The following is a 56,569-nucleotide window of genomic DNA, read 5'->3' as shown; positions in this document are numbered from 1 at the left end:
GCATCAGCTTGTAGACCGTCTCGTCGTCCAGGCCCTTGACGTGGTCGAGTGCGACGTCCTTGGTGTGCGGGAAGGTCGAGTCGACGTGCGGGTAGTCGGTCTCGAAGGTGGCGTTGTCACGGCCGACGACGTCGAGGGACGCGACCCCGTGCTTGTCGCGGAAGAAGCAGCAGAACATCTGCCGGTAGTAGTACGTCGAGGGCGGCTCGGGGATCAGATCGCGCACCCCGCCCCAGGCCCGGTGCTCCTCCCACACGTCGTCGGCGCGTTCCAGGGCGTACGGAATCCAGCCCATCTGGCCCTCGCTGTACGCCAGCTTCAGCCGCGGGAACTTCACCAGGACGCCGGAGAAGAGGAAGTCCATCATCGAGGCCATGGCGTTGTTGAAGCTGAGCGCGGCCTGCACGGCGGGCGGCGCGTCCGGGGATGCGGCGGGCATCTGGGAGCTGGAGCCGATGTGCATGTTCACCACCGTGCCGGTCTCCTGGCAGACCGCGAAGAACGGGTCCCAGTAGCCGGAGTGGATCGACGGCAGCCCCAGATGGGTGGGGATCTCGGAGAAGGTCACGGCCTTCACACCGCGTGCCGCATTGCGCCTGATCTCCGCGACGGCCAGGCCGATGTCCCAGAGCGGGATGATGCACAGCGGGATGAGCCGGCCGCCGCTGTCGCCGCACCACTCCTCGACCATCCAGTCGTTGTAGGCGCGCACGCAGGCGAGTGCGACCTCCTTGTCGTGGGCCTCGGCGAAGGTCTGCCCGCAAAAGCGCGGGAAGGTGGGGAAGCACAGGCTCGCCTCCACATGGTTGAGGTCCATGTCCGCGAGGCGTTCCTTGGGGTCCCAGCAGCCCCGGCGCATCTCCGCCCGGGTGATGCCTTCGAGGGTCATGTCGTCGCGGTCGAAGCCGACGGCGGCGATATTGCGCTTGTACGGGAACTTGAGGTCCTCGTAGATCCACCAGTCGGTCGGGGGGCCGTCGGGATCCATGGTGATCCGGTATTTCCCGGCGACGTACGCGAGCTCGCCGATGCCCGCGGTCAGCGGCCGGGGGCCGCGGTCCCGGTACTTCGCCGGGAGCCAGGTCTCGAAGAGGTGGGCCGGCTCGATCACATGGTCGTCGACGCTGATGATCCGAGGCAGTTCCGTCATGGTGTCCCCTCCGCCGTGCCCGGTGCGGCCGCCGGGCAGCGCTGAATCTGATGACCCGTCAGAAATTAGGCTAGCCCCGCACCCCTGGACCGACAAGGCGGTGGGCCCTACGCTCTCGGCACGATCTGACTACCCGTCAGCAATGGAGGGTTACGGACCATGAACGAGACCGCACACGCCCTGGGCGCATCGCGCACCCTCTGGGAACTGGTCCGGCGCAGGGCGGCCCTCACCCCCGACCGGCCCGTGTTCCTCCAGCAGAGCCGTAGCCTCACCTTCGGCGAACTGCGGGACCGCTCGGAGCGGGTCGCGGCCGGTCTGTACGAACTGGGCGTGCGGCCGGGAAGCGTGGTCGCCTGGCAGCTGCCGACCCGGATCGAGACGGCACTGCTCTCCTTCGCACTCGCCCGCATCGGCGCCGTACAGTCGCCCGTCATCCCCTTCTACCGGGACCGCGAGGTCGGCTTCGCGCTACGGGAGTCCAAGGCCGCGCTCTTCGCCGTGCCGGGGACCTGGCGGGGCTTCGACCATGCGGGCATGGCGCACCGGCTCGCGCTGGAACTGCCCGAACCGCCGCTGGTCTTCGAGGCGTACGCGACGCTGCCCGACGCCGATCCGGCGGTCCTGCCACCGCCGCCGGAATCCGGGACGGACGTGCGCTGGATCTACTGGACGTCCGGGACCACCTCCGACCCCAAGGGCGTGCTGCACACCGACCGTTCCCTCATCGCGGGTGGCGCGTGCCTGGCACACGCACTGCACCTGTCGGCCGACGACGTCGGCTCGATGGCCTTCCCCTTCGCGCACATCGCCGGGCCCGACTACACGGTGATGCTGCTGCTGTACGGCTTCCCCGCGGTGATGTTCGAGCAGTTCGCGCTGCCCGACGCGCTGGAGGAATACCGCAGACACCGGGTGACCGTCGCGGGCGGATCCACCGCGTTCTACTCGATGTTCCTCACCGAGCAGCGCAAACAGCCCGGGCGGCCGCTGATCCCCAGCCTGCGGCTGCTGGCCGGGGGCGGGGCGCCCAAGCCGCCGGAGATCTACCACGCCGTCGTACGCGAGATGGGCTGCGGGCTCACCCACGGATACGGCATGACGGAGGTCCCCATGATCACCATGGGCGCGCCCGACGACACGGCCGACAACCTCGCCACGACGGAGGGCCGGCCGCCCGCGGGCATGGAGATACGCATCGTGGACGGCGAGGTCCGCCTGCGCGGCGAGGCGGTCTGCCAGGGCTACCTGGACCCGGTCCAGTCCGCCGCGGCCTTCGACGGCGAGGGCTTCTTCATCACCGGCGACCTCGGGCATGTCACGGACTCGGGGCATCTCGTGCTCACCGGGCGGCTGAAGGACGTCATCATCCGCAAGGGCGAGAACATCTCGGCGAAGGAGATCGAGGACCTGCTCCACGAGCACGCAGGGGTGGCGGACGTCGCGGTGATCGGGCTGCCGGACGCGGAGAGGGGGGAGCGGGTGTGCGCGGTGGTGGAACAGGTGCCAGGCGCCGAGGAGTTGACGCTCGACGCCGTCACTTCGTATTTGCGGGGGGCGGGGTTGTCGGTGCACAAGCTGCCGGAGCAGCTGGAGATCACGGATGGGTTGCCGCGGAACGAGACGTTGCGGAAGGTGCTCAAGTACAAGCTGAGGGAACGGTATTCTTGACCGCTGCCGCACGGACAGCCGTGACGGCCCGCCGAATACGGCGGACCGTCACACACCTCGATCTCAGTACCGGATCTCAGTACCAGAGCTGATTCTCGGTGTTGGCGAATTGCCACACCTGCGTGTAGCTACCGTTCGCGGTCAGGTAGTTGTTCACGTCGAGCGAGCCGCCATTGAACCGGTTCTGCCACTCGTAGACGGTCTTGTAAGACCCTTCGAGCCATTTGGTTCCGTGTGCGATCAGAATCCACTGCTGACTGGACCGATCAATGAATCCGCTGCAGTTCCACTGGTGCACACGGACCCCGTTCCCCTTCCATGGGCCCTGAATGTCCATGCACTTACCCGTGTACAGGTTCCTGATGCGGTAGTAGGAATAGGACCCCACGGCCCCTTCCTTGCTGAAACACCAGAGCTGTGGCGTTTCATTGCGGTTCTCCCAGATCACCACCCGGCCACCGTCCTGGGTACTCGGGCCTGCCACCTCCGCGACCGTCCGAACGCCGTTGGCTTTCGTCGCCTGGACGGCGCCGAGCCACTGCGGCCTGCTGCCCGCGTTCCAGGAGCTTCCGTATTTGTCGAGACAGCGGTTGTCAGCCGCGCTCGCCGAGGAGGCCGAGGTCAGGAGTACGACGGTACTCACGGTCACCAGCGTTGCCATGCTCAGGAGCATCGATCCGAAGCGCCTCAAGGCGTGTTTCACCGAACCCTACTTTCCTGTGCAATAGCCGGAACTGCAGGGGCGGAGATCTCTTCCGCAACAAATCAAGGAAAGGAATGCGAACCGCTCCAGCCCCCCGAGGCCCGGCATCCGAACTCTGCAAACCGCAGAGCGTGCAGAGTCTATACCGGCACGTTGGCCTGAACCAATAGACGTGCGACGGAATCAGTCTCTTCCACTTTTACATCGCACGATCAAAAGCATGGGATCCGGAGCGTGTTCAGAAGTGGAACAAGGTCATTCCTCAGAGCCTGCTCAGTGACGCCGCCGCGAACAGCACGTCCCGGATCGCCTCCCGGTCGCCGTCCTGGCCCGCCGCGGCCTCCTCCGGTGAGACATGCCCCGCCACCAGGCGGCAGAACTCCAGGCCGTCCAGTGCCACTTGGGCCACCGCCCGGTCCGCCGAGGCGACGGCCGCCGGGGAGTCCAGGGCGATGTACCAGTTCCCGCCGCCCGAGCCCTCGACCTCCAGGTGCAATGAACGGCCGGGAGCGCCGGCCGCCACCAGGTGCCTGGCCGGTCCGGCGAGACCCGCGCGTCTGCGGTCCGCGAGGGCCGCGGGCAGCAGCCGCGCCGCCAGGTCGATCATCCGGTGCAGATGGGAGCCGCTCGGCGGCTCGTACGGATAGTCCACCGCGTCCGCGATGTCGCCCGCGTGGATCCAGCACTCGAAGGCCCGGTCCAGGAGGGAGTCCCGCAGCGGCAGGGCGAAGTCCCCGTACGACACGGAAAGTTCGGCGACTCCGCGGCCCGCGAAGGACACCGTCCTGATCAGGGTGTGGCTCTGGTCGCGCCACGGCTCGCGGACGGCGCGCGTGCGCGGCAGGCCGGTGGTGCGCCAGTACGCCTCGGTGCGATCGGCCGGCACCTTCGGCGCGTTCGCCCCGAGGGGATCGTCCAGACCGAGCGCGCTCGCGACCAGGCCGTCGATGGCCATCAGATGCCCGATCACCCCGGCGACGGTCGTCCGGCGGCTCACCTGCCGTTCGTCCTCGAACCACTTGAGGTGCACCGGCGCGTGCCACTCCGACTCGCCGATGTCCCGCAGCAGCGCGTCGAGCCGCGCGGTCTCTGCGTCGTACGGAGTCGCCCAGACGGGTACGGGGATACGCGCGGGCCTGCGCCCCAGGCAGTTCTCCAGCACCCGGAAGCGCAGCAGCGGGTCGAGGTCCAGATCCCGGTCGGTGTGCAGCAGTGCGACGGCATCGCGCAGCCGCAGGGCCTCTTCCGCGCAGGGCGCGCAGTCGCCGAGGTGCTGCTCGACCGCCGCGGTCTCCTCGGCGGAGCAGGCGGACAGCGCCCACGCGCCGAGCAGCGACTTCAGCACGCTGTGGGACGGCCGTTCGACGGGCGCGGGCGGTACTTCGGGTACGGGCTTCGCCTCGGGCACGGTCTGTGCCTCCGGCTCGGGCACGCCGCGGAGCGGCAACAGGCGCGCGGGCGGGTCCAGATCGTCCGCCGCGGGCCGCGGTCCCGGTATGCGCGGACCGCCCCGTACCTCTTCGCGGCCGTCGTCGCCGGAGCGGCCGTTTCCGCGGCCGCTGTCGAATGGCCCGTTCACAAGGAGCGTCCGTATCGGGGCGGTGAGGAGCCTTGCGGGGAGGAGCCTTCCAGCGGGCGCGTGTTGGCGGTGGACAGCAACTGGAGGCCGAGCCGCAGCCGGCGCCTGGCCTCGTCCTCGGTGACCCCGAGGTCGGCTGCCGTCTGGCGGTAGTCCCGGCGCTGGAAGTACGCCAGCTCGAGTGCGTCCCGCAGGGGCGCGGGCATGGAGGTGACGATGTAGTCGGCGCGGGCGGCGACCGCTGCCCTGCGCACCTTCAGCTCGAGCTCCTCGGTGGTGCCCTCGCCGCCCTGGGCGAGTGCGGCGGCCTCGGTCTGGCGCAGCCGGTTCACGGCCTGGCTGTTGGTGAGCCTGGCCACCCAGGAACGCATCGAACCGTGCTTGGGGTCGTAGGAGTCGGGGTTCTCCCAGATGTAGCCGAAGACCTCACGTGTCACCTGGTCGGCGGCCTCGTCGTCGTCGAGCACCCGGTGGGCGAGCATGTGCACCAGTGAGGCGAACTTGTCGTACAGCTCTCCGAGCGCGGCGGCCTCTCCCCGCGCCAGCCGCTGCTGCATCCTGCGGTCCCAGCGCGGCGGTGTGTCCTTTGCCATTCGGCCCCCAAGCCTGTCCCCTGTGCCTGTCGCCTCTTCGAATGTAGTGCGCGTTGCAGCGAACGCACGCCCCTTCATTGCAAGTGCGCCCCCGGGGGGCAGGTTCAATGGTATGGGCGGTCCGCTCCCGCAAGCCTGCCTTGAGCTTCGTGTTTCAGGCGGGAGGAGCGGGGCAGTGGCGTCAGGAAGGGCAGCTTCCGGATGTGTCCGGCCGCACCACAGCGGGCGCGGCACTCCGGATCGGCGTGAGGAGAGGTCCGGACGTGATGCTCAAGGTGGACGAGACCCGGCAGGGCGCATGGACCGTGCTGCACGTCCGCGGAGAGCTCGATCTCGCCTCGTCGCCCATGATCCGCCAGCACGTCCACGACGCGGTCGCCCTCGGCCGCCGCGATGTGGTGCTCGACCTCTCCGAGGTGCTCTTCTGCGACTCCAGCGGCGTCGGAGTGCTCATCGCCGCCCGCCGTCTGCTGCGCTCCTGCAGGGGCAGGCTGCGCCTGATACTGCCCGCCCACGGCGCCGAGGAGGGCTCGCACGTCAACAGGGTGCTGGGCGCCCTCGGGGTGCGGCGCCTGTTCGAGGTGTACGCGGACACGCACTCGGCCACCGACGAGGAGGCCCAGCCGCTCTCCGCCTGATGCGGAAGCCGCCCCTTGGTCACCGTGTGGCGCCTCGCCGTCACCGGGCGTACCCGCAGATGTCGTCGTGATGTCGTCATCACGTAAATGGGGGAGTAGTTGCACGCGTCAGCGCTCGGAGTCGTACGCTCGCCCTCATGGACAGCGCAGAATACGAGCGCAAGATCGCTTCCCGCTTCGCCGCCTTCGACCAGGACGGCAATGGCTACATCGACCGTCAGGACTTCAGCGGGGCGACCGCCGCGCTGCTCGCCGAGTTCTCCACCACGGCTCGCTGTGACAAGGGCCAGGCCCTCTACAGCGGCGCGGAGGCGTTCTGGCAGGGCATGGCCGGGATTGCCGATGTGGACGGCGACCAGCGGGTCACCCGCCCGGAATTCATCACGGGCGCGGTGAAGAGACTGCGCGACAACCCCCAGCGGTTCGCCGAGATCGCCCGCCCATTCCTCCACGCCCTGATCGACATCGCCGACGAGGACGGCTCCGGTGTGACACCGTCCGCCGCCGAGCGCGTGCTGAAGGTGCTGGGCGTCGAACCGACGCTGGCTGCGCGGGTGGCGGTGGGCCTTGACGCGGACGGGGACGGCCGGATCGCGGAGGAGGAGATCCTGTCGGGCTTCGCGTCGTACTTCGTCACGCCGGAGCCGTAGCGGTACGGGGCTCCGCCTCGGACCCTGGTGTCCTCAATTGACGGGCGGACTCACTGCGCAAAGGCAGCCGTCCCACTCAAGGATGATCACGACGTCAATTGTGGTGTGCAGTAGCGTCGTTGGCGTCCGTTCGCAGGTGTAGTGCGGGCGCCCGCCATCCTGCCCCCTTGAGCAGGGAGACGATGGCGGTCGATGGCATAGCTGTGCCCTTCTGTTGGCGATGATGTGTTTGAGCTGCGTGTCAGCCGGTCAGCGGGCGGCTCAGGCGCCCCCACCGACCGTTGATTCAGGCACGGGTGACGCGTGCGTGCCAGGCGTCACCATCGCGGATGAGCCGCGCGTTGAGCTCGTGGGTGCGGAGAGCCCCCTCTTCCAACCACTCGTGGCTCAAGGCGCGGAGGACTTCGAGTGCCGGGGATTCGGCATGGTCGGCGATGAGGAACTCGTCGGTGACGACGGCTGCGTGAGCAGTGCCATCAGGCGCGAGGGACCCGACACCGACGCCGGTGCCTTGGTCGATGGTCGCTTCGAGCAGGCCGGTGGGTTCGGCGGCGATGAGCCAGTTCTTCAGGTGGAAGTAGTCGGAGTCCGGCGCTGGGGTTGGCTCAGTGTGTGTCGCCCCACGAAGGACAGCGAACAGCGATGAGGCGGTGCTGCGCTCCTGATTGCTCAGGACCGTGAGCGAGAACTCGGGCTGCTGCGGATCGACAACCCGGGAGACGGTATCCGCAGGATAGGCCGCGATCATGGGGGTGTATCCGCCGTGGTGGATCTCGACCTGATGTGGCTGATGCTTGTCATCAACGGTGATGCGAGCGATCGCGTAGGCGCCCGGCAGGTCGGCGATGCGTACGCCGCAGAGGAGGGTGCCGCCTGGCTTCAGTTGCTGGAGCCAGGCGTCGGGGATGGCCAGAGGGGTGGTGCCGACGAGGATGCGGTCGTACGGGGCACCTTGCGGATACCCGAGGAGGCCGTCGCCGACAACCACGGTGACCCGGTGACGGTACTCGGCATAAAGAGATTCGGCCCGCTTGGCGAGACTGGATTCGATCTCAATAGCGGTGGCCTGTCCATCGGGGCCTGCCAGTTGGGCGAGGAGCGCGGCGGAGAGGCCGGAGCCGATGCCGATGTCCATGACGCGCGCGCCAGGGCGGACATCGAGCATCCGCAGGTGGCGGTGGGTGACGACAGCGGGAGTGCAAGGGCGTACGGCACGGCCGTCAGCTCCATGGAACTGCTCGGTCGGCACGGCCGAGATGGCGCGGTCTAGGGCTTCACTGGAGGTGTCGGGCATCGAGCGATCCTCGGTTCAGATGCGAAGGGTGACGTGGAAGGGACGGTCGGAGGTAATGCGCTACCCGTCACGAGTGGACCTCGTCACGATCGCCGAGTTACGAGGCGGCATGCAGACGCTTGCCGAGCGCTATGACCGGATGCCCTCCGCCACACTCCTCGGCCATGCGGGGCAGCACGTCAGCCAAGTCACCTTCCTTGCCGGCGAAGCGCCAGCGGGGCGCGTGCAGCGGGAGATGCGCATTCTCCAGACCGATGCCGCCACCTTCATGGGCCAGCTGGTCTGGGACGCTTCCCAGCGTCACGACCATGCGACCGCACGGTCGTACTACGCGCAGAGTGTGGAGGTGGCGCGGCACCTGCGCGACCGGACTGCGGAGGGCCACGCCCTCTTACGTACGTGCTACGTCGCTCTCTACGGTGCCAACGACTACCGCGAAGGGCTCGAACTCGCGCTGGAGACCGCCCGTACGACGCGATACACGAGTCATGTGCTCACCGGTCTTGCCATGCTGCACGCCGCTGAGGCACACGCCTTCCTCCAAGAGGGCCGTGAATGCGAGCGAGCTCTGGCGGGCGCGGAAAGACATCTGGAGCAGGCCAACAGCTCGGACGCCGCCCATGATCTTCTCTCCCCCACCCACTTCGGACGGCTGGCGGGCTCTTGCTACCTCACCCTCGGCGACTATCGCAAAGCCCAGCGGCTTCTCGAGGAGACTGCGGCGGAGCTCCAGGACCGACGCAAGTCCCGCGCGATCGTCCTCGGCAATCTCGCGCTGTCCTGGATCCGCGAGGGAGACCTCGACGCCGGGCTGGCCACGTTCAATGACGCCGTAAACGAACTGCAGGGCACCCGGGGAGGTGGTGGAATGAACATCGTCTTCCGGGCTGCCCGCGAACTGCGTCCCTGGCGGAGCGAACCGGCGGTGCAGGACGCTCAGGACAGGCTCATGGCTCTGATGGAAGCCGCATGAAGGGACCGACATGCTCACACGGGTAGATCAGGAAAAGCAGAGGGTACGCGAGCGCGTCTGGAACCTGCTCGATTCAGCCGACGCGACCCACGATGTCTCGGCGCATGGGCGTATCCCGAACTTCAAGGGTGCCGAGCGAGCTGCGGACCGGCTTGCGAAGCTGGCGCAGTGGCGCGCCGCTCGCGTCATCAAGGCCGTGCCGGACAAGGCCCAGCTCCCCGTGCGCGCCCGTGCGCTCAGCGAAGGCAGGACCGTGTTCATGGCTGTGCCGAAGCTCGCCGATGCACGCCCGTTCTACCTGCTGGACCCGGCTGCGCTGACCGTTCCGCCCGCCGAGGCGGCATCGAGCAAGGTCGCCGCGTCCGTCGCCCCCAAGGTCGATGTCGAGGATCTGAGCCCTGTCGACCTTGTGGTGGTCGGCAGTGTCGCGGTGAATCGCGAGGGCGTACGCATCGGCAAGGGCGCCGGGTACTCGGATCTCGAATTCGCCCTCCTGATGGAGGCCGGGCTCATCGGCCCGGAGACGGTAGTCGTGACCACCGTCCACGGCTTGCAGGTGCTGGACGAGGAACTGCCGGCCACAGGCCACGACTTCGGGGTCGACCTGATCGTCACGCCCGACGAGGTCATCACCTGCCGCTATCCTCATCGCCCGACGGGACTGGTGTGGGAACACCTGGACGCGCAGAAGATCGCATCCATCCCGGTCCTGGCGGCTCGTGCCCCGGCCACCGGTCGCTGAACCGCCACGCCAGGGCGTGACCTCACTCCCCGCCCACCGCCACGTTCGGGTTCCCGTCCCGCCCCTGTGGCTTGAGTTCGATCTGGATGGTGTGCGTCGTGTCCCGCGCCGCCGAGCCGCCGGCGCCCGCCGTCAGCACCCCGATGCGCAGCTCCGCGCGTCCGCTGCCCTCGCGGCGGACCTGGACCGCGAACTCCAGATTCACCTTCTCCACGCTGAACTTGAGGTCGCGCCCCTCGCCCGCCCGCTGCGCCCGTTCCAGCTCGTCGCGGACCTGTCCGATCACCTCGGCCAGTCCCGCCACAGCGGCATCGTCACGCTCAGCCATCGCGCACCCCGTCTCCCGTAGTTATGGTTGGGAAGTATGAGGGAGCCGTGGCACACGTCCAACTCATCGTCACCCGAAGAAGGTTGGCGGGTCTGTCTGCTTCGTACGCAGGACCGCTCCGGCCGCCCGCTGGGTGCAGGGGTGCTGCTCCCCGGGGGACTGGTGCTCACCTGCGCCCATACGGTGCTGTCCCGGCCGGGACGCGACGGCACCCGCGCCCCCTTCGACACGGTCTACGTCGACGTGCCCGCCGCCGCGCTGTCCGGTGATGCGCCGGAGCCTCTGCGCGCCCGGCTGCTGCGGGAGTATCTGGTCCTGCCCACCGCGCACTTCAGCGGCGATCTCGCCCTGCTCAAACTGGACCACGAGCCACCCGTGCCCCACGCCGTGCTGCACCGCCAGATCCCGGCCCGCAACGAACCCGTGCACTTCACCGGCTATCCCGAGGACCTGCCGGGCGGCGAGCACCTCGACGCCCGGCTGATGGGGCGCGGCGGGCCCGCGCACCGGCCCGAGTGGGTGCAGCTGGACACCGAGGGCTCGCCCTATGTGGTCCGGCACGGCTACAGCGGCGGCGGCGTCGTGCACAGCCGCTCGCGCCGTCTCATCGGCATCGTGGCCCACCAGTTCGGCACCCCGCAGGCACCCGTGCGGCGGGAGCACGCGTACATGATCCCGACCGAGACGGTCCTCAAGCATCTGCCGCTGGAACGGCTCGGTCTGACGGTCACCGGCCCGCGCGCCGTCTCCCGCGATGTCGCCGTGGCACCCGACCGGACCGCGTCCGGCCGCGTCCCCGGTCTGCACCGCAGGCTCACCCGCTGGCTGGACGGTGAGCCGGACACCGACCCCGTCGAGCTGGCCTTCGCCGGTGAGGGCGAGCACGCGCTGCTGCACACCATCCGCTCGGTGCTCACCCTCGCCGACCGGGAGCAGAGCCCGCCCTCCGCGTCCGGGAGTGCGGCGGGCGAGCCGCAGGTGGGCAGCATCGACATCGCCGTCGACGCCACCAACCGCACGGCCGGAGAGCTCGCCGTCCACGCCGCCGAGCGGATCGGACTGGAGGGCGGCAGATCCCACGGCGCGCGCCTGGAGCAGATCGCCGAGGAGAGCCCGCCACTGATAGCCGCCTTTCTCGCCGTCGACCGGTCCGCCTCCGAGGACGCGGAGATCACGGCCCTGCTGCGCGCACTTCTCGCGCGGGGTGACAGCCGGCTGCTGCTGGTCTTCAGCGATCCCGGCTCCCCGCTGCTCGCGCGCGTACGGAGCGAACTCCTCGATCCCGAGTGGGCAGATCGCCGCGCGGACCGGCTCGCCGCGCGTGTGAACCGGCTGGCCGAGTGCGAGCAGCGATTACGGCAACTCCCCGCGCGTCCGGCCACCGCGGGCCGTCCCGCACCCCGCCGCCCCGACGGCCGGTCGCCGAAGCTGCGCCGCGAGCTCGAACAGCTCTGCCGCGGCGGCCCGTTGTACGGCTCGCCCGCCCTGCCGCACGCGCTGTTCCGGCTCGCCGTCGACGTCGAGACGGCGCTGCTGGACGCCGAAGCCGCCGAACAGGCACTGGCCGGGCCGCTGGGCCCGCACGAGTTCGTCGTAGAGCCGCCGGGCGACGGGCTCACCGATCTGCCGGTGATCGCCGTGCGCGACCCGGACGCGCTCGTCACCGCACCGGCCGGGCCCCATCTGGCGGGCGGCGACCGGCTGCACCAGCAGTACGAAGTCGTGGGCCCGATCGGCCAGGGCAGCCACGGGCAGGTGTATCTCGCCCGCGATCTGCTGCTGGACAACCGGCCGGTGGCGCTGAAGGGAATCCTCGACCCCGGCAATCCGGCCGCGGTCCTCCAGGCCCATCAGGAGCGGCTGCGGCTGGTCAGCCTCAACCATCCCTCCGTGATCCGGGTCGTCAACTACGCGCGCCATCCGTCGGCTTCGGCGGAGTTCATCGTGATGGAGTTCGCCGACGGGGCGCCGCTGGAGTGGGTCGCGGCAGGTATCGGCCGACAGCGTCCGCCGTTCTCCGGGCCCCGTGTGCGCGAGTTCATCGTCGTCTACGGGCTGCTGATCCTGGACGCGCTCAGCTATCTCCACGACCAGGAGGGCCTCGTCTACGGCGATCTCTCCCTCACCAACGTGCTGCACTGCGGCAAGGGCATCAAACTCATCGACGTCGCGGGCGTCCGCAGACCTGGCACACCGGGACCGGTCAGCCACCGCCCGCCCGAGACGGGCCCCTCGGGCGAGATGACGACCGCCGGCGATCTGTACACGGTCGGCGCGGTCCTGGACGAACTGCTCGCCAAGGACCCCGTGCCGCCGGCCGACCTCGGCACCCAGTCGCTGGAGCGCGCCCTGCGCCGCGCCATGGCACGCGACCCCAAGCGGCGCTACGCCACCGCCCAGGAGATGGCGCTCCAGTTGCGCGGGGTGCTGCGCGAACTGCGTTCCCTGCGGCTCGGCGAGGAGACTTTCGAACCCTCGCCGCTCTTCGACCGGGCCGCCACCGCCCTCGACGGGCAGCTGGGCAAGGCCCCGCCGCTGACCCGCTGGCGGGCGGGCGGCAGTTGCGGCGACCCGGGGCACGCGAGCCCGGCGAGGCCGGCCGGACAGGACCAGGACGCGCAGGTGCCGGGCCCTGCCGAGGTCGCGGTGGCCCTGCCCGTGCCCAAGGCGGACCAGCAGGACCCCAACTGGAAGGAGCTGCAGCGCACTTCGTACGCCGACCCGGCCGGTCTGCTCCAGCTCAGCGACGAGTGGCTGCCCTCGCCCGAACTGCACCTGCTGCGCTGCCGCCTGCATCTGGAGCTCGCCCGGGACCAGTTGCGCGGGCGAGACCAGCAGCTGGTCGCCGCGGCGATGGAGCTGGACCGGGCCGGGCGGCTGCTCGGCGACCGCAGGCGCTACGACTGGCGGCTCGACTGGCACCGGGGCCTGACCGAACTCGCCCACGGCCATGTGCGCCAGGCCCTGACCTGCTTCGACGAGGTGTACGACGCGATTCCCGGCGAGTACGCGCCCAAGCTCGCCCTCGGCTACTGCCACGAGAAGCTCGCCGACTCCGCGTCGGACGCCGAGACCCGCGAGGGGCACGAGCAGCAGGCCATGCGGTTCTACGACGCGGTGTGGCGGCGCAACCACGCGCTCGGGAGTGCCGCCTTCGGCCTGGCCCGTATCCATCTCGCCCGCCGCAGCCCGGACCTGGCTCTGGCCTCGCTGGACGGCGTGCCGCCCGACTCCCGGCACCGCACCGCCGCCCGTACGGCGATGGTGCGCATCCACGCCGGCCCGCCCGCCGACGGGTCGCCGCCGACCGTGGCATCGGCGGTGCGCGCCTACGCCGCGCTGCGCAGGCTGGTCAGCCACGAGGGCCTCACCGACCGGCAGGCGTACGAACGGCTCACCGCCCAGCTCCTGGAGCTGCTGCTCGAACTGACCGCCGCCGCACGGGAGAAGGACCCGCTGGCCGAGCTGCGCGCCTCGCTGCCGCCCGGAGTCCCCGTACCCGCCGGTGAACGGGAGCTGCGCGAACAGCTCTCCGCCTGCTACCGCAAGCTGGCCGAGCAGGTGCCGCAAACCGACCTCGCCGAGGACGCCGAGCTCGCGGAGGCGCTGCTCGACAACGCGTACCGCACGCGTCCCCTCGGCCTGAGACACGACCGGGACGGACACAGGAACGGGCGCCGCGGCCCCCGGTCCCTTGCGGTGTGGCTGCCGCGCCGGCCCTGGCTTCGCAGCACCGGGGAGGAGGCGTGAAGCTCCGCGAGCGGGTCCGGCCCGTCCTCACGCGGCTGCGCCTTGTCGCACCTAGGGGGTGTCCGGCGGATCAGGCTGGATCAGGGAGCGGCGTCATGCGGCTTCGGATCCAAGGCGGAGGAGGGAGGCATGGCGGAGCCATGCCGACCGACGACAACGCAGGAGACGGAGTCGCAGGGCGTCGCGAGCCCAGCCTGATCCGCCGGACACCCCCTCGCGCCCTGCCCGCGCTGCGCGGGCTCTTCCCCGCGCTGTGGCGGCGCGCCGCGGGCCGCACCCCCGAGGGCAGCTGCCCCACCGCCGCGTTCCTGCGCCGCCGCATGCTGGTCCTGCCCGTGCTCGCCGTGGTCTCCCTCGCCCTCTCCGCGGCCGCGTACGGCGACATCCACGGCCGCACACAGCGGCTGCGCGACCGGTGTGCACCCGCGCTGGTCGATCTGGCCCAGGCCAGGACCTCCCTCGAACTGGCCCAGGGACAGGCCGATGTGCGGTTGCTGAAGAACACGACGCCCGGTCTGGTCGAGCTCGGCGAGACCTACCGCTCCCTGCTGACGGAGGCTACGCAGAGCCTCAGCCGGGTCGCCCGCTCCGGGGCCCTGCACAAGGGACAGGAGCAGGAGCTGCGGGTGGTCTCCGGCCTGGTCGTCGCCTACGGGGACAAGATCGCCTGGGCGGAACGGAACCGAACGAGCGATGTCCTGCGCGAGGCCGGGGTCGCCTACGCCGAGGACATGCTGCGCGGCCGGCACCGCACGGTCACCCCGGGAACCGCGCAGGAGCCGATCTCCATCCTCGAACGGCTCCGGGAACTGGAGCGCCAGCTCCACCGGGAGAACCACGACCTGGCGGCCTGGAGCCCGCTCACGCTGACCGGCGCGGCCGCCGCCGCACTGGCAGCCGTGCTCTTCGCCTTCGTCCTGCTGGGCACGTCGGTGTTCCTGGCCGACCGGCTGCGGCTGATCAGCGTGCAGTTGGCGGTGGCCGCGGTGCCGGTGCTGCTGACTCCCGTACTGCTGGCCGTCGGCGGGTTCGGGGAGCATGCGGCGCAGGAGCGGTCGCGTGCGGCTGTGGGCAGGCTCGCATCCGTGTCCGCGGACGACACGGCCCCGCGCCGGATCGAGTCGGCCGCGCGGGAGGCGGACGCGGCGATGCGCGAGGCCCACCCCGAGGGCTGGTCGCTGACGGCGGGCATCGTCGTGCCCGCCGGCGGTGTCGGCGCGCTCGCCTGCGGCGTCACGCTCTTCCTCTACGGCCGCCCCTATCCGGCCGTCCGCCCCCGACGAAGGCTCCCATGAAGCGCTTGAGGGCACTGCTAGGGCGTGTTTTAGAAGTAGCGCCGTCCGCCCGAAGGGCGGGCCCCGCGGCGTCTGGTGCGTGCAGTCGCAAGGCGGAGGATCGCCCTCGTACTGGACGTACTTGGGCGACTCCGACAACACCGCGAGTGCGCGTGCCAGGCGTCGCGGGGCAGGCGCGACTTCTAAAACACGCCCTAGCCTGCTGTCTGCTCACCGCCGCCGCCGTGACGGCGAGCGGCTGCTCGGACGCGGCCGAGGAGCGCACGCTGGTCGTCCTCGGCCCGTGGACGGACGGCGAGGAGCGGCCGTTCGTGGCGGCGCTGCGGCGTATCGGCGAGCGGACCGGGCGCAGTTACGTCTACAAGGGCACCCGCTCCCTGCGCGAGACGCTGCTCGCCCAGCTCCAGGCGGACGCGCCGCCGGACCTGGCGATCCTGAGCAGCCCCGGCGATCTGGCCGAGTACGCCCGCACCGGCGACGCGTATCCGCTCCCCGAGAAGGTCGCGGGGGCTGCCGTCCCGCCGTGGGCGCCGGCCGTGACCGTCGACAACGAGCGGGGCGAGGCCCGTACGCACGCATACTGGGCGCCCGTGCGGGTGGACCTCAAGTCGCTCGTGTGGAGCCGCGGGGCGAGCGCTGGGGAGGATCCGGACTGGTGCCTCGGCATGGGCTCCGGCGCCACCTCGGGCTGGCCGGGCACCGACTGGGTGGAGGATCTGCTGCTGCAGCGGCAGGGACCCGCGCAGTACGAGAGCTGGGCGACCGGGAAGGCCTCGTGGCAGTCGACGCGGCCGGCGTGGGAGGAGTGGGGCAGGCTGCTGGCCGCGAACAAGGGGGACGACGGGGACGACGGGGACGACGGCAAGGCCCTCGGCGCGGAGGGGCTGCGCTCCTCCTTCGAGCTGCTCGGCAACGGCCGGTACGGGCTGCTGAACCGGAGCGACTGCACCCATGAGCACCAGGGCTCGTTCATCCGCCGCCACTACGGCGACGACGTCCTGCCCGAGCCGACCGCCCGCTTCCTCGGGGCGAGGAACGCGGGCGCGCACGTCTACGAGGTCTCCGGCGACCTGGCAGCCGTCTTCAAGCCCAGCGTCGCGGCGTGGGACCTGCTGGGCCGCCTCACTTCCCGCGAGGCGCGCGAGGACTGGGCGAAGGCTGCGAAGCCCGCGGAGCGGCCGTACTTCCCCGGCGGCACGTTCGGCTCCGTACCGCTGTCGCGCAGCACGCGGGCAGTGCAGGACCTGTTCGACGGGGCGGGCCAGATCTGCCTGGACGCCTCGGACGCGATGCCGCCGACGCTGCGGGACGCGTTCTACCGGGCGGTGCTGGAGTTCCTGGGCGCGCCGCGGAGCAGCGCCCTGCTGACGCGGCTGCTGGAGCAACTGGAGGCGGAGCGGCAGCTGCAGTTGCAGGAGGACGCGTTCCTCCTCGACGACCTGTGCGACAACGCCCCCGGGCAGTCGCCCTAAGGGTGTTCAAGCTAGGCGAAGACGACCGTACGACGCCCGTTCAGCAGGATCCGGTGCTCCGCGTGCCATTTCACCGCGCGGGCGAGCGCCTGGCACTCCACGTCGCGGCCTACCGCCACCAGCTGCTCCGGGGTCACCTGGTGGCCGACGCGCTCGACTTCCTGCTCGATGATCGGGCCCTCGTCGAGGTCGGCCGTGACATAGTGCGCGGTCGCGCCGATCAGCTTCACGCCGCGCGCGTGGGCCTGGTGGTACGGCTTCGCGCCCTTGAAGCTCGGCAGGAAGGAGTGGTGGATGTTGATGATCCGGCCGCTCAGCTGCTTGCAGAAATCGTCCGAGAGCACCTGCATATAGCGGGCGAGCACGACAAGTTCGACATTCTCGGCGCGTACCAGCTCCAGCACCTGCGCCTCGGCCGCCGCCTTCGTGTCCCTGGTGACCGGAATGTGATGGAAGGGGATGCCGTACGAGGTGACGAGCTCCGCGAAGTCCGTGTGATTGGAGACGACCGCGGCGATCTCGACCGGCAGCGCGCCCGTCCTCCAGCGGAAGAGAAGATCGTTGAGGCAGTGGCCGAACTTGCTGACCATGAGGACGATCCGCATCGGCTCCTCGGCGAGATGGATCTGCCAGTCCATCTGGAAGGACTCCCCGACGGCGGCGAAGCCCGCCCGCAGCTTCTCCACGGTCACCGGCTCCTCGGCCGAGAAGTGGACCCGCATGAAGAACAGACCCGTGTCCCGGTCCCCGAACTGCTGACTGTCCTCGATGTTGCAGCCGGTGATGTAGAGATAGCTCGACACGGCGTGCACAATGCCCTTTTTGTCGGGGCAGGAGAGCGTCAGGACGTACTGGTCAGTCATCCCCGTAGAGTGCCATATCGGCCGGTCGCGGCAGGAACGCGTCCGTCAGGCGGACCGCGTCATGATGCGGAGCACGTCCAGCGAACGCGGCGGGGCATCCGGGTCCTCGCCGTCGTTGGCCGAGAGGCGGACGTGCGCCTCACGGGCGGCCCGTACGGCCTCCGGCCAGCCGTGATGCTCCAGATACGCCGATACGGGAGCGTCCGCACCGACTTGGTGCATGATCCGCAGCACGCGCAGGACGGCGACGTCGACCAGCGCGGCCTCGCCCGAGTCGCGGAAGATCGTGCCGACGTACTTCTCGGCGGACCAGTTGTCCAGCCAGGTGTCCTCGACCAGGCGGTACACGGCGTCGGTGACGTCGCCGTACCCCTCGCGGCCGGCGAGCCAGCACTCCTGATGGAAGACGGGATCGGAAAGCATGTGCAGCGCCGAGCGCACGTTGCTGCGCCAGCGCCACCAGGGCATGTCATTGAGCGGCATGCCGCCCATGGTGGATGAGCGACTGCCGCGACGGGAAGAGGGGACCGATCCTTGCTGCACGCCGTCGATCGTACGTTCCCCCGCCGGTCGGCCTGACCGCCCCCTGTAATTCACCTTCTCGTCACCCCTGGTTGAACAATGCTCACTGCGCCGTTACCCGGGAGGCGGAAATGTGCTTGACCATGACCGGTTGGCGACGTTCCTCCTCCCCCCGCCCCTCCAGGACCGCACGGGTTCGGGCCGTTTGGACGACCACCACGGCAGCTGTGGCGGCCGGAACGTCTCTGGTCGCGGGCTGTGGCGTGCTCCCTGATGGCTCGGGGGGCTCCAGGGAGCCCGTCAAGGTGATGACCTTCGCTCCCGAGGACACCCGGGCGACGAACATGCCCGGCATGCCCGCGATGGCGAAGGCTTATGCCAAGTGGGCCAAGACACAGGACGGCCTGGACGGGCACGAGCTTCGGGTCATCTCCTGCAACGAGGAGAACAGCTCCACCGGGGCCGCCGCCTGCGCCCGGCGGGCGGTCAAGGAGGGCGTGGTCGCGGTCGTCGGCTCCTACAGCCAGCACGGCGACGCGTTCATGGCCCCCCTGGAGGCCGCGGGCATCCCCTACATCGGCGGGTACGGGATATCCGGCGAGGAGTTCACCAGCTACCTCTCCTACCCCGTCAACGGCGGCCAGGCGTCCCTTCTCGCGGGCAACGGCCGGCAGCTCGCCGACGTGTGCGAGCGGGTCTCGCTGGTACGGCCCAACACCCTCGCGGGCGACGAGCTGCCCCAGCTCCTCAACTCCGGCCTCTCCGAGGGCAGCCGGGACAAGTCCACCGACATCCTGGCGGCCGAGGACGCGACCGACTACACCTCGCAGGCCACGCAGGCCCGCAAGAAGGCGGGGGCCGGTATCGCGTTCGGGTCGGACCGCCCCGGATGTGTGACGGCGGCGCTCGGGGACCGCACCGAGACCTTCGTCGACTCCTTCCGGCGACTGCCCGAGGACAACCGCAAGATCCGGATCTCCTCCGTCATGGGCAGCGTCGGCCAGCCGCTCATCGACCGCACCGGCGGCCGCAACGGCCCGCTCGAAGGCGCGTACGTCACCGGCTGGTACCCGGACGCGGGCGATGCGCGCTGGACCGAGATGGAGAAGGTCATCCGCGCCCACGCCTTCGGCGACAACCGCATCGACCCCGCCGACGCGGGCGTCCAGACCACCTGGATCGCCTACACCGTGCTGCGGACGGTCATCAAGTCGCTCCACGCGGACAAGATCACCCCGGGGATGATCTCGAAGGCTCTGGACAACGGGGTGCAGGTGTCGACCGGCGGGCTCACGCCCACCCTGCGGTGGGAGTACGACGACATGCTCGGCACGCCCAGCTTCCCGCGGATCGTCAACCGCAGCGTGACCTTCCAAGTAGTGCGCGGCGGGCGGCTGGTGGCGCAGAAGCCGGGCTTCGTGGACGTCACCAAGACGCTGACGGAATCCTCGACCCTCTGAGACCTTCTGAGGCCCTGAGGTGCTCTGAGGCCCCTTGACCACCGCGGCCGCTTCTACAACTGCTCGCTGCGCCGCTTGGTGAGCCCGTACTTGGCGGCGATGTCGTTCCAGAGCCCGGAAGCTTCCTTCTTGGCCTTGCTCGCGTCACCGCTGGCGCGGTTGGCCAGGGCGGTCTGGCCGGTGTTGCGCGCCCTGCCGTCCTTGCAGCCCTTCTTGTCCTTGACCTGCTGGGCCCAGGCCGCGTAGTGGTCGTCCGCCGACGCGGACGCCTGCCAGGCCCTGGTGAGCGCCGAGGTCAACTCGTCATGGCTGGGCAGCTTGTCGACGGTCAGGCCGTCCAACCGGGTCACCAGACCGCGGCGCTGCTGCGCGGCGCCCTGCAGATCGGTGGTCGCCTGGTCCAGGTTCTGGCACCGCTTGATGTTCTCCACCGAGCGGATCACCACGGAGCGGCTGTTGTTGCTGTCCGCGAGAAGCTTGTCGAGCGCCTCGGCCTGCGCCTTGGCGGGGTCGGCGGCGGACTGGGGGCTGCCGCTCGGGGCGGGGGACGTGGCGGCGACGTTCTTGCCGGTGCCGGAGTCGTCCTTCTTGTCGTCCCCGTTGAACATCACCATGCTCACGCCGAGTCCGAGTACGGCACAGCCGACGACGACCGCCGCGATGACCGGCGTGCGCGAGGACTTGTGCGCGCGGGGCTCGGGGTCGAGGTCGTGCGGCTCGTACTGCGGCTGCTGGTACTGCTGTTGGCGTGGCTGCTGGAACTGCACCCGGGGCGCCTCGAAGCGGGGCAACTGCTGGGTGGAGTCCGGAATCCGGTCCCCGGGCGCGTCCGTACGGAAGAGGCTGTCGAACTCCGCGGGAGGCTGCCTGTCCCCCGGAGCCCCCGGCCGGATCCCGAAGGGCGCGGCGCTGGGCGCGGGCGGAACCGGCGCGATGTACTGCGTGGCATCGGCGTCGGGCCCCGACGCGGGCCCCCGGCCGGGCACGGCACCGAGGAACTGCGTCGACTCGGCGGGGTTCTGACCCGGCGGCGCGCCCGGGGCGACGGGAGGGATGTACTGCGTGGCGTCGGAGTCCGCGCCGGCGGCGTGCGGGGGCAGGGCGTCCGGCAGCGGCTGAGGCTGAGGCTGCGCGCCGTACGCACCGGCCTGCGCGGGCAGCACCTGCGTGCCGTACTCGGCATCCGGGGCCGGGCCCTGCGGGTATCCGCTCTGCGGGGCCGGGCCCTGCGGGGGCAGCGCCTGGCCGCCGTACCCGCCGTACGGGGCAGGTCCCTGCGGCGGCGCCCCGGCGGGAGGCAGCGCCTGGCCGCCGTACCCGGACTGGGCGGGCGCGCCCGGCGCGGGCAGCGGCTGGGCGCCGTACCCGGACTGGGCGGCTGGCTCGTGCGGCGGCAGTGCATGGGCGCCCTGCTGCTGCGCGTGCGCGCCGTACCCCGGCTGAGGCTCCTGCGACGGCCGGCCCTGCGGCTGACCGTCGTACCCCGACTGCGGGTTCTGACCCCAACCGTCCTGCGCACCCTGGACGTGCGGACCGCCGGACATATCCGGCATACCAGGCGCACCCGGTCCACCCTGCTGCGGTCCCCACGGCTCGCCCCACGGACGGCCGCCCGCCGGAGAAGCCTGAGCCTCGGAGACCCCCGGTATCCAGGGCTCGCTTCCGTCGGCGGGCAGCACGACGCCTTCGTGCGCGGGCCGAGCTGCAGGCTGCTGCTGCTCGTCACCCTGTCCGCTTTGCGTCACCGGGACTCCTACGTGTGGACCTACGCAATCGACGGTTCACGCTACCGGGTGACTCGGCCGCTCCGCACACACGCGTGGGAGCGGTGACAAGACTGCTGCACAAGACGCTGGTATTGCCCGCCGATACCCCGCGCTCCCCCTCACGCCGCCTGGAGCTCGAGACGCGCCCCGAACTCGCGGACCGACGGCTCGTCCGCGTACGGCTCCAGCCGCTGCTGGAGATCGTCCAGGTACTCCGAACCCCGGCTGGAGCGCAGCGTGCCCAGCAGCTCCGCCGCGCGCATGCCCGTGTGGCAGGCCTCCTCGACCTCCCGCTGCTGCACCTGCGAGGTGGCCAGCAGGACGAGCCCGATCGCCCGCCGCCTGGCCCGCGACTCCGGCAGACCGTCCAGCGCGTCCGACGCATGGCGCGCGGCCGCCTCCGGCTGGCCGAGGTCGCGGTAGCAGTGCGCCAGCTCGTCCGCGAGATAGGCCTGATTGAAGTGGGCGATCCAGGCCGGGTCGTCGCCCGCCGACGGCTCCGCCTGCTCCAGCGCGCGCACCGCCTTCGCCGCCACCTCGTGGCAGGTGCGGGCGTCCCCGAGCAGGGCGTGCCCGCGCGCCTCGGCCGCCAAGAACATCGCCTGGGCCCTCGGGGTGACCCTCCCCCGGGCGCCTTCCTGGGCGGCCCGCGCCAGCTGGGCGATCTCGCGAGGGTTCCCGAGCTGGGCCGCCAGATGACTCATGGAGGCGGCCAGCACATAGCCGCCGTATCCCCGGTCGCCCGCCGCCTGGGCCAGGCGCAGCGCCTGGATGTAGTAGCGCTGGGCGAGACCGGGCTGGCCGGTGTCGACGGCCATATATCCGGCGAGTTCCGTCAGCCGGGCCGCCGCGGCGAACAGTTCACGGCCGACCGATTCGCGGTACGAGCCCGAGAGCAGCCCGGAGACCACACTGTTCAGGTAGTGCACGACGACCGGCCGGACATGCCCGCTGCCGAAGCGGTGGTCCAGCTCGGTGAGCGCCGCCGTCATCGCCCGTACCGCTTCGACGTCCGAGGCCCCCACCCGCGCCCCTGCCGTCCGCGCCACCTGGCTGTCCGCGCCGGTGATCAGCCAGTCGCGGCTCGGCTCGACGAGCGCGGACGCGGCGACCGCGGAGCCGGACAGGAAGTCGCGGCGGCCGACATCGCTGCGCCACAGCTCGCAGACCTGCTCGATGGCGCCCAGCACGGTCGGCGAGAAGAGCAGTCCGACACCCGACGCGAGGTTCTTGCCGTTCGCCATGCCGATCTCGTCGATCGTGACCGTGCGCCCGAGTTTGCGGCCCAGCGCCTCGGAGATGATTCCCGGCGCCCGGCCGCGCGGCTGCTGTCCGCGCAGCCAGCGCGCCACCGATGTCTTGTCGTAGCGGAGGTCAAGACCCCGCTCGGCTCCCACCATGTTGACTCGACGGGCGAGGCCGGCGTTGGAACACCCGGCTTCCTGAATGAGCGCCTGCAACCGTTCGTTCGGTTGTCGGGCGACGAGAGGCCTGGCTGCCATGATTACCCCCTGAGGCCGCGATGATCCATGAAGTGATCAATGCCCGGCGGATGTCGGACAATGCAGACTTGGACTGAGTTGGTCGGGTTTTTCCCTGACGCCCCGGTCCGCGTGACGCCCATTGCGAGTGGGTACCCGCCCGCCGCGGCCCCGCCGCATGCGCGCCCCCGCCCGTGCACCCATGCGCCCCGCGTGCAGGATCGATGCTCCGGGCCCCGCCCGAGACCCGCCCGTAACTCAAGGTGATGGCGGGAGTTGAGTGTGACGTGGAAGAGACCATCGGACTCACGGAAGCCGCACGGATCCCCCAACAGCGAGGTGAGCAGCTGCTGGACAATGCCGTGCGGTACGCGGAAGAGCGGCACTGGGACGTGTTCCCCGGCACCTGGCTGGAGGCGGTGGAGGGCAGGGAACGCTGCTCGTGCGGCGACACAGCGTGCCCGGCGCCCGGCGCCCACCCGGTCAGGCCGGACTGGGCGAACCAGGCGACAGGAAGCGCGGTCGCCGCACGCCGGCTGTGGTCGAAACACTCCAGGGCCTCGATCCTGCTGCCGACCGGCCGCACCTTCGACGCTCTCGAAGTCCCGGAGTCGGCGGGCTTCCTGGCGCTGGCGCGCCTGGAGCGGATGGACCTCCCGCTGGGCCCGGTGACCTGCACCCCCGACCGCCGGATGCTGTTCTTCGTACTGCCAGGAGCGGCGCCCAAGATCCCCGACATGATCAGCACCCTCGGCTGGACGCCGAGCGGCATCGACCTGATCGCGCGGGGCGAGGGCCACTATGTCGCCGCCCCGCCGACCCGGATCGGCGGGTACGGCGCGGTGCAGTGGGCGCGCCGCCCCACCCCGGCCAACCGATGGCTGCCGGACGCCGAGGAGTTGATCAGCCCCCTGGCCTACGCGTGCGGGCGGGATGCGGCAGCTGAACGGGCCCGGCGCGGTTAGGACGCGCCGTACATAAGGTGGTCCCCGTACAGACATACATACGGGGACATCGAAGGGCAGGGGCACCATGCCGGACCAGGCAATTGGAGCCGAGAAGGCGGGCGGAGCGCGAACAGCGCCGCCCGCCGTTCGCGTTGAGGGACTGTGGAAGAGGTTCGGCGAGCAGATCGCGGTCGCCGGTATCGATCTCACGCTCCCCGCGGGCAGGTTCATCGGCCTGGTCGGCCCGAACGGCGCGGGCAAGACGACGACCCTGTCGATGGTGACCGGCCTGCTCCGCCCCGACCAGGGCCGGGTTGAGGTCTCGGGCCACGACGTGTGGCGCGACCCGGTCGAGGTGAAGTCCCGTATCGGCGTACTGCCCGAGGGCCTGCGCCTGTTCGAGCGGCTCTCGGGCCGCGAACTGCTCGCCTACAACGGGCGGTTGCGGGGGCTGCCGGGCAAGGAGGTCGACCGGCGCGCGGCGCAGCTGCTCGACGTACTGGACCTGGCGGGCGCGCAGCACAAGCTGGTCGTCGACTACTCGACGGGCATGCGCAAAAAGATCGGTCTCGCGGCCGCGCTGCTCCACAATCCCGAAGTGCTGTTCCTGGACGAGCCGTTCGAGGGCGTCGACCCGGTCTCGGCGCAGACCATCCGCGGGGTCCTGGAGCGGTACACCGCCTCGGGTGCCACCGTCGTCTTCTCCAGCCATGTGATGGAGCTGGTGGAGTCGCTGTGCGACTGGGTGGCGGTGATGGCGGCGGGCCGTATCCGCGCGCAGGGCCCGCTTGCCGAGGTACGCGGCGACGCGCCCTCGCTGCAGAGCGCCTTCCTGGAACTGGTGGGGGCGAACGGCCGGGACACCGGGGCGTCCCTGGACTGGCTCGGCGGCGGTGGCGCCAGGTGAGCACCTCCGCACTCACCCCGGTCTTCGTCCGCCTCAAGCTGTCGCTGCTGCGCAACGGCCTGCGCCAGTCGTCGGGCCGCAGGGCCGCGTACATCTCGTCCGTCGTCGTCACACTGCTTTTCGCGGCGCTCCAGCTCATCGGCCTGATCGCACTGCGCGGAAACGATCACGCGGCGTCGGTGGTCGTACTGCTGACCGGGGTGCTCGCCCTGGGCTGGGCGGTCATGCCGCTGTTCTTCCCGAGCGGTGACGAGACGCTCGACCCGACGCGTCTGGTGATGCTGCCGCTGCGTCCGCGCCCGCTGGTCTCGGCGCTGCTCGCGGCCTCGCTGGTGGGCATCGGGCCGCTGTTCACGCTCTGTCTGGCGGTCGGCTCCGCGTTCGCGATCGCTCACGGTGCGACAGCGGTTGTGGTGTCCGTGATCGCCGTGCCGCTCACGCTGCTGGTGTGCGTGGCGCTCGCGCGGGCGGTCGCCGCCGCCAACATCCGCCTGCTGACCTCACGCAAGGGCCGCGACCTGGCCGTGCTCAGCGGACTGGTGATCGCGGTGGGCATCCAGATCGTCAACTTCGGCGCCCAGCGCCTCGGCGACGCGGGCGGCCTCTCAGCGCTCGACCCGGTGACGGCGGTCGTACGGTGGCTTCCGCCGGCGTCCGCGATCGGCGCGGTGGACTCGGTGAGCGAAGGAGCGTACGGGGCCGCGGTCGCCCAACTCGCCCTGTCCGTACTCGCTCTGGCCCTGCTGCTGGGCTCCTGGCAGCGCAGCCTGACGAAGCTGATGACGACCCCGGACGGCTCGACCCTGGCGGCGGCGTCCGAGCCGACCCGCAAGGAGTCCGCCTCCGGCTTCCACCAGCTGCTGCCCGAGGGCCGTACGGGCACGGTGATGCAGCGCAGCCTGCGCTATGTGTGGCGTGACCCGAAGACCAAGGCAGCCTGGGTGACGGCGCTGGCGATCGGTCTGATCGTGCCGCTGTTCAACGCCCTTCAGGGCACCGGCTCGATCTACTTCGCCTGCTTCGCGGCGGGGATGCTCGGCATCCAGATGTACAACCAGTTCGGGCAGGACACCTCGGCGTTCTGGATGGTCGCGCTGACCATCTCGTCCACCAAGGACGCGTACACCGAACTGCGCGCCCGCGCCCTGGCGTTGCTCGTGATCACCCTTCCGTACACCGCGCTTGTCACGGTGCTCACCGCGTCGCTGCTGGGCAACTGGAAGGCCCTGCCCGAGGTCCTCGGCCTGTCCTTCGCGCTGCTGGGCGCGATGCTGGCGACGGGCGCGGTGGCCTCCGCGCGCTTCCCCTACTCGATCCCGCAGGACAGCGCGTACAAGAACGTCGCGCCCGGGCAGGGCGGACTCGCCTGGATCTCGATCTTCGGCGGCATGATCTCGGCAGCCGTGCTGTGCGCGCCGGTGATCACCCTGACGATCCTGCTGCACGCGGCGAGCGGCCAGTCGGCGACATGGGTGCTGCTGCCGGTGGGCGCGGCGTACGGCCTGCTGATCGGCTGGGGGGGCGTACGGCTGGCGGCGCCGCAGACGGCGAACCGGCTGCCGGAGATCCTGGCGGCGGTCAGCAAGGGCTGAGCCGGGGAGGGTTGAGGGGGCGGGCGCCCGCGTGTGGCGGCGGGCGGATAGCGTGGCGATCATGTCTACGCCGCCCCCGAACCCCTACACGCAGCCTCAGTACCCGCAGAACCCGCAGTACCCGCAGCAGCCTCAGTACCCGCAGAACCCGCAGGGGTACGGGGGGCCGCCTCCCGGCCCGTACCAGCAGCAGCCCTACCCGGGTGCGGGCGGCCCCGGCGGCTGGGGCGGCCTGCCGATGGCGCCTCCCGTACCGCCGCCGAAGAAGGACCGCACGGTCATGGTCCTCAGCATCGTGGTGGCGTCCATCGCGGCACTCGTCGCTGTTGCCTGGCTGGTGAACAACGTCATTCGTCCCGCCGGAGAGCGAGCCACGGGAGCGGGCTTCCCGAAGGCGGAGTACCGGCTCACCCTCCCCCCGACGCTGCTCGACGGAAAATACAAGCTCGCCGACGACCAGTCGGACAAGCACCAGGGCGCGCTGGCGGGAACGAGCGAGGCAAATATCCGCGACCCCCGGGGCTCCGTGGCCCAGTACGTGTCGGCGTCCGAGTCCGGTGTCCTGGTCATCTCGGGCCTTCACGGCCGTATCAAGGACCCCGATCTGGCCCGTACGAAACTGCTGGCGGGCGCCGGGCAGGCGGACGGCTCCAGCATCGTCGTGCCTGCGGCGGACTTCACTCCGGCCGGCTCGGACGTGCCAGTGAGCTGCCAGGTTGTGGTCACTCAGCAGACCACGGGCGGGAAGACCACGCTCCCGATGTGCGCCTGGGCCGACGGCAACACCAGTGCGTCGGTGGCCATCGTGACGCCCGAGACCGCGAAGCAGTCCCCGCAGGAGGTCGACCTCAAGGCCATGGCGGAGGCGACGGTGAAGGTGCGTACGGAAACCCGCCAGCCGATCGGCTGACGGGTTCGTCCCGCACGACGGGCAACGCTCGGTGTGCTCCGTCGCTCAGTTCGCGAGCAGCGACTCCAGTATTGCCTCGTCCGGCGGCCGCACCCTCGTATCGACCCCGCTCGGGCACGACGGATTCAGCCGGAGCCTGGCCAGATCGCGGCCTGCGACGCCCCAGGCGTACCAGGACGACCGTTCCCAGGCCAGCTGCGGCGGGTTGTACCAGCCGTCGCCGAGGCCGCCGAGCACCACCTGGGGCTCGTCGAGCCCCGGTCCGAGCCGGTAGACCAGCCCGCCGAACACCGAGGCGTACACCTGACCACGGTGGACGCTCAGTTCGCCGTAGCTCGGCAGTTTGCCCGTCCGCAGGACCGTACGCGTCTGGAGGTCCATCGCGAACCAGGCGCCCGCGAGGCGCTTGTAGACCCCGTACAGCACACCGTCACACACCTCGATGTGCTGAATGCTCGCGTACCCCTCGACCGGTGCGACCTCCCACAGCACCTCGCGGCGCCGCAGGTCGAAGGCGGCGATCGTCGCGCTCGGCCGGGTCGGCGGCACGCTGCCGCCGCCCCAGGTGTCACCGGCGAGATACGCGATCGGACACCCGTGCCGGTCGTCCAGCGCGACCGACATCACGCTCTGGTCGACGATGACGTCCCGGTAGACCTGGAGTCTGCACCGCCAGGTGTCCACCACGGTCAGCGCGCCCTTGAGCAGGCCGACGCCCGGGGCGCTCGACAGCAGCAGGCGTTCGCGGCCGAAGCGCGCGAAGTCCGTCGGCCGCTGCTGTTCGTGGTCGATGAAGCCCAGTGACCTCACCCTGCCGCGGTCCGGGTCGAGTTCGATCACCTCGGTGCTCGGGTACATCGCCGCGTACACCTTGCCGTCGATCACCCGCAGCTGTTTCGGCTCGCCCGCGACCCTGACCCTCTTGGGCGTGCCGTGCTCCGGCCGGTGCGTCGTGATCGAGAAGTGCCCGCCGACGTGGACCGACCCGTGTGACCCGTACGTCATGGACTGCACGGGATCCGGCCCGGACAGGCCCGCGTCGATCAGCTCCAGTATGTCCGACTTGCCGCCGGCCACATCGAGCCACCAGAGCCGGCCGCTGCCCGCGCCGCCGAGCAGAGTCCTGCCCCCGTCGAGCGGGATCAGCGCTCGGTGCTCGTCGCCGCTCACCGGCGCGACGACGGGCACGAGCGTGTCGCCGTCCCGCCGGTAGACGGTTCCGGTGGGGCGGCCGACGCAGTACAGCGTGCCGTCCTCCGTCATCGTCATCGCGTCTATCAGCCGCTCGGCCGCCGGCGTCGCGATCACCCGTGCGTCGCTGCCGTCGGACGCCATGTCGACGAGGTACTTGGTGAGCGCCGCGATCACCCGGCCGCCGCGGGCGATCATGGCGGCCGCGCCACCGTAGGGCGCCGGCGTGAGGTTCGTCTTCACACCGGTCGCCCGGTCGTACGCCACGACATAGCCGGACGGCAGTGTGCCCGCGTAGACGTACCGGTCGTCGGCGGCGATCGCGCGTACGTACTGCTGGCCAGGCACGGCGTTGCCGAGATTGCGCAGGGTGCCGGTGGCCGGCTTGTACTCCCACACTTCGCCGCGCGGCGAAGTGCCCGCGTAGACGGTGCCGTCGGGCGCCGTGGTCAGGCACCAGACGAAACCGCCCGACGGGCCCACCGTTCCGATCAGCTTCACCTCGCCGGTGGCCGGGTCGAAACGGTAGATGTCCGGGAACGGATAGGTCCCGAGGTAGACCTGCCCGCCCGATACGGTCGCCGCCCAGCCGCCCTCGCCGCGCCCGAGCCGGACGGTTCTGGTGAGGGTTCTGGACGTCAGATCGATCTCGCCGAGGAGCGGCGGGTTCTGACCGCGGGCGACGATGTACGCGCGGTCGCCGAGGGTTGTCATGCCTACTATCGCGGCCGTCAACGATGCGACGCCGTAGGTCGAGAGGGGAGGACCCGAACAGTCCTCCACCCCAGTGGTCGTACTCGTGTCACCGGTGGTGCTGGTCGCGCCGGCTCGGCCGGCTGGGTCTGCCGTGCTGGTGGTGCCTGCGGGGTCGGCCTTCGCCGTGCCCGGGACCGCGATCTGCCCCGCCACGGACGCCAGTGCGAACCCGGCCCCGGCATGCAATAACCGCCTGCGTTCCATGCGTCACTCCCTGAGACTCGGAGACCGTACTCAAGGTAGATGCGGAATCCACGGACCGTCAGCGATCTCGCACGGGTCGGATCAGAATGTCTCGCCGCTCGGCGTGTCGGAAGGATTAGCACCCGTATACGTTCCGCCTCCGCAGGCGGAACTCACGGCCGTCGCAACGCCCCTGACCGAGCGGCAGTTTCCAGACGATGCGGCCTTCTCGCACGGAGAGTCGTCCGTACATCTGCGCAGCTCAGAAGATAGTTTTCTCTTGCACCACCGAAGATCGTCCACATGTTGGACACCCCTCCGCACCCGTCCCGAGCTGCCCGAACGACCATTCGGTCACCACCGAACGAACGTACGCGGCCGGAAACGCGCGATCGATGTGCACTCACTGTCCGCATGCGCAAGACTCCCGACCGCAATCACCCCCCGAGCGAAGGAGTTTTCACACATGCGTTACATCCGAAACACAGTCGCCGCAGTCGCCACGGCATCCGCACTTGTGCTGACCGGCACCACGGCGACCGGGGTCGCACAGGCCGCCCAGCCCCAGCAGGCCACGCAGCCCACGCAGCAGCCCGCCCAGGCGAAGAGCCTGTACGCCCCCTCGGCCCTCGTCCTCACCATCGGCATGGGCGAGACCACCGCGACCGCCACGGTGGAGCGCGCCGTCACCCTGACCTGCGCCCCGCGCCCCGACGGCACGCACCCCGCCGCCGCGGCCGCGTGCACGGAACTGCGCATCGTCGACGGCCAGTTCGCCGCGCTGGCGGAGGAGACCTCGCACAAGATGTGTACGCGCCAGTGGAACCCCGTGGTGATCAGCGCCCAGGGTGTCTGGCAGGGCAAGCGGGTCGACTGGTCGGCCATGTACGGCAACCCGTGCGAGATGGAAGGACGCATGGGCGGCGGCGCGGTCTTCTCGTTCTGACCGGGCCGCCCACCCGACGTTCCACGAGGCCGTCAGCGCTCCCCCGCAGTAGACGGCCTCGAACCTGAACGCCACAAAGCCGACCTCGCCGACCGCCCAGCCGTTGCCGCCACGGCTGATGGCGGTCCCCGTCCCCGCAGGGACCAGGCCCTGTCCGTAACTCCGGCGCCCCGCCCAGAAGTTCGCGATCCGGCGAGGCGCCGCGCTCATGGCGTCAGGACGCCGTCGAGGAAGGGCTCGATCGCCGTCCGCCAGCCCTCCGGCTGGTCGTAGTGCACCAGGTGGCCGGCGTCCGCCACCTCCCCGTACTCACCCCGCGGCAGGACCCGCACCATCTCCTGGGCCTCCGCGCGGCCGAGTTCGCCGTCCAGGCCGCGGACCACCAGCGTCGGGCACTGGACCTGGGCCAGTTCATCCCAGTGCGCGTCATGGACCCAGGTCTCGCGGGACTTGAGCATCTGGCGCCGGGAGAAGACCGGCCGCCAGCCGTCCGCCCGCTCCGCCATGACCTCCGCGAAGAACTCACCGCGGGCCGGATTATTGCGCTCCACCCAGGGGTCGTCCTCGCCGAACCACTTCCGTACGTCCGCGAGCGTCGCGAAGGGGACCGGCCAGGAGCGGAACCAGTCCTCCCACTCGCGCTGCGAGGCCGCCCCGAGCGCCGAGGCCCGCATGTCGCAGATGATCAGAGCCTGGACCAGGTCCGGGCGCTTGGCCGCAAGCTGCCAGGCGGTGAGCGCGCCCATCGAGTGGCCGATCAGGGTCACCGGGGCCAGGCCCAGCTGTTCGACCGCTTGCTCCGCGTCGGCGACGTACGCCTCGCGGGTGAAGGGGCCCTCCGCCGGCTTGTCGCTGCGGCCGTGGCCGCGCTGGTCGAGGGCGACCGCCCGGTGGCGCTCGGCCAGCCAGCGGGCCGTCGACGCCCAGTGCGAGGCACGGCCCATCAGGCCGTGGAGCAGTAATACCCCGGGGGAGCGCTCCCCCTCGCCGCGCCCCTTGGGCGGATCCGCGAACTCCCAGGCAGCCAGGCGTACGCCCTCGGCTCCGGTCACATCGATGCGCCGCACCATCTGGCCTGGCACCCCCTTCTCTCCCCCGGTGGTCGAGCTCCGTCTCGTCCTGCCAGACTATCGAACCTTTATTCGAAAACCGCGTTCTGGCGCGCAACACCGCTCGTTCGAGTGACCGCGCTCGAGGATTGACTCCCGTGGCCGTGGGGAGATCTTCAGCGGGAGGCGGGCCGCTCGGGGAAGAGGGTCCGAGGGGATTGACCTTGAGAGCTCGGGGCTCCGGGTCAGCACAGGGGAGGACAGGCCCCGGCGCCCATGGGCGCCGGGGCCTTCCCCTGAAGAAAGGACGTACGAGTCGTCGAGCGGAATACTCGGGCTGTGCACGATGCACAGGCTGTACGCGGTGCACGCGATGTGCTGAGCGCGCTGCGGTGCGCGCGGGGCGTACGACGGGCGCATACCGTGATCCTCCCCCTGGCTTCGCCGGGTGGACCCCCACCCCGGCCACGGGTCATATGCCTCAGCCACAGCCTGGCACGCGATTCGCCCGGGCGCTGCCATTCCGGACGGAAAACGGTTACTGGCGGGTGAATAACAGCTACAGGCCGACGCCGGCGACCGCCCTACTGCTTGGCCACGAAGACATGCGAGGCGACATCCGCCTGCAGCTCCGCCGCCTCTCCACTGCTGCCCACCAGCACTCCGCCCGCGGACTCCGTGACGCTGACCACCGAACCGGGCTGCACGCCCGCCCGCCGCAGTGTGTACATCAGCTGCGCGTCCGTCTGGATCGGCTCGCCAATTCGGCGTACGACCACGGTCTTGCCGTCCGCGCCCGGGTCCAGGTCGGCCAGCGAGACCATGCCGTCGTCGAGGAAGGGATCGGCCTCCGCCTTCTCGCCCAGCTCCTCCAGGCCCGGGATCGGGTTCCCGTACGGAGACTCCGTCGGGTGGCGCAGCAATTCCAGCACCCGCCGCTCCACCGCCTCGCTCATCACGTGCTCCCAGCGGCACGCCTCCGCATGGACCTGCTCCCACTCCAGGCCGATCACGTCGACGAGCAGACACTCGGCGAGCCGGTGCTTGCGCATCACGCGCGTCGCCAGCCGCCGGCCCTCTTCGGTCAGCTCCAGGTGGCGGTCGCCCGCGACCTGCACCAAGCCGTCCCGTTCCATACGCGCCACGGTCTGGCTCACCGTCGGGCCGCTCTGGTCGAGCCGCTCGGCGATACGGGCGCGCATGGGCACCACACCTTCCTCTTCCAGTTCGAGGATGGTGCGGAGATACATCTCCGTCGTGTCGATCAGTCCGGACATACGTGCCCCTCGATGCTGTGACTTGAAAATCAGTCGTGCGCTGGCCCCGACTCAATTCTTGCGCATCCCACCGACAACCGTGCCGTGCCCGGGGAAGCCCGTCGGTGAGAGCGTATTGACAGGGGAATGGTCCAGACCGCAACGTGATCGACGGCACTGGTATTCCCCCAGCGGCCCGTCTGCGTACTCCTTACGTACCCATCCGCGTTCCCACCCCACGGAAAGGGCTCGGCGATGAGCGAGAGCAAGCTGGCCGGTCAGTTCTTCGACGCCGCGATCGGTCTGCTGCAGCGCGTACGGGACGAGGAGGCCGCGAACGTCGCCGACGCCGGGGCCGCTATCGCCGACACCGTCGCCGCGGGCGGCCGCCTGTTCGCCTTCGGCGCCGGGCACTCCTCGCTCGCCGCGCAGGACGTCGTCTACCGCGCGGGCGGGTTCGCCCTGATGAACCTGCTCGCCGTCCCCGGCGTGGTGGGCGTCGACGTCATGCCCGCGACACTGGGCTCGGCACTGGAACGCGTGGAAGGTCTCGCGGGCGCGGTCCTGGACTCCAGCCCCGCCAGGTCCGGCGACGTCCTCGTGATCATCTCCCTGTCCGGGCGCAACGCCCTGCCCGTCGAGATGGCCATGAACGCGCGGGCGCTCGGACTCAAGGTCATCGGCGTGACGTCGATGGCGTACGCGGAAGAGACCAAGTCCCGGCATGTCTCCGGCACCTTCCTGAAGGACCACTGCGACATCGTCCTCGACTCGAAGATCGCGGTCGGCGACGCGGAGCTCACGCACGAGGGCATCGAGGCGCCGTTCGCGCCCGCGTCCACCGTCGTCACCAGCGCGCTGATGCAGGCCACGATGGCGGCGGCGGCCGAGCAGCTCGTGGAGCGGGGCATCGAGCCGCCGCTGCTGCGCTCGGGGAACGTGGACGGCGGGCACGACTGGAACGGGCGCGTGATGACGGAGTACAGGGACCGGATCTTCTTCCGGCACTAGGGCGTGTTTTGGAAGTCGCTCCCCCAGAGCTTCGCCTGGGAGGTACCCCCACCCCGCGACGCCTGGCACGCGCACTCGCGGTGTTGTCGGAGTCGCCCAAGTACGTCCAGTACGAGGGCGATCCTCCGCCTTGCGACTGCACGCACCAGACGCCGCGGGGCCCGCCCTTCGGGCGGACGGCGCTACTTCCAAAACACGCCCTAGGTCGACGCCCGGGCCCCCGGTTCAACGGGCGGCGCGCGCCCTTACTCCTCCGCCCGCCCCGCCAGGTCCAGCGACGCCGCCGCCAGCACCGCCACACTCTCCGCATACATCGCGTCAGCCCGCTCGAACGCCGGCCGGCTCGCCCCCCGCAGGAACGTCACCACACCCAGCGTCCGACCCCGGCTCCGCAGCACCGTGCACAGCACGTGCACCGCGTCCCGCGGCCACTGGCGGTCCGCCGCCCAGTCAGCCGTCGCCGCCGCCGACGCGGGCGCGCTCGCCCGGACCGAACCATTGCGGTCGGCCGCCTGCAGCGCCGGGTGGCCCGGCGGATAGCGGACCGGGAAGCCGCCGCCCACCACCGGGACGCACGGGCCCGGCGCACCCGACGGGGTCGCCGCCGCGCGGACCAGGCGTTCCCCGTCCGGCTCCATCAGATCGAGCAGCGCATGGTCGGCGAAACCCGCCAGCGCGAAGTCCAGATACGCCGTCGCCGCCTCCATCGAGTCCTCGCACTCCGCCGCGGCCCGCCCGGCCCGGTGCAGCTGACTCGACCGGAAGCGCAGCCGGTCCGCCTCCTGCTCCGCCAGCTTCGACTCCGTCACGTCGTGGAACAGCCACCCCACCCCGAGCGGCACCGGCTCCTCCGCCAGCGGCGAGGCCAGCCGCAGAAAACCACTCCGCCAGCACCGGCGCCGCTCCCCCTGCGTCGTGCTCAGCGTCACCCACAGCTCCGCGAGGCCCCGCGGCGCGCCCTCCGCCAGCACATGATGGAGCGCGCCCTCCAGCTCCTCGACGCCCTGGACGACCAGCTCACCCAGCGGCCGCCCGAGCGGAGACGTACGCCCCGCGCCCAGCGCGCGCGCCGCATAGCTGTTGACGACGGTCGGCCGCAGATCCACATCGACCAGAACCACACCCCAGGACGCGTCGTCGAACAGCGCCTCGCTCAGCGCGATGGACCGCTCCAGGTCGATCTGCGCATGCACCTCGCTGAACGCGCAGTACACCCCCGCGGGCTTCCCGTCCGCGCCCAGCACCCGCGCCGACTGAGTCCGTACGAGAACCCGCCCGCCGTCCTTGCGCAGCAGCGCGAACTCATGAACCTGCCGCCCGGGAGCATCCATCGCGGCCATCAGCCGCCCCTGCACCTCCCCGGCATCCGCGGTCCGCACCGCCCACCCGGCGAACCCGCGCCGCCCCACGGCCTCCTCGGACGACCAGCCGAGAATCCGCTCCGCCTCGCGGTTCCAGTGCGTGATCGTGCCGCCGGCGTCGAAAGCGCACAGGGCGGCATCCATCCCGTCGAGCAGCGCCGCGAGCAACTCCGACCCGGGCACCGGCGCAGAATCGTCCAACCCCGCGCCCTCCCGGTCCGGCTCGTCGGGCCCCAGCGCACTGGTGGTCTCACTCCTGGAAGCACTCATCCTGAACCCCCTGGCAGGACGTGTCCGCGCGAACTGTGCACGTCAGATCATTCAACTGGAACGTGACGCAGGACACACCCTGTTCCCGGAAATCGTTGCCACCCGGAAATTCGCTTGTGAGGTCCCGGACCGGTTCCTAAGGTGTGGGGCACACATGAAAGGAGGTGCTCCGGAAGTGATTTCTTCTCGGACTCGTGAGGTGGCTGCGGGCTGACCGCCCGTCGTCGCACTCTGTGTGCAGCCGACTGACCGTCGGCCGAAATTCCAAGCAGTCACCGACCCGCGGGCTCGCCGGTAAGTCCGGCCGGCTCCTCCGCAAGGAGGGACCAGAGCCCGCGGGTTTCTGCGTTTTACGGGCACCCGGACGTCACGGCGCCAGCCGCTCCACCCGCCACGACGCCGCCTCCGCCTCATCCGCCCCCGTACCGACATACCGCAGCCTGTCGTGCAGCCGGTTCTCGTGGCCCTGCCAGAACTCCATCGCCTGCGGTTCGACCCGGTAGCCGCCCCACTCCGGCGGGGCCGGGATCTGTTCGCCCTCGGGGTAGCGGGTTGCCAGTTCCTCGTATCTGCGCAGCAGGTCGTCGCGCGAGCCGATCACCGAGGACTGTTCACTCGCCCAGGCGCCCAGCTGCGAGCCGTGCGGGCGGCTGCGGAAGTACGCGGCCGTCTCGTCGCGGCCGATGCGGGCCGCCGTGCCCGTGACAATGACCTGGCGGGCCAGTGGGTGCCAGGGGAAGAGCAGGGAGACGTGCGGGTTTGCGGCAAGTTCCTGGCCCTTGCGGGAGCCGTAGTTGGTGTAGAAGACGAAGCCGTGCGCGTCGTACTGCTTCAGCAGCACCGTGCGCGAGGAGGGGTGGCCGTCGGGTGTGGCGGTGGAGACGATCATGGCGTTCGGTTCGTGCAGACCGGCGAACGCGGCCTCCTCGAACCAGTGGGCGAACTGTTCCATGGGGTCGTCGGCCAGATCCGTCTCCAGGAGCGGTGTGGAGCGGTACTGCTTGCGCATGACGGCGGGGTCGTACGGGAGCGGATCGGGCTGCGGGGCGTCGGGAACCGGGTTCGGGGCGGCGTGGTCGGTCACGGAGCCATATTGCCGCAAGGGCCGAGTTTGCCCGGCACGGAGTGCCGCTAATCCTTCCCGTCCGGAATGGGGCAGTGTGCCGGATGTCACGCTTCCCCGCATGAGGCGGACCCGCCAAAATCTTGGGTCGGGCCGCTGTGGCCTCCCTACAGCAGGGGATATCGTGCCTGCCTCCCCGACGGTTGGGTGACCACCTCCCGCACGGGGCATCACCGGAGTGACAGATCCACTCCGACCCCTGCTCGTCGTACACATCTTGAGGAGCCGCCTGATGTCCGACTTCGTACCTGGACTCGAAGGAGTCGTCGCGTTCGAGACGGAGATCGCCGAACCCGACAAGGAGGGCGGCTCCCTGCGCTACCGAGGTGTCGACATCGAGGATCTTGTCGGCCATGTCGGGTTCGGGAATGTGTGGGGGCTGCTGGTCGACGGCGCGTTCAACCCCGGTCTGCCGGCCGCCGAGCCGTTCCCGATTCCCGTGCACTCCGGTGACATCCGTGTCGATGTGCAGTCTGCGCTGGCGATGCTCGCCCCGGTGTGGGGTCTGAAGCCGCTGCTGGACATCGACGAGGCGCAGGCCCGTGACGATCTGGCCCGTGCCGCGGTGATGGCGCTGTCGTACGTCGCGCAGTCGGCGCGCGGCCAGGGGCTGCCGATGGTGCCGCAGAGTGAGATCGACAAGGCGGAGTCCGTCGTGGAGCGGTTCATGATCCGCTGGCGCGGTGAGCCGGACCCGCGGCACGTCAAGGCTGTGGACGCGTACTGGACCTCGGCCGCCGAGCACGGCATGAACGCCTCCACGTTCACGGCGCGCGTGATCGCTTCCACGGGCGCGGATGTCGCGGCGGCGCTCTCGGGCGCGGTGGGTGCCATGTCGGGGCCGCTGCACGGTGGTGCTCCCTCCCGTGTGCTCGGGATGATCGAGGAGATCGAGCGCACGGGAGATGCGACGGCGTATGTGAAGCGGGCGCTGGACAAGGGCGAGCGGCTGATGGGCTTCGGGCACCGGGTCTACCGCGCCGAGGACCCGCGGGCGCGGGTCCTGCGCCGTACGGCCAAGGAGCTGGACGCGCCGCGGTTCGAGGTGGCCGAGGCGCTGGAGCGGGCCGCGCTGGACGAGCTGCACAATCGGCGCCCTGACCGGGTTCTGGCGACGAACGTGGAGTTCTGGGCGGCGATCATGCTGGACTTCGCGGAGATCCCGGCGCACATGTTCACGTCGATGTTCACCTGTGCCCGTACGGCCGGATGGTCGGCGCACATCCTGGAGCAGAAGAGCACGGGCCGCCTGGTGCGGCCGTCGGCGCGCTATGTCGGCCCTGCGGCGCGGGACCCGCGCGAGATCGTCGGTTACGAGGACATCGCGGGCTGACGCTCCTGGTTCAGCAGGTCCGCGTGGTGGCGGGCGGCGACCAGCGGGTGTGCCCGCAGTTTCCCCTTGAGTTCGTTGCGGCCGTACTCCGCGAACAGCGGGTTCGCGGGGTCCGCCGTCACGCCCGGCGCGTTCGCCGCGTACGGGAAGGGCAGCGGTTCGATACGGGCGTCCAGGCGCGGGTTGTAGAAGAACGGCACGGAGTAACGCTCGACGGCTCCGGGCGGGCTGACCACGCGGTGGTTGGTGGCCTTGAGGTAGCCGTTGGTGGCGACTTCGAGGAGTTCGCCGAGGTTGACGACGAAGGCACCGGGCAGCGGCGGCACCTCGTGGAACTGCCCGTCGCCGCGCTCGACCTGGAGTCCGCCTATCTCGTCCTGGTGCAGCAGCGTGAGGAAGCCGTAGTCCTTGTGGGCGCCGACGCCCTGGCCGCCGTCGGGGCCGCTGCCCGGGTAGCGCACCAGCTTGAGGTGGAGGTGGGCGCGGTCGCCGAAGACGTCGTCGTAGAAGCCGGGGGGCGCGCCGATGGCGGCGAGCAGTTCGTGCAGCAGCCTGTCGGCGACGGAGCTGAGCCGGTCGATCCAGGTGAGTGCGGCGGTACGCAGTTCGGGCAGGGCGGCGGGCCACTGGTTGGGGCCCTGCAGCCACCAGTAGGCGGGTTCGCCGGGGCCGGGCACGTGGGCGGGCCGTTCGGCGCCGATGTCGAGCTGGTCGCGCCAGTCCTGGGCGCCGCCGGTGCGTTCGTCGCCGATGCGCGTGTAGCCGCGGAAGTGCGGCGAGTTGATGTTGTCGATGGCGAGCCGGTCGGCTTCGGGCAGCGCGAAGAAGGCCCGCATGGCGCTGGTGAGGGCGGCGGTTTCGGCCTCGGTGACGCCGTGGCCGGTGAGCTGGAAGAAGCCGACGTCGTGGGCGGCACTGTGCAGCTGGGCGTGCAGCAGGGCCCGGGCCTGGGGGCCGCGGTCGGCGGCCGAGAGGTCGATGACGGGGAGCTGAAGGTACGACATGGATGCATCCGCGGGGTGTACGGGGTCCGTGGGGCCGCCAGGGGTGGGGCGGGGGCCACAGGTGCCGGGTGGAGAGGGGGCTGTGCGCTGGGTCAGACGGAGCGCGGACAGCCCATGCTCGTGACGCGGACGTAGTCCACGTGGCGGCGTCGTACGAGCAGAAGCATTCGCCCAGGGTACTGCGGAGCGGGCGGAACCGTGATGGCCCGGGTCACAGGCCGGGAACGGGCGTCAGATGCCCATGAGCCGGACCCGGCCTCCGCACAGCCGGGCCATGTCATCGAGGTCGGACGTCAGCATCAGGACCGGCCCGGGCTGGCGCAGCGCCATCTCCGCGACGATCGCGTCGATGGCGTACTTGTGCCCGTGCAGACCGGTGTCCTTGAGGAGGCGGGCGGCGGCCTTGGCGGACTGCTCGGTGACGGGCTCCACCTTCACCCGCGACAGCAGCCATTGGAGCCGGGGGAGGTTCACCCCGGCGTGTATGACCTCGACGATGGTGTTGGCACCGACGACCAGGCCGATGCCGTTCTCATAGAAGACTTGGATCTTCGACGTGATCTTCCGGTCCTGCGCGATCCACGCCGATAGCCCCTCGGAGTCCAGGACGACGGTGTTGAGAGGGCTGCTCACGCTGCCTCCGTCATCGGATGATCGGGGCTGAGCGCGTCGGCGATCTCAGCGCGTGCCTCAGCGAGTTCCTCCTCGGTGAAGGCGCCGTGCTCTTCCTCGTAGCGCCGAAGTTCTTCACCGAGCAGCCGGTGCCTTATCTCGTGGGCTACCGCGTCAGCGACGAAGGCGGACACGTTGTCGGTCAGCTTCTTCAGCTCCGCCACCTGCTCTGTCGGGAGCGTCACCGTGATGCGCATCGTGTCAGCCATGAGATGAGCATACCCAAAGACGCATACCGCAGTATGCAGATACGTTTCAGCCCAGCGCCTCCTCCAGCAGTGCCGCCCACTGCGCCACCACCCGCTTCCGCCGTGCCGCGTCGTCCGTCAGCAGATTCGCCAGGCCCAGCCCGCGGGCCATGTCCAGCACGCCCTGGACCGTCTCCCGCACCCCGGGCACGGACTCGTCGACCTCCAGCAGCTGGACCGCGATCCGGTGGGTCTCGCGGCCGACCCGGGCCTCCAGTTCCGTGACCCGTGAGCGCAGCTGCTCCTCGTTGGATGCCGCGACCCACAGATGCAGGGCGGCCCGGAACAGCGGGCCCGTGTAGAGGTCGACGAGGGCCGCGACGACTGCCGCGCGGTCCTGCGTGGGGAGCGCTGCCAGTGCCTGCGAGCGCTCTTCCGCGACGTACTCGACGGCCGCTGTGAACAGGTCCTCCCTGGTCGGGAAGTGGTGCTGCGCCGCGCCCCGTGACACTCCCGCCCGCTCTGCGACCACCGAGACGGTGGAGCCCGCCCAGCCGTGTTCGGCGAGGCAGGACACCGCGGCCTCCAGGAGCCGCTGCCGGGTCGCCCGGCTGCGGTCCTGCTTGGGGGAGGTCACCACACCCATGCGGGGTCCCGTCGTTCGAGGAAGGCCGTCATCCCCTCGCGGGCCTCGGCGGACGCGAAGAGGGACGCCGAGCGCTGGACCAGGTCCTCCGCGTCCCGGTCGAAGGCCTCCAGCACCCTGGCCGCGAGCAGTTCCTTCGACGCGGCGAGGCCCTGCGGGGATGCTCTGCGCAGCCCGTCGAGCACCGGGGCGAGCGCCGCGTCCACGTCGTCGGCGGCGAGGGTGAGCAGTCCCGTGCGGGCCGCCTCGGCCGCGTCGAAACGCTCACCGGTGAGGTAGTAGCGCTCGGCAGCGCGCGGGTCCATGCGCGGCAGCAGGGGCAGGGAGATGACGGCGGGCGCGACCCCGATGCGTACCTCCGTGAACGCGAAGTCCGCGCCCGTGGCGCCGGCCGCGATGTCGCACGCCCCGAGCAGACCGAGGCCACCCGCCCGGACGTGCCCGGTGACGCGGGCGACGACCGGTTTGGGCAGGGTGACGATCTGCCGCAGCAGGCCGACGAAGGTGTACGGGTTGGGCGGGGCCTTCAGGTCCGCGCCCGCGCTGAACGTAGACCCGGTGTGGGTGAGCACCACGGCCCGTACGGACTCGTCCTTGGCGCAGTCCGCCAGCGCCTGCGCCAGCTCGCCGACCAGCCGCGCCGACAGGGCGTTGCGGTTGTCCGGCGAGTCCAGCGTCAGGGTGGCGATGCCGCGTTCGTGTGCGGTGACGACCAGCGGCGGGCGTTCCGTCATGCCTTCCGGCAGGCTTTCCGTCACGTGTTCTCCCTCTCCCGGTCCCTCAGTTCACGCCTGAGGATCTTTCCCGACACCGCGCGGGGAACCGCGCCGATGAATTCGACGCGGCGGATCTTCTTGTACGGCGCGACGCGCTCGGCGACAAAGCCGATGATGCCGTCCTCACTGAGATCTTCGGCGGCCGGCTGCCGTACGACGTACGCCTTGGGGATCTCGTTCCCGTTCTCGTCGTACACACCGATCACCGCCGCGTCCGCTATGCCCTCGTGGGTGAGCAGCAGTGCCTCCAGCTCGGCGGGCGCGACCTGGAAGCCCTTGTACTTGATGAGCTCCTTGACCCGGTCGACGACGAAGAGCCAGCCGTCGTCGACCCGGCCTATGTCGCCGGTGTGCAGCCAGCCGTCGGCGTCGATCATGCGGCCGGTGTCCTCGGGGCGTCCGAGATAGCCCTTCATCACCTGCGGGCCGCGGATCGCGATCTCGCCCTCCTCGCCGGGTGCGGCGTCCTTGCCGGGGTCGTCGAGGGAGCAGATCCGCATCTCGGTCGACGCGATGAGTTTGCCGACGGTGCCGGGCGGCGGGTTCTCGGCGCCCTTGGGGACGAGGTGGGTGCCGGGCGAGAGTTCGGTCATGCCGTACGCCTGGCCGATGGGCGGCAGCCCGAGCCGCTTGGAGCAGGCCGCGGCCAGCTCGGCGTCCAGGGGTGCGGCCGAGCAGATGATGTATTCCAGCGAGGACAGGTCGAACTTCGCGACGGCCGGGTGCTTGGCGAGGGCGAGGACGATCGGCGGGGCGACGTAGATGGCGTTGATGCGGTGCGTCTCGATCGCCGCGAGGAAGGTCTCCAGCTCGAAGCGGGGCAGGACGACGACGGTGGCGCCCTGCCGCAGCGGCGCGTTCATCAGCGCGGTGAGTCCGTAGATGTGGAAGAACGGCAGTACGGCGAGGATGCGGTCGCCGGGATCCATCGGCATCAGCGGGTGGAGCTGGGCGAGGTTGGTGGCGATGGAGCGGTGCGTGAGCATCACTCCCTTGGGGATGCCGGTGGTGCCCGAGGAGTACGGCAGGGCGGCGATGTCCTTCGCCGGGTCGATGACGACGTCCGACTCGGGTGCGGTCCCGCCGAGCATGTCGAGGATGCTCACATGCCCGTCGGCGCGGTCGCAGACGAAGATCTCCTCGATGCCCGCGGCCAGTTCGGCGGCCCTGCGGGCGACTTCGAGCAGCGGTGAGACGGTGACGATCCAGCGGGCGGAGGAGTCACGCAGCTGCTTGGCGAACTCCTCCGACGTGGCGAGCGGATGCACGGTGGTGACCGAGGCGCCGGCGCGGGTGGCCCCGTAGAAGACGGAGGGGTAGGCGACGGTGTTGGGGCTGTGCAGGGCGAGGACGTCGCCCTTGCGCAGGCCCGCGTCGGCGAGGGCGGCGGCGATGCGCCGGTGGAACCGGTCGAGCTGCGCGTACGTGACGGTGGTGCCGTTCACGCCGTCGATCAGGGCGATTGCGTCGCCGAACTCGGCTGCCCGGCCGAGCACCGCGTCGTGGATCGGCTCGGTGACGGGCGTGACATCTGCGTACTCGCTCTGGAACACCATCGTGGCCCCTCGCTGTGTCCTCCGGGTGGACGCCCAGAATCTCCTTTGTCAGTAGGACTTGGGGAGACCCAGGGACTGGTGGGATACGTAATTGAGGATCATCTCGCGGCTGACCGGGGCGATCCGGGCGACCCTGGCGGCAGTGATGAGGGAGGCGAGGCCGTACTCCCGGGTCAGGCCGTTGCCGCCGAGGGTGTGGACGGCCTGGTCGACGGCCTTCACACAGGCCTCACCGGCCGCGTACTTGGCCATGTTGGCCGCCTCGCCCGCGCCGATGTCGTCGCCGGCGTCGTAGAGGGCCGCGGCCTTCTGCATCATCAGGCGGGCGAGTTCGAGCTCGATGTGGGACTGGGCGAGGGGGTGGGCGATGGCCTGGTGGGCGCCGATGGGCTCCTTCCAGACCTGGCGGGTCTTGGCGTAGTCGATGGCGCGGGCGAGTGCGTACCGTCCCATCCCGATGGCGAAGGCGGCGGTCATGATGCGCTCGGGGTTGAGCCCGGCGAAGAGCTGGAGGAGACCGGCGTCCTCGTCCCCGACGAGCGCGTCGGCGGGCAGGGCGACGTCGTCGAGGACGAGCTCGAACTGCTTCTCCTGGGCCTGCAGTTCCATGTCGATCTGCGAGCGCTGGAAGCCCTCGGCGTCGCGGGGGACAATGAAGAGGCAGGGCTTGAGCTTGCCCGTACGGGCGTCTTCGGTGCGGCCGACGATGAGGGTGGCGTCGGCGATGTCCACGCCCGAGATGAAGACCTTGCGCCCGGAGAGCACCCAGCCGTCACCGTCACGGCGCGCGGTGGTCGTGATCCGGTGCGAATTGGACCCGGCGTCGGGCTCGGTGATGCCGAAGGCCATGGTGAGGCTGCCGTCGGCGAGGCCCGGCAGCCACTTCTGCTTCTGCTCCGGCGTGCCGAACCGGGCGATGACGGTGCCGCAGATGGCGGGTGAGACGACCATCATGAGGAGCGGACAGCCCGCGGCGCCCAACTCCTCCAGAACGATGGACAGTTCGGCCATGCCGCCTCCGCCGCCGCCGTGTTCCTCGGGGAGGTTCACGCCGAGATAGCCGAGCTTGGCGGCCTCCGCCCACAGCTGTTCGCGTTCGTAGCCCCGGCCGTGGCGCTGTCCGAGCGCGGCGACGGCGGCACGCAGTGCGGTGTGTTCCTGGCTCTCTATGGTCATGACGCGGTGTCCTCCTCCTGTGTGGCTTCCGCCGTTACTTCGTTGACGACGGCGAGCAGGGCGCCGACCTCGACCTGACGGCCGGGTACGGCGTGGAGCGCGGTGAGGATGCCGGAGGCGGGCGCGAGGATGCGGTGCTCCATCTTCATGGCCTCCAGCCATACGAGTGGCTGCCCCTGGGTGACCTTGGCCCCCGCGGCGAGCCCGTCCCCGACGCGGACGACGGTCCCGGGCATGGGCGCGAGCAGCGAACCGGGCTCGGCCCGGTCCTGCGGATCGGTGAACCGCGGCCGCACGGCGAGCGCGTGCGCGCCGGTGGGGCTGTCGATGTGGACGTACCCGTCACCGTGATCGGTGACGTCGAAGGGCCGCACGATCCCGTCGATCTCGAGCCGCACCCGGTCCGGGCGGGCGTCGACGACGCGCACGCCGGGCTCGTCGACGAGCTCGAACCCGCCGCCGCGGGTTCGGCGATACCGGACCTCGTGCTCGCCGTAGCCCTTGACCTGCGGCTGCGAGTGCAGATTCCGCCAGGCTCCGGGCCGGGCGGCGGCATCGGCGACCGCGGCGGCGATGGCGGCGTACCGCTCCCCGTCGGCGGGCGCGGTGAGGGCGTCGAGGTGCCGCTCGTAGAACCCGGTGTCGAGCCGGGCGCCGGTGAAGTCGGGATGCTCCAGGGACCGCACGAGCAGGGCCCGATTGGTCACGGGCCCGTGCACGCGCGCCCGCCGCAGGGCTTGCGCGAGCAGCCGCACGGCGGCGTCGCGGGTGGGTGCCCAGGCGATGACCTTGGCGATCATGGGGTCGTAGTGCACGCCGATGGAGTCCCCGGCGGCGTACCCGGCATCAACGCGCAGCCAGGGGGCGGCGTGCACGAGGTCGTGGCCTGCGGCGGCCACGCCCCCGGGGCCGTCGTCCACGGGCCCGTCCGCGCGAAGCGCCGGGCCAAGACCGGCCCGGCCACCGGGAGAAGCACCGGAATCGTCCGCGCGAAGCGCCGGACCGCCGGCCGCAGGGCCACCGCCCGCCGCCGCACCGCTCGGGCCGTCCGCGGGAAGCACCGATCCGTGGCCCGCCTGACCACCGGGCACGGCACCCGACTCGCCCGCGCGAAGCGCCGGACCGCCCGCGACGGGGCCCAGGCCGTCGGCCACCCGACCGCCCGCGCGAAGCGCCGGGCCCGCGGGGGTGTGGGGGGTCCCGCCCCCCACGTTCAAGGGCGGGTGGGTGGGAAAGACCCGCACGTCAAGCGCCCGCAGCACCCCCGTCTGCGGCGTCCACCCCGTCGCAGGGTCCTCCGCGTACAGCCTCGCCTCCACCGCGTGGCCCCTGGCCTCCGGCGGCGTCGCCGGGAGCCGCGAACCCTCCGCCACCCGCAGCTGGAGCGCCACCAGGTCGAGGCCGAACACCGCCTCCGTCACGGGGTGTTCGACCTGGAGGCGGGTGTTCATCTCCAGGAAGTGGGCGCGGCCCGCCGGGGAGATCAGGAACTCCACCGTGCCCGCGCCCCGGTAGCCCACCGCCCGCGCCGCCGTCACCGCCGACTCGTGGAGCGAGGCGACCAGTTCGGCGGGCAGTCCCGGCGCCGGGGACTCCTCGATGACCTTCTGGTGGCGGCGCTGGAGCGAGCAGTCGCGCGTCCCCAGCGCCCACACCGTCCCGTACGCGTCCGCCAGCACCTGGACTTCCACATGGCGGCCGTTCTCGACGTACGGCTCGATGAAGACCTCTCCGTCGCCGAACGCGCTCAGCGCCTCGGCTCGCGCCGCCTCCAGCTCGCCCGGGAGTTCGTCCAGCGAGCGGACGATCCGCATGCCCCGGCCGCCGCCGCCCGCCGCCGCCTTGACCAGGACCGGCAGGTCGTCCGCGGTCACATCGGCCAGGGGCGCGCCGCCCATCAGTTCCTTCGCGCGCGTCTTGGACGCCATCGCCTCGATGGCCGAGGGCGGCGGCCCGATCCACACCAGGCCCGCGTCCGTCACCGCCCTGGCGAACTCCGCGTTCTCGGACAGGAATCCGTACCCGGGATGCACCGCGTCCGCGCCCGCCGCCAGCGCCGCCTTCACGATCAGGTCGCCGCGCAGATACGTGTCCGAGGGCGCCGCCCCCGGCAGTCGTACCGCCGCGTCCGCCTCCCGCACATGCAGTGCCGACGCGTCCGCGTCCGAGTACACCGCGACCGTCGCGATGCCCAGCTCGCGGCAGGTGCGAAAGACCCGGCAGGCGATCTCGCCCCGGTTCGCGACCAGCAGAGTGGAGATCATCAGTGCCTCACATCCGGAAGACGCCGAAGCCGCCGCGCGCGCCCTCGACCGGTGCCGTGTGGATCGCGGACAGGCACAGTCCGAGGACCGTACGGGTGTCGCGGGGGTCGATCACGCCGTCGTCGTACAGCCGCCCCGAGAGGAACATCGGAAGCGACTCCGCCTCGATCTGCTGCTCGACCATCGCGCGCAGCCCGGCGTCCGCCTCCTCGTCGTACGGCTGCCCCTTCGCGGCGGCCGACGCGCGCGCCACGATCGACAGCACGCCCGCGAGCTGCTGCGGCCCCATCACCGCGGACTTGGCGCTGGGCCAGGCGAAGAGGAAGCGCGGGTCGTACGCCCGCCCGCACATTCCGTAGTGCCCGGCCCCGTACGACGCGCCCATCAGCACCGACAGATGCGGGACCTTCGAGTTCGACACCGCGTTGATCATCATCGCGCCGTGCTTGATGATGCCGCCCTGCTCGTACTCCTTGCCGACCATGTAGCCGGTGGTGTTGTGCAGGAAGACCAGCGGCACATCGCGCTGATTCGCCAACTGGATGAACTGCGCCGCCTTCTGGGACTCCGCCGAGAAGAGCACGCCCTGCGCGTTGGCCAGCACGCCCACCGGATAGCCGTGCAGCCGCGCCCACCCGGTCACCAGGCTCGGCCCGTACAGCGGTTTGAACTCGTCGAAGTCCGAGCCGTCGACGATCCGCGCGACGACCTCGCGCGGGTCGAAGGGAGTCTTCAGATCCTCGGGCACGATCCCGAGCAGCTCCTCCTCCGCGTACTTGGGCGGCTCGACGGGCCCCGGATCGCCGTGTGCCTTACGCCAGTTGAGGCGGGCGACGACCCGCCGCGCCTGCCGCAGCGCGTCCGCCTCGTCGAGGGCGAAGTAGTCGGCGAGTCCGGACGTACGGGCGTGCATCTCCGCGCCGCCGAGCGACTCGTCGTCGCTCTCCTCCCCCGTCGCCATCTTCACCAGCGGCGGCCCGCCCAGGAAGACCTTCGAGCGCTCCTTGATCATGATGGTGTGGTCGGACATGCCGGGGACGTACGCGCCTCCGGCGGTCGAGTTCCCGAAGACGACCGCGATCGTCGGGATCCCGGCCGCCGACAGCCTCGTCAGATCCCGGAACAGCGCCCCGCCGGGGATGAAGATCTCCTTCTGGGACGGCAGATCCGCCCCGCCGGACTCGACGAGCGAGATGCAGGGCAGCCGGTTGGCGTACGCGATCTCGTTGGCGCGCAGAGCCTTCTTCAGCGTCCAGGGGTTGGACGCCCCACCACGCACGGTCGGGTCGTTGGCCGTGATCAGGCACTCGACGCCCTCGACCACACCGATGCCGGTGACCATCGACGCGCCGACGGGATAGTCGCTGCCCCACGCGGCGAGCGGGGACAGTTCCAGGAAGGGCGTGTCGGGGTCGAGCAGCAGCTCGATGCGTTCGCGCGCGAGCAGCTTTCCGCGCGCCCGGTGCCGGGCGACGTACTTCTCGCCGCCGCCCGCGAGCGCCTTCGCGTGCTCGGCCTCCAGCTCGGTGAGCCGGCCGAGCATGGCCTCGCGGCGGGCTGCGTAATCGGGACCCGTGGAGTCGACGGCCGAGGCGAGCACAGTCATAGCAGTACCTCCGGGATGTCGACGTAGCGCGAACGCAGCCACTCGCCGAGCGCCTTGGCCTGCGGATCGAAGCGGGCCTGCGCGGCGACGCCTTCGCCGAGAATCCCCTCGACGGTGAAGTTCAGGGCCCGCAGATTCGGCAGGACATGGCGTACGACGGTCAGCTCGGCGGTCTCCGGGAGCAGCGCGCGGAAGCGGTTGACGGTCAGCTCGTGGGCGAGCCAGCGCCAGGCGTCGTCGGAGCGCGCCCACACGCCGACGTTGGCGTCGCCTCCCTTGTCGCCGCTGCGGGCGCCGGCGATCAGCCCGAGGGGCGCGGCCCGGCGCGGCCCGGCGGGCAGTTCCGCGGGCAGCCCGCCCTCGTCCGGGACCGGCTCGACGTCCTGCGTACGTACGGGAGTCGGCATCGTGATCCGGCGCCCGTCGGGCAGTACTGCCGTGTGCGTCACCTCGGCCGCGTCGATGTACTCGGCCTCGAAGACCCCGTACGGCGCGCCCTTGCCGGGCGGGGCCGTCACATGGAAGCCCGGGTAGCTGCCGAGCGCCAGCTCGATCGCCGCACCGCTCACCGCACGCCCCACCTTGTCGGGGTCGCTGTCGCGCACGACAAGGCGCAGATAGGCGCTGGCGCGCTCCTCCGTGTCGCCGTCGGGCCGCTCGGTGCGGGCCAGCTCCCAGCGGACCTCGGCCGGGCGGTGCTTGCCGAGGGCGTCGTCGAGCTGTTCGCGCACGAGGCGGGCCTTGGCCTCGATGTCGAGCCCGGTGAGCACGAACACGACCTCGTTGCGCCAGCCGCCGATGCGGTTGAGGCCGACCTTGAGGGTGGGCGGCGGGGCTTCGCCGCGTACGCCGGAGATCCGCACCCGGTCCTCGCCGTCCTGCGCCAGCCGTACGGTGTCCAGGCGCGCGGTGACGTCCGGTCCGGCGTAGCGCGCGCCTCCGGTCTCGTACAGCAGCTGCGCGGTGACCGTGCCGACGTCGACGAGGCCGCCGGTGCCGTCGTGCTTGGTGATGACGCTGGTGCCGTCGGCGTGGATCTCGGCGAGGGGGAAGCCGGGACGGCGTACGTCGTGGCCGCTGAAGAAGGAGTAGTTGCCGCCGGTGGCCTGGGTGCCGCATTCGAGTACGTGCCCGGCGACCACCGCGCCGGCGAGCGCGTCGTAGTCCTCGGGCCCCCAGCCGAAGTGCGCGGTCGCGGGCCCGGTGACGAGGGCGGCGTCGGTGACCCGGCCGGTGACGACGACGTCGGCCCCGGCGCGCAGGCACTCGGCGATTCCGGTGCCGCCGAGGTAGGCGTTGGCGCTGAGGGCGCCGGGGAAGCGGTCGGCGAGGTCGTCGCCCTCGACGTGGGCGACCTTGACGGGGACGCCGACGCGGTCGGCGAGTTCGCGTACGGCGTCGGCGAGTGAGGCCGGATTGAGCCCGCCCGCGTTGGCGACGATCTTCACTCCGCGGTCCTGGGCGAGGCCGAGGCTTTCCTCCAGCTGCCGCAGGAAGGTCTTGGCGTAGCCGAGGCGGGGGTCCTTCAGCCGGTCGCGGCCGAGGATGAGCATGGTGAGCTCGGCGAGATAGTCGCCGGTCAGGATGTCGAGAGGCCCACCCGTGAGCATTTCCTTCACGGCGTCGAAGCGGTCGCCGTAGAAGCCGGAGGCATTTCCGATGCGCAGCACGCTTTATGCCTCCTTCCGCTCGCGCCCCGGTCCTGCCGGACCGGCGAAGGCCTGCGCGATGTCGAGCCACCGGTCGGCGTCGGCGCCCTCGGCGCACACGGCGAGGTCGGCGCGGTGCGCGCGCTGGGTCACCAGGAGGCAGAAGTCGAGCGCGGGCCCGGTGACACGCTGGGCGGCGTCCTCGGGTCCGTACGCCCACAGCTCCCCGTCCGGCGCGGTCAGCTCCACGCGGAACGGCTCGGCGGGCGGGGTGAGGCCGCGTACCCCGAAGGCGTAGTCGCGTGCCCTGACCCCGATGTACGCGACATGCCGCAGGCGGGGGGTCGGTTCGCGTACGGCTCCGAGCGCGTCGGCGATGTCCTGACCGTGCGCCCAGGTCTCCATCAGGCGTCCGGTCGCCATCGACGCGACGCTCATCGGCGGCCCGTACCAGGGGAAACGCGCTCCGGCGGGTGCCGCGCGCAGGGCCTGCTGCAGCTGCTCGCGCCCGGCGCGCCAGCGGGCCAGCAGCTCGGCGGGCGGCAGCGCGGCGCCCTCCTCGGCGCCCTCGTCGACGAAGTCGTCAGGCGCTTTCAGTGCCTTCTCGACCTGGGCGCCGAAGGCCTCGCGGTCGGTGGCCGCGAGCAGCGCGGCCGCGTCCGTCCAGGCGAGATGGGCGATCTGGTGGGCGACTGTCCAGCGGGGCGCGGGGGTGGGGCGCGCCCATTGCTCGTCGGTCAACTCCCCCACCAGCTGGTCGAGTTGATTGCTCTCGCTGCGCAGATCGTCGAGTACGACGGACGGGTCGGACACGGTGCGCTCCCTCGGGACACGACGTTGTGTGCCCCGGAGCATGGCAGCGCGAGAGAAAACAAGCAAGCATGCTTGCTTTACTTTTTGAGGTCTCCCGAGGGCTTTCCGGCCACCTGAGTGCGCACCGCGCCCATGCTCGCCGCGATGACCAGCGCTATCGCCAACGCGTCGACCGCGGAAAGGGCTTGATGCAGTACGAGGAACCCGGCTGTCGCCGCGATCGCCGGCTCCAGGCTCATCAGCACCGCGAAGGTCGGCGCGGGCAGCCGGCGCAGCGCGAGCAACTCAAGGGTGTACGGGAGGACGGACGACATCAGCGCGACGGCGAGCCCCAGCCCGAGCGTGGAGGGCACGATCAGCTTGGACCCGGACTCCGCGAGCCCCAGCGGCAGGCTCAGCACCGCCCCGACCGCCATCGCCAGCGCGAGCCCGTCCGCCTGCGGGAAGCGCCGCCCGGTACGGGCGCTGAAGACGATGTACGCCGCCCACATCGCGCCCGCCGAGAGCGCGAAGGCCGCGCCCACGGGGTCAAGCCGGTCGAAACCGCCGCCGCTGAGCAGGAGCACACCGCCGAGCGCGAGGCCCGCCCAGACGAGATTGACCAGCCGCCGCGACACGATCACCGAGAGCACGAGCGGGCCCAGCACCTCGAAGGTGACGGCCGCGCCGAGCGGGATACGGTCGGCGGCCTGGTAGAAGAGCACGTTCATCGCGGCCATGACGGCACCGAAGGCGACGACCGTGCGCCAGTCGGCGCGCGAGTGCCCGCGAAGCCTGGGCCGGCAGACCACCAGCAGCACGAGGGCGGCGAGAACGAGCCGCAGCGTCACGACACCGAGGGCACCTGCGCGCGGCATCAGCAGCACCGCGATGGCGGCGCCGAACTGCACCGACAGCGCACCTGCGACGACGAGCGCCACGGGTGCGAGGGCGCGGCGGGAGCCGGCTGCGGGAGCGCCCGCCTCCAGTGCGGCAGCGGCTTCCGGCTCATTGGCGACGACCACGGCACGGGTCTCGTCCACCGCACACCTCCCAGGCTGATATCTGACCCCCTCCAAGCTACGGGTCGGCGCACGAAGGGTGAAATGCGGACTGGGCTGCGGTTATGCTCCACACGCATGAGCATCGAGCTGCGCCATCTCCGCTGCTTTCTCGCCATCGCCGAGGAATCCAGCGTGACCAGGGCGGCAGCCAGGCTGCACCTGACACAGCCGGCCGTCTCCCGCACGCTCGCTGCGCTGGAAAAACACCTCGGCACCCGGCTGGTGGACCGCTCCACCCACCATCTCGCCCTGACCGCGCAGGGCCACGTCTTCCGCGACAAGGCCGCGGCCGCGGTCGCCGCCTTCGACGAGGCCCTCGACCCGGCCCGCCTGCGTCACTGGCCCCTGCGGCTGGGCTACGCCTGGTCGGCCCTCGGCCCGTACACCACTCCCCTGCTGCGCCGCTGGGAACGGGAACACCCCGACACCCCCCTCGAACTCCTCCGCATCGACGACCGCACGGCGGGCCTGACCCGCGGCGAGGTCGACGCGGCGGTCCTGCGCGGCCCGGTGGACACCCCCGGCCTGGTCACCGAGCTGCTGTTCACGGAACCCCGCATCGCGGCGGTCACCTCGGACGGCCCCCTGGCCGCCCGCGCCACCCTGACGCTGGCGGACCTGACAGCGGGCCCGGTCATCCTGAACACGGTCTCGGGCCTGACCACCCTGGACCTCTGGCCCCCGTCGGCCCGCCCCACGACGACGCTCACGGTCGGCAACACGGACGACTGGCTGACGGCCATCGCGGCGGGCCGGGGCACGGGAGTCTCGGTGTCCTCCACCGCCGCGATGCACCCGCACCCGGGAGTCGCCTACCGCCCCCTGTCGGACGCGCCACCGGCGCAGGTGGTGCTGGCTTGGCGGGCGGGGGCGGGGCACCCGGGGATCGGGCAACTGGGGGCACTGGCGCGGGAGGTGGCCGCGGCGCAGTGAGCTGCCCCACGTGGGTGACACGGTCCCGGTTTCCCGTTCCCTCAACTGTGATCCCTTGACCCTTGGCTCTCCACCTCGGGAGCATCGAGCAGGACATGCGGCACTGTCAGCAGGGAAGAGGGGAACCCGGACGATGAAGGTCTCCAAGCTGATCAGCACGTGCGAACTCAAGGACTGTCCGACGTTGTACGCCACCGACCGGGACACGCTGCTGGTACAAGGGGAAACGCCCGCCGACCACGGGCTGCGCATTCCCGCGCATGAGACCCTCGTCGAGATTCCGATGGAACTGATTCGGAAGGCGATTCGTGAGCAGCTCATCTAAGACGTTCGCGGAACTGTTCGACAACTTCGAGCGCGAAGCGTTCCGACTGGAGACTCTGGACGACTACGGCAAGTCCGGAAACGTCGTCGCCTACCAGTCATTCCTGGCAGGTGAGCCGCAGCCCGAGGCCTACAACGCGGAATGGGTGGCCGAGCTTCAGTCGCACGTAAGCAAGGGTAAGCGCGTGTATCGCGTACATGTCCTGTCCCGCCCGCTGACTCCCTATCTTCGCTTTGAGCTCGGCTGGGGCTACCGGAAGAACATGAGCGGAGGTGAGGAGTTCTTCATCCTCGACACTACCGAGCAGTCGAACCCTCTTGACGGTGTCCCCGACTTCTGGCTCTTCGATTCGACGGACACAGCGATACTGGGATATGACGAGGCCGGGGCGTTCCTCGGCGCAGAAGTCGTCGGCACAGGGCGGGCACACGAGTTCGCCGAGTACCGAGAGACGGCGCTGGCTCATTCGGAGCCATTCACTGACTGGTGGGCCAAGTACGGGGAGTGAATAGAGCGCAGCTTGGAGCCGCCCTGCGGGCACTGCGAGAGGCATCCGGAAAGGAAGCCAAAGCAGTCGCCCGCAGCGCCCTCATGTCTCCGTCCAAGCTGTCCAAGATTGAGAACGCAAAACTGCAGCCGAGCACAACCGATGTAGAACGTGTCCTGACTGCCATTGGCGTGTCGGACGAGATAAAGACGGAGTACACCGAAGCAGCACGCACTGCAGCCACCGAGACGACAGCATGGCGGCTGTTGAAGCGCGCCGGGATTCACAAGGGCCAGCAAGCCGCAAAGGCTCTTGAGGCCCAGATGTCGGTGTTGCGACTGTTCCAACCGGCGCTGGTTCCAGGGCTCCTGCAGACGCCGGAGTACATCAGGGCGGTTCTGCAACGGCACGATCTGAGCGAGGAATCCCTGACCCGCACTCTCGGCGGAAGACTTGAACGACAGGCAGTTCTTTACGACAACACAAAGACTCTTCAGTTCATTGTCACAGAACCTGTTCTCCGATGGCGGATTATCTCAGCGCAGATGATGGCCGCACAGCTGGACCGGATCGTATCCGTCTCCAGGCTCCCGCACGTGGACATCCGCGTAGTTCCCCTGGGAGCGCGGCAGCGCGACATTGCCAATCACGCCTTTGTGATCCGGGATGACCGGATGGTCACCGTAGAGACCATTCACGCCGAGGTGGTCGTTACCGACCCGAGGGACGTGGCTCTCTACGTACAGAAATACAAGGGTTTCGAGCAGGTGGCACTGTCCGGCGATGGAATGCGGAGCATGGTCGAGGGCATCCGGGACGGATTCTTGCAGGAACAGGAAACAGACTAGAGCGGTGTCCGTACTGGCCCCACGATGGACCCATGCCGCGACAGACGCCCAACCAGCAGCCAATTCCTAAGGGTTGGCGCATCGACCCCATTCCAAGTCGCCCCGCCTACAAGGACGAAGACGGGAACGTCCGCATTCCCATCTGGCTGACGAAGAACGGTCGGCATGCGGCGGACACGGAAATGGTCCTGCTCCCCTCGGAAGCCGAATTGCTGAACGAGCGGCTGACCAACGCCATCGGCGACCCGCCGTCGAACCTGCAGGCGCTGCTCCACGCCCACGTCATTGCCCAGGGCCACGGCGTCACGGTCGTGTCCAAGCTCCCCCACTCCCCCTGAGGCGGCCGCCCCTCACACCCCCATGAACTTCCGCCCGACCAAGGGCGGGGGACGGCCATGCCCTGTGGCCGTCGGACGATCAGGAAGGCATACCCATGCAGACCGGAACCGACCTGTACGCACTCCCCATCGACCGCGCCGCGTTCGCCAAGGCCTGCGGCGGCAACACCCACCCCGACGGCGAGTCCTGCGTCACCCTCGCCCGCATCGGCGCGGACGCCTGGGCCCTGGGTGACAGCAAGCAACCGGGCCTTCAGCCGCTCCGGTTCACCACGGCCGAGCTGGACGCCGCCGGGATCGACCCCGAGCGCTTCGGACTCTCGGCCTAGCGAGCCGCCCCGGCCCCCTTTCCCCCGGGGGCCGGGGCCTCCAACCGCACCGAACGAGGTGACAGTTGCACATCCACGGCTACCTCTGGACCGGCCCAAAGCAGCGATTCGACCAGGAAGGCCTGCGCCGCGCCTCGTACGCCTCCGACCTGCCGCCCATGGAGACGGCGCACTGGCTCATGAAGCCCGCGTCCTCGATCCAGGGCACGTGGCAGGAACCGAAGGAGGCCGCCGCCTGGCTCTGTGAGCGCCTCGCCGAGTACGAACCCCGTTTCGCGTCCCGGACCGATCGCGACAGCGACCGCCTGACCGCCCTCTTCAACTCCGCTGCTGACCGCCTCGGTTGGGGCGGGGATCTGTCCCTCGGCTACTACCTCGAACGCCCCGTGTTCCTGTCCCTGGCTCTGGTGACCTGCTCCCCCAACCGCGTCATGCCCGATCACTGCTGCCCCCGCAGCTAGTGCTGTGACCGCATAGGTTCGCCGGGTTGGTGGTGGCGGTTGGATGTGCGGTGACGTCGATCCAACTGCTGGAGGCGCGGTGGCCGAGCCTGTCCGGGTGCGCAGACTGACTGACCAGGAAGGGCAGAAGCTGCTGGCCTCGGCCGACGGGAACCGGGTGCCGGTGATCGCCCAGTTGGTGCAGGCCGACGAGGACACCGTCCGGGATGTGATCCACCGGTTCAACCAGATCGGCCTGGCCTGTCTGGACCCTCAATGGGCGGGAGGCCGTCCCCGCCAGGTGCCCACGGGACCACCACTACCGCGAACGCCAAGACCATGCGTCCGTGATCGGAGGGATGGATACCTCAGCGCAGGCAGCGCCCGCGGCGGGACGAGTGTCAGACCGGCTCGCCGAGGTCCTTAACGATCCAGCCCGGTGCGTCAAGGCGCACCGGCTGAGCGCCAACCAGGTCCGCCAGGTGCGCCTCGAGGCTCGTGAGCTCGTTGGAACCGATCTGCTGTTTCCATTGATTGCGCAACTCGTCGAAGATCGATTCGCCTTGTCGCAGCACTTCGTAGCCGAGGGGGGTGACGTGCAGGCGCTTGCGGCGGGCGTCGAGAGGGTCCGTGTCTCGTGCCACGTATCCGCGCTCTTGCAGCACCGTGATGGTTTTCGCTGCCGCCTGCTTGGAGACCGACAGGCGCCGCCCGAGTTCTGAAGCGTTGTCCGCGCCGGCGGCGATGGCTCGCATGGCGAAGTCATGGACAGGACGCACGTCCTCGTAGCCGCGGCGCGCAAGCTCGGCGGTCGCGGCGTCCACCAGCGAGCGAAAACCTCCGAGCAGGAGCAGTGCGAGATCAGCGCCAGATCGTGACATGGAAGAAGACTACGGCGACCACGGAGTAGACATCGACAACCTTGTTGCCTACTGTCTTAGGCAACAAGGTTGTCGAATTGAGGAGAATGATGAACGCCACACTTCCGGGTCCCACGCTTGCGGGTATCTCCCACCACCTCACTGAGGTCAACGGAACTCAGTTGCACTACGCAGCGGCGGGAACCAGTGGATCGCCAGTCCTTCTGGTCCACGGGTTTCCCGAGAGCTGGTGGACCTTCCACAAGATCATCCCGCTCCTAGCGGAGAGCCACCGGGTCTTCGCCGTCGACCTGCGCGGCTTCGGGGACTCCGACAACGGGCCGGGTGAGTACGACAGCAAGACCTCGGCCGAGGACCTGCACCTTCTCATCGAACAGCTCGATGTCGGCCCGGTCCACCTGACCGGTCAGGACATCAGCGGAGCGACCGTCTTCCGCCTGGCGGCCACCCACCCGCAGGACGTACGTAGTCTCACCGCCATCGAGATGGGCCTGCCCGGATTCGGCCTCGAAATACTGGCCGACATCACCCACGGCGGCGCCTGGCACATCGGTGTCCTCGCCGCACCCGGCATCCCCGAGATGCTCCTGGCCGGCCGCGAGCGGGAATTTCTGGGAGAGTTCGCATTCCCCGCCATGAACGCGACCCCAGGAGCCATTACCGACACCGACATCGAGGAGTTCGCCCGCACCTACTCGCGCCCCAACGGCTGGCGCGGAGCGATCGGCCTCTACCAGTCGATGCTGAGGGAGGGGCCCGAGATCAAGGCTCTTGCCGACACGCACGGCCTGACTGTGCCCGTACTCGCGGTCGGCGCGGGCGGAGGTCCC

General features: G+C 70.4%; 52 protein-coding genes and 1 pseudogene (2 of these 53 running past the window's edge). 25 read left to right on the top strand and 28 right to left on the bottom strand.

The annotated features are described in order from the left end of the window. Positions 1-1,150 carry the 5' portion of an amidohydrolase family protein gene (locus tag OOK40_RS16545; protein ID WP_266481543.1) on the bottom strand. It extends 44 nt beyond the left edge of the window, so 1,150 of the gene's 1,194 nt are visible here — the first part of the coding sequence; it begins with the start codon at positions 1,148-1,150; the stop codon falls past the left edge of the window. A gap of 159 nt (positions 1,151-1,309) precedes the next feature. On the opposite strand from OOK40_RS16545, the gene OOK40_RS16540 reads away from it, so the two are divergent. Next, entirely contained in the window at positions 1,310-2,821 is a 1,512-nt protein-coding gene (locus OOK40_RS16540) for an AMP-binding protein (protein WP_266481540.1), read from the top strand. Between the two features lie 76 nt (positions 2,822-2,897). On the opposite strand, the gene OOK40_RS16535 is transcribed toward OOK40_RS16540, so the two are convergent. The 3 genes from OOK40_RS16535 to OOK40_RS16525 all read right to left on the bottom strand — a co-directional run bounded on the left by OOK40_RS16535 (position 2,898) and on the right by OOK40_RS16525 (position 5,696). After that, the gene (locus tag OOK40_RS16535) at positions 2,898-3,482 is read right to left on the bottom strand and encodes an RICIN domain-containing protein (protein ID WP_266481537.1); all 585 of its coding nucleotides are present in this window, start codon (positions 3,480-3,482) and stop codon (positions 2,898-2,900) included. Positions 3,483-3,786: 304 nt separating this feature from the next. Further along, positions 3,787-5,103, bottom strand: a complete 1,317-nt coding sequence (locus tag OOK40_RS16530; RefSeq protein WP_266481534.1) for a zf-HC2 domain-containing protein — start codon at positions 5,101-5,103, stop codon at positions 3,787-3,789. Beyond that, on the bottom strand, positions 5,100-5,696 hold the full coding sequence (locus tag OOK40_RS16525) for a sigma-70 family RNA polymerase sigma factor (RefSeq protein ID WP_266481532.1): 597 nt from the start codon (positions 5,694-5,696) through the stop codon (positions 5,100-5,102). The genes OOK40_RS16530 and OOK40_RS16525 overlap by 4 nt, the downstream gene beginning before the upstream one ends. A 263-nt stretch (positions 5,697-5,959) precedes the next feature. Between OOK40_RS16525 and OOK40_RS16520 the strand changes: the two genes are divergently transcribed. Together OOK40_RS16520 and OOK40_RS16515 are read left to right on the top strand one after the other, a co-directional pair. Then, positions 5,960-6,334, top strand: a complete 375-nt coding sequence (locus OOK40_RS16520; RefSeq protein WP_266481530.1) for an STAS domain-containing protein — start codon at positions 5,960-5,962, stop codon at positions 6,332-6,334. A gap of 137 nt (positions 6,335-6,471) precedes the next feature. Beyond that, a complete protein-coding gene (locus OOK40_RS16515; RefSeq protein ID WP_266481528.1) occupies positions 6,472-6,984 on the top strand; it encodes an EF-hand domain-containing protein in 513 nt (170 codons plus the stop codon). Between the two features lie 286 nt (positions 6,985-7,270). On the opposite strand, the gene OOK40_RS16510 is transcribed toward OOK40_RS16515, so the two are convergent. Continuing rightward, complete coding sequence (locus OOK40_RS16510; RefSeq protein WP_266481526.1) at positions 7,271-8,278, bottom strand: methyltransferase domain-containing protein; 1,008 nt, start codon at positions 8,276-8,278, stop codon at positions 7,271-7,273. 73 nt (positions 8,279-8,351) lie between these two features. On the opposite strand from OOK40_RS16510, the gene OOK40_RS16505 reads away from it, so the two are divergent. Together OOK40_RS16505 and OOK40_RS16500 are read left to right on the top strand one after the other, a co-directional pair. Next, a complete protein-coding gene (locus tag OOK40_RS16505) occupies positions 8,352-9,251 on the top strand; it encodes a transcriptional regulator (protein WP_266481523.1) in 900 nt (299 codons plus the stop codon). 10 nt (positions 9,252-9,261) lie between these two features. Continuing rightward, entirely contained in the window at positions 9,262-9,993 is a 732-nt protein-coding gene (locus tag OOK40_RS16500; protein ID WP_266481520.1) for a 5-formyltetrahydrofolate cyclo-ligase, read from the top strand. A gap of 22 nt (positions 9,994-10,015) precedes the next feature. Here OOK40_RS16500 and OOK40_RS16495 read toward each other — a convergent pair whose 3' ends face one another. Beyond that, positions 10,016-10,321: a trypco2 family protein gene (locus OOK40_RS16495; RefSeq protein WP_266481518.1), complete on the bottom strand. Its 306-nt coding sequence runs from the start codon at positions 10,319-10,321 to the stop codon at positions 10,016-10,018. Between the two features lie 141 nt (positions 10,322-10,462). Between OOK40_RS16495 and OOK40_RS16490 the strand changes: the two genes are divergently transcribed. The 3 genes from OOK40_RS16490 (at position 10,463) to OOK40_RS16480 (ending at position 16,838) form a co-directional block, all read left to right on the top strand. Then, positions 10,463-14,071 (top strand): tetratricopeptide repeat protein, encoded by a 3,609-nt coding sequence (locus tag OOK40_RS16490; protein WP_266481516.1) that lies wholly within the window; start codon positions 10,463-10,465, stop codon positions 14,069-14,071. Positions 14,072-14,211: 140 nt separating this feature from the next. Beyond that, the gene (locus tag OOK40_RS16485) at positions 14,212-15,366 is read left to right on the top strand and encodes a hypothetical protein (protein ID WP_266481514.1); all 1,155 of its coding nucleotides are present in this window, start codon (positions 14,212-14,214) and stop codon (positions 15,364-15,366) included. Between the two features lie 224 nt (positions 15,367-15,590). Beyond that, positions 15,591-16,838 carry a hypothetical protein gene (locus OOK40_RS16480; RefSeq protein WP_266481512.1) on the top strand — a complete coding sequence of 416 codons (1,248 nt, stop codon included), beginning with the start codon at positions 15,591-15,593 and terminating at the stop codon, positions 16,836-16,838. Between the two features lie 11 nt (positions 16,839-16,849). On the opposite strand, the gene purU is transcribed toward OOK40_RS16480, so the two are convergent. Together purU and OOK40_RS16470 are read right to left on the bottom strand one after the other, a co-directional pair. Next, entirely contained in the window at positions 16,850-17,701 is an 852-nt protein-coding gene (gene purU, locus OOK40_RS16475) for a formyltetrahydrofolate deformylase (RefSeq protein ID WP_266481510.1), read from the bottom strand. Positions 17,702-17,746: 45 nt separating this feature from the next. Continuing rightward, positions 17,747-18,193 (bottom strand): hypothetical protein, encoded by a 447-nt coding sequence (locus OOK40_RS16470; protein ID WP_266481800.1) that lies wholly within the window; start codon positions 18,191-18,193, stop codon positions 17,747-17,749. A 173-nt stretch (positions 18,194-18,366) separates the two neighbouring features. On the opposite strand from OOK40_RS16470, the gene OOK40_RS16465 reads away from it, so the two are divergent. Further along, entirely contained in the window at positions 18,367-19,683 is a 1,317-nt protein-coding gene (locus OOK40_RS16465) for an ABC transporter substrate-binding protein (RefSeq protein ID WP_266481508.1), read from the top strand. 53 nt (positions 19,684-19,736) lie between these two features. Here OOK40_RS16465 and OOK40_RS16460 read toward each other — a convergent pair whose 3' ends face one another. Together OOK40_RS16460 and OOK40_RS16455 are read right to left on the bottom strand one after the other, a co-directional pair. Beyond that, positions 19,737-21,428: a hypothetical protein gene (locus OOK40_RS16460; protein WP_266481506.1), complete on the bottom strand. Its 1,692-nt coding sequence runs from the start codon at positions 21,426-21,428 to the stop codon at positions 19,737-19,739. 140 nt (positions 21,429-21,568) lie between these two features. Continuing rightward, positions 21,569-22,951, bottom strand: coding sequence for a transcriptional regulator (locus OOK40_RS16455; protein WP_266481504.1), 1,383 nt, complete (start codon positions 22,949-22,951; stop codon positions 21,569-21,571). A 245-nt stretch (positions 22,952-23,196) separates the two neighbouring features. On the opposite strand from OOK40_RS16455, the gene OOK40_RS16450 reads away from it, so the two are divergent. The 4 genes from OOK40_RS16450 to OOK40_RS16435 all read left to right on the top strand — a co-directional run bounded on the left by OOK40_RS16450 (position 23,197) and on the right by OOK40_RS16435 (position 27,286). Beyond that, on the top strand, positions 23,197-23,895 hold the full coding sequence (locus OOK40_RS16450) for a bifunctional DNA primase/polymerase (protein ID WP_266481502.1): 699 nt from the start codon (positions 23,197-23,199) through the stop codon (positions 23,893-23,895). A gap of 67 nt (positions 23,896-23,962) precedes the next feature. Beyond that, the gene (locus OOK40_RS16445) at positions 23,963-24,784 is read left to right on the top strand and encodes an ABC transporter ATP-binding protein (RefSeq protein ID WP_266481499.1); all 822 of its coding nucleotides are present in this window, start codon (positions 23,963-23,965) and stop codon (positions 24,782-24,784) included. Next, positions 24,781-26,376 carry a transporter gene (locus OOK40_RS16440; RefSeq protein WP_266481497.1) on the top strand — a complete coding sequence of 532 codons (1,596 nt, stop codon included), beginning with the start codon at positions 24,781-24,783 and terminating at the stop codon, positions 26,374-26,376. Before OOK40_RS16445 ends, OOK40_RS16440 begins: the two co-directional genes overlap by 4 nt. Positions 26,377-26,437: 61 nt before the next feature. Next, on the top strand, positions 26,438-27,286 hold the full coding sequence (locus OOK40_RS16435) for a hypothetical protein (RefSeq protein ID WP_266481495.1): 849 nt from the start codon (positions 26,438-26,440) through the stop codon (positions 27,284-27,286). Positions 27,287-27,331: 45 nt separating this feature from the next. Here OOK40_RS16435 and OOK40_RS16430 read toward each other — a convergent pair whose 3' ends face one another. Further along, complete coding sequence (locus OOK40_RS16430; RefSeq protein WP_266481492.1) at positions 27,332-29,191, bottom strand: hypothetical protein; 1,860 nt, start codon at positions 29,189-29,191, stop codon at positions 27,332-27,334. A 691-nt stretch (positions 29,192-29,882) separates the two neighbouring features. On the opposite strand from OOK40_RS16430, the gene OOK40_RS16425 reads away from it, so the two are divergent. Continuing rightward, complete coding sequence (locus OOK40_RS16425) at positions 29,883-30,362, top strand: subtilase-type protease inhibitor (RefSeq protein WP_266481490.1); 480 nt, start codon at positions 29,883-29,885, stop codon at positions 30,360-30,362. Between the two features lie 206 nt (positions 30,363-30,568). Here the strand turns inward: OOK40_RS16425 and OOK40_RS16420 are convergent, their stop codons facing one another. Further along, positions 30,569-31,432: an alpha/beta fold hydrolase gene (locus OOK40_RS16420; protein WP_266481798.1), complete on the bottom strand. Its 864-nt coding sequence runs from the start codon at positions 31,430-31,432 to the stop codon at positions 30,569-30,571. 563 nt (positions 31,433-31,995) lie between these two features. After that, positions 31,996-32,688: a metal-dependent transcriptional regulator gene (locus tag OOK40_RS16415; RefSeq protein ID WP_266481488.1), complete on the bottom strand. Its 693-nt coding sequence runs from the start codon at positions 32,686-32,688 to the stop codon at positions 31,996-31,998. A 234-nt stretch (positions 32,689-32,922) separates the two neighbouring features. Here OOK40_RS16415 and OOK40_RS16410 point away from each other — a divergent pair, with 234 nt between their 5' ends. Then, entirely contained in the window at positions 32,923-33,678 is a 756-nt protein-coding gene (locus tag OOK40_RS16410) for an SIS domain-containing protein (RefSeq protein WP_266481486.1), read from the top strand. Between the two features lie 245 nt (positions 33,679-33,923). Here the strand turns inward: OOK40_RS16410 and OOK40_RS16405 are convergent, their stop codons facing one another. Next, complete coding sequence (locus tag OOK40_RS16405) at positions 33,924-35,309, bottom strand: PAS domain-containing protein (protein ID WP_266481483.1); 1,386 nt, start codon at positions 35,307-35,309, stop codon at positions 33,924-33,926. A gap of 367 nt (positions 35,310-35,676) precedes the next feature. Then, positions 35,677-36,318 carry a pyridoxamine 5'-phosphate oxidase gene (gene pdxH, locus OOK40_RS16400; protein WP_266481791.1) on the bottom strand — a complete coding sequence of 214 codons (642 nt, stop codon included), beginning with the start codon at positions 36,316-36,318 and terminating at the stop codon, positions 35,677-35,679. A 346-nt stretch (positions 36,319-36,664) separates the two neighbouring features. Here pdxH and OOK40_RS16395 point away from each other — a divergent pair, with 346 nt between their 5' ends. Continuing rightward, positions 36,665-37,765, top strand: coding sequence for a citrate synthase 2 (locus OOK40_RS16395; RefSeq protein ID WP_266481480.1), 1,101 nt, complete (start codon positions 36,665-36,667; stop codon positions 37,763-37,765). Here the strand turns inward: OOK40_RS16395 and OOK40_RS16390 are convergent. The 12 genes from OOK40_RS16390 to OOK40_RS16335 all read right to left on the bottom strand — a co-directional run bounded on the left by OOK40_RS16390 (position 37,744) and on the right by OOK40_RS16335 (position 51,083). Beyond that, positions 37,744-38,769 carry an isopenicillin N synthase family oxygenase gene (locus tag OOK40_RS16390; protein WP_266481478.1) on the bottom strand — a complete coding sequence of 342 codons (1,026 nt, stop codon included), beginning with the start codon at positions 38,767-38,769 and terminating at the stop codon, positions 37,744-37,746. The genes OOK40_RS16395 and OOK40_RS16390 overlap by 22 nt on opposite strands. Before the next feature lie 231 nt (positions 38,770-39,000). Further along, entirely contained in the window at positions 39,001-39,402 is a 402-nt protein-coding gene (locus OOK40_RS16385) for a PIN domain-containing protein (protein WP_266481476.1), read from the bottom strand. Continuing rightward, complete coding sequence (locus OOK40_RS16380; RefSeq protein WP_266481474.1) at positions 39,399-39,650, bottom strand: type II toxin-antitoxin system CcdA family antitoxin; 252 nt, start codon at positions 39,648-39,650, stop codon at positions 39,399-39,401. Before OOK40_RS16380 ends, OOK40_RS16385 begins: the two co-directional genes overlap by 4 nt. Before the next feature lie 46 nt (positions 39,651-39,696). Further along, positions 39,697-40,275, bottom strand: a complete 579-nt coding sequence (locus tag OOK40_RS16375; protein WP_266481472.1) for a TetR/AcrR family transcriptional regulator — start codon at positions 40,273-40,275, stop codon at positions 39,697-39,699. After that, complete coding sequence (locus OOK40_RS16370) at positions 40,263-41,009, bottom strand: enoyl-CoA hydratase family protein (RefSeq protein WP_266481789.1); 747 nt, start codon at positions 41,007-41,009, stop codon at positions 40,263-40,265. Before OOK40_RS16370 ends, OOK40_RS16375 begins: the two co-directional genes overlap by 13 nt. Before the next feature lie 20 nt (positions 41,010-41,029). Then, complete coding sequence (locus OOK40_RS16365) at positions 41,030-42,607, bottom strand: 4-coumarate--CoA ligase family protein (RefSeq protein WP_266481469.1); 1,578 nt, start codon at positions 42,605-42,607, stop codon at positions 41,030-41,032. 48 nt (positions 42,608-42,655) lie between these two features. Next, complete coding sequence (locus OOK40_RS16360; RefSeq protein ID WP_266481466.1) at positions 42,656-43,783, bottom strand: acyl-CoA dehydrogenase family protein; 1,128 nt, start codon at positions 43,781-43,783, stop codon at positions 42,656-42,658. Continuing rightward, on the bottom strand, positions 43,780-46,047 hold the full coding sequence (locus OOK40_RS16355) for a biotin carboxylase N-terminal domain-containing protein (RefSeq protein ID WP_266481463.1): 2,268 nt from the start codon (positions 46,045-46,047) through the stop codon (positions 43,780-43,782). Before OOK40_RS16355 ends, OOK40_RS16360 begins: the two co-directional genes overlap by 4 nt. A gap of 7 nt (positions 46,048-46,054) precedes the next feature. Further along, on the bottom strand, positions 46,055-47,653 hold the full coding sequence (locus OOK40_RS16350) for an acyl-CoA carboxylase subunit beta (protein ID WP_266481461.1): 1,599 nt from the start codon (positions 47,651-47,653) through the stop codon (positions 46,055-46,057). After that, positions 47,650-49,323, bottom strand: coding sequence for an acyclic terpene utilization AtuA family protein (locus tag OOK40_RS16345; protein ID WP_266481459.1), 1,674 nt, complete (start codon positions 49,321-49,323; stop codon positions 47,650-47,652). Before OOK40_RS16345 ends, OOK40_RS16350 begins: the two co-directional genes overlap by 4 nt. 3 nt (positions 49,324-49,326) lie before the next feature. Continuing rightward, positions 49,327-50,115 carry a TIGR03084 family metal-binding protein gene (locus tag OOK40_RS16340; RefSeq protein ID WP_266481457.1) on the bottom strand — a complete coding sequence of 263 codons (789 nt, stop codon included), beginning with the start codon at positions 50,113-50,115 and terminating at the stop codon, positions 49,327-49,329. A 77-nt stretch (positions 50,116-50,192) separates the two neighbouring features. Beyond that, positions 50,193-51,083, bottom strand: a complete 891-nt coding sequence (locus tag OOK40_RS16335; RefSeq protein WP_266481786.1) for a DMT family transporter — start codon at positions 51,081-51,083, stop codon at positions 50,193-50,195. A 150-nt stretch (positions 51,084-51,233) separates the two neighbouring features. Here OOK40_RS16335 and OOK40_RS16330 point away from each other — a divergent pair, with 150 nt between their 5' ends. The 8 genes and pseudogenes from OOK40_RS16330 to OOK40_RS16295 form a co-directional block, all read left to right on the top strand. Next, positions 51,234-52,091 (top strand): LysR family transcriptional regulator, encoded by an 858-nt coding sequence (locus OOK40_RS16330; RefSeq protein WP_266481455.1) that lies wholly within the window; start codon positions 51,234-51,236, stop codon positions 52,089-52,091. A 133-nt stretch (positions 52,092-52,224) separates the two neighbouring features. After that, positions 52,225-52,416 carry a hypothetical protein gene (locus tag OOK40_RS16325; RefSeq protein WP_266481453.1) on the top strand — a complete coding sequence of 64 codons (192 nt, stop codon included), beginning with the start codon at positions 52,225-52,227 and terminating at the stop codon, positions 52,414-52,416. Continuing rightward, entirely contained in the window at positions 52,400-52,924 is a 525-nt protein-coding gene (locus OOK40_RS16320; protein ID WP_266481451.1) for a DUF6879 family protein, read from the top strand. Before OOK40_RS16325 ends, OOK40_RS16320 begins: the two co-directional genes overlap by 17 nt. Beyond that, on the top strand, positions 52,921-53,751 hold the full coding sequence (locus tag OOK40_RS16315; protein WP_266481449.1) for a helix-turn-helix transcriptional regulator: 831 nt from the start codon (positions 52,921-52,923) through the stop codon (positions 53,749-53,751). Before OOK40_RS16320 ends, OOK40_RS16315 begins: the two co-directional genes overlap by 4 nt. Positions 53,752-53,783: 32 nt before the next feature. After that, positions 53,784-54,089, top strand: coding sequence for a hypothetical protein (locus tag OOK40_RS16310; RefSeq protein ID WP_266481447.1), 306 nt, complete (start codon positions 53,784-53,786; stop codon positions 54,087-54,089). Between the two features lie 95 nt (positions 54,090-54,184). Then, complete coding sequence (locus tag OOK40_RS16305; protein WP_266481445.1) at positions 54,185-54,418, top strand: DUF397 domain-containing protein; 234 nt, start codon at positions 54,185-54,187, stop codon at positions 54,416-54,418. Between the two features lie 65 nt (positions 54,419-54,483). After that, entirely contained in the window at positions 54,484-54,879 is a 396-nt protein-coding gene (locus OOK40_RS16300; RefSeq protein WP_266481443.1) for a hypothetical protein, read from the top strand. A gap of 79 nt (positions 54,880-54,958) precedes the next feature. Next, positions 54,959-55,162, top strand: a pseudogene (locus OOK40_RS16295) (helix-turn-helix domain-containing protein); the annotation flags it as partial. Positions 55,163-55,259: 97 nt separating this feature from the next. Here OOK40_RS16295 and OOK40_RS16290 read toward each other — a convergent pair. Continuing rightward, positions 55,260-55,739 (bottom strand): MarR family winged helix-turn-helix transcriptional regulator, encoded by a 480-nt coding sequence (locus OOK40_RS16290; RefSeq protein WP_266481441.1) that lies wholly within the window; start codon positions 55,737-55,739, stop codon positions 55,260-55,262. Between the two features lie 89 nt (positions 55,740-55,828). On the opposite strand from OOK40_RS16290, the gene OOK40_RS16285 reads away from it, so the two are divergent. Beyond that, on the top strand, positions 55,829-56,569 hold the 5' portion of the coding sequence (locus OOK40_RS16285; RefSeq protein WP_266481438.1) for an alpha/beta fold hydrolase. 147 nt of this gene lie beyond the right edge of the window; 741 of the gene's 888 nt are visible here — the first part of the coding sequence; it begins with the start codon at positions 55,829-55,831; its stop codon lies beyond the right edge, outside the window.

Origin of the sequence: Streptomyces sp. NBC_01481, from assembly GCF_026339995.1 — a bacterium.
Taxonomy (GTDB): domain Bacteria; phylum Actinomycetota; class Actinomycetes; order Streptomycetales; family Streptomycetaceae; genus Streptomyces.
Note: the sequence above shows the minus strand (reverse complement) of the source record. Positions and strands in the feature narration are given on the sequence as shown.

Coding starts and splice junctions, on each gene's coding strand:
- OOK40_RS16420 (WP_266481798.1), bottom strand. CDS start 31,432: ATGGTGCGGCGCATCGATGTGACCGGAGCCGAGGGCGTACGCCTGGCT.
- OOK40_RS16410 (WP_266481486.1), top strand. CDS start 32,923: ATGAGCGAGAGCAAGCTGGCCGGTCAGTTCTTCGACGCCGCGATCGGT.
- OOK40_RS16355 (WP_266481463.1), bottom strand. CDS start 46,047: ATGATCTCCACTCTGCTGGTCGCGAACCGGGGCGAGATCGCCTGCCGG.
- OOK40_RS16535 (WP_266481537.1), bottom strand. CDS start 3,482: ATGGCAACGCTGGTGACCGTGAGTACCGTCGTACTCCTGACCTCGGCC.
- OOK40_RS16380 (WP_266481474.1), bottom strand. CDS start 39,650: ATGGCTGACACGATGCGCATCACGGTGACGCTCCCGACAGAGCAGGTG.
- OOK40_RS16470 (WP_266481800.1), bottom strand. CDS start 18,193: ATGGGCGGCATGCCGCTCAATGACATGCCCTGGTGGCGCTGGCGCAGC.
- OOK40_RS16350 (WP_266481461.1), bottom strand. CDS start 47,653: ATGACTGTGCTCGCCTCGGCCGTCGACTCCACGGGTCCCGATTACGCA.
- OOK40_RS16515 (WP_266481528.1), top strand. CDS start 6,472: ATGGACAGCGCAGAATACGAGCGCAAGATCGCTTCCCGCTTCGCCGCC.
- OOK40_RS16390 (WP_266481478.1), bottom strand. CDS start 38,769: ATGTCGTACCTTCAGCTCCCCGTCATCGACCTCTCGGCCGCCGACCGC.
- OOK40_RS16525 (WP_266481532.1), bottom strand. CDS start 5,696: ATGGCAAAGGACACACCGCCGCGCTGGGACCGCAGGATGCAGCAGCGG.
- OOK40_RS16375 (WP_266481472.1), bottom strand. CDS start 40,275: ATGGGTGTGGTGACCTCCCCCAAGCAGGACCGCAGCCGGGCGACCCGG.
- OOK40_RS16395 (WP_266481480.1), top strand. CDS start 36,665: ATGTCCGACTTCGTACCTGGACTCGAAGGAGTCGTCGCGTTCGAGACG.
- OOK40_RS16425 (WP_266481490.1), top strand. CDS start 29,883: ATGCGTTACATCCGAAACACAGTCGCCGCAGTCGCCACGGCATCCGCA.
- OOK40_RS16370 (WP_266481789.1), bottom strand. CDS start 41,009: ATGACGGAACGCCCGCCGCTGGTCGTCACCGCACACGAACGCGGCATC.
- OOK40_RS16405 (WP_266481483.1), bottom strand. CDS start 35,309: ATGAGTGCTTCCAGGAGTGAGACCACCAGTGCGCTGGGGCCCGACGAG.
- OOK40_RS16500 (WP_266481520.1), top strand. CDS start 9,262: ATGCTCACACGGGTAGATCAGGAAAAGCAGAGGGTACGCGAGCGCGTC.
- OOK40_RS16325 (WP_266481453.1), top strand. CDS start 52,225: ATGAAGGTCTCCAAGCTGATCAGCACGTGCGAACTCAAGGACTGTCCG.
- OOK40_RS16330 (WP_266481455.1), top strand. CDS start 51,234: ATGAGCATCGAGCTGCGCCATCTCCGCTGCTTTCTCGCCATCGCCGAG.
- OOK40_RS16290 (WP_266481441.1), bottom strand. CDS start 55,739: ATGTCACGATCTGGCGCTGATCTCGCACTGCTCCTGCTCGGAGGTTTT.
- OOK40_RS16435 (WP_266481495.1), top strand. CDS start 26,438: ATGTCTACGCCGCCCCCGAACCCCTACACGCAGCCTCAGTACCCGCAG.
- OOK40_RS16485 (WP_266481514.1), top strand. CDS start 14,212: ATGCCGACCGACGACAACGCAGGAGACGGAGTCGCAGGGCGTCGCGAG.
- OOK40_RS16495 (WP_266481518.1), bottom strand. CDS start 10,321: ATGGCTGAGCGTGACGATGCCGCTGTGGCGGGACTGGCCGAGGTGATC.
- OOK40_RS16365 (WP_266481469.1), bottom strand. CDS start 42,607: ATGGTGTTCCAGAGCGAGTACGCAGATGTCACGCCCGTCACCGAGCCG.
- OOK40_RS16445 (WP_266481499.1), top strand. CDS start 23,963: ATGCCGGACCAGGCAATTGGAGCCGAGAAGGCGGGCGGAGCGCGAACA.
- purU (WP_266481510.1), bottom strand. CDS start 17,701: ATGACTGACCAGTACGTCCTGACGCTCTCCTGCCCCGACAAAAAGGGC.
- OOK40_RS16430 (WP_266481492.1), bottom strand. CDS start 29,191: ATGACAACCCTCGGCGACCGCGCGTACATCGTCGCCCGCGGTCAGAAC.
- OOK40_RS16415 (WP_266481488.1), bottom strand. CDS start 32,688: ATGTCCGGACTGATCGACACGACGGAGATGTATCTCCGCACCATCCTC.
- OOK40_RS16540 (WP_266481540.1), top strand. CDS start 1,310: ATGAACGAGACCGCACACGCCCTGGGCGCATCGCGCACCCTCTGGGAA.
- OOK40_RS16455 (WP_266481504.1), bottom strand. CDS start 22,951: ATGGCAGCCAGGCCTCTCGTCGCCCGACAACCGAACGAACGGTTGCAG.
- OOK40_RS16510 (WP_266481526.1), bottom strand. CDS start 8,278: ATGCCCGACACCTCCAGTGAAGCCCTAGACCGCGCCATCTCGGCCGTG.
- OOK40_RS16305 (WP_266481445.1), top strand. CDS start 54,185: ATGCAGACCGGAACCGACCTGTACGCACTCCCCATCGACCGCGCCGCG.
- pdxH (WP_266481791.1), bottom strand. CDS start 36,318: ATGCGCAAGCAGTACCGCTCCACACCGCTCCTGGAGACGGATCTGGCC.
- OOK40_RS16465 (WP_266481508.1), top strand. CDS start 18,367: ATGACCGGTTGGCGACGTTCCTCCTCCCCCCGCCCCTCCAGGACCGCA.
- OOK40_RS16450 (WP_266481502.1), top strand. CDS start 23,197: ATGGCGGGAGTTGAGTGTGACGTGGAAGAGACCATCGGACTCACGGAA.
- OOK40_RS16310 (WP_266481447.1), top strand. CDS start 53,784: ATGCCGCGACAGACGCCCAACCAGCAGCCAATTCCTAAGGGTTGGCGC.
- OOK40_RS16360 (WP_266481466.1), bottom strand. CDS start 43,783: ATGACCATAGAGAGCCAGGAACACACCGCACTGCGTGCCGCCGTCGCC.